This window comes from Pseudoalteromonas sp. SG41-2, from assembly GCF_014164535.1.
GTDB classification, from domain to species: domain Bacteria; phylum Pseudomonadota; class Gammaproteobacteria; order Enterobacterales; family Alteromonadaceae; genus Pseudoalteromonas; species Pseudoalteromonas rhizosphaerae.
This window is the reverse complement of the sequence record NZ_JACJFK010000016.1, coordinates 57,672-115,342: the sequence shown is the minus strand read 5'-3', so window position 1 is coordinate 115,342 and position 57,671 is coordinate 57,672. Positions and strand designations below refer to the sequence as shown.

Below are 57,671 nucleotides of genomic sequence, written 5' to 3'. Positions count from 1 at the left end.
CATTGGAAACTCATTTGCTACACGCGCGAACTCATGTGCAACGACAGGCACTAAGTGTTGAGTTTTTAAAAATTCTACATTGATGCCGTTTTGAATTTTAGTGTTGGCATGCTTTTCATTGTGTAAAGGCTGTACTTGTTGCTCCGCCATGTTACTGCTCCGTTATTAATAAGTTTATATTTTTGCTGTTAGTACCCTAAGGCTAAAGGTTTTGCTACAAAAATGGAAGTGAAATGTTTGTTGCAATTTGCAGTTATCATATGATTTTAAACATAAGAAGCTTAATGTAGCTATCTTTAGGAAGCTGTCAGACAAGTTACTTTAAACTACAAGAAAAAAAATATAGAATTAGACGGCATCCAAATACTAATGCATATACCGAATTAAGTTTTTCTTAACTTATGGGTAGTAATTTGTAATCGAAGAAAAGTGCCTTTTAGTGGCCTAATCAAACTGAATCATATCTAACTTAAATATGGTGTGTTTCCATCAATTAATCGAGGCTTTACTTTTTGAATATCCGGCTTGAAAAGACTAAAGTAGGAAACAATCCATATGCTATTATTGACCTACCTGATGAAGACTGTGAACTCTGGAAAAAGAGTGCAAGCTTTTATAAAGGTGACTGGATCAAAGCACTAAATTATTATCCAGGAATTTGGTCAAGAGTAACACCTCAATATTTCACCTTCATTGAAAGTATATTACCAAAAATAGTCAATCACTTTAATTTAGAAGGTTCTAAAATTGAATCTTTAAATTCAAATTATGCGATTGCTCAAACACCCTGTGAAGAATTATCGCAATTACAAAAAATCCCTCATTATGATGGAACCAAGAACAACCAACTAGCTATAGTGCACTACTTATGTGGTGAAGAGTTTGGTGGCACAGGTTTGTTTTCACACAGAAAAACAAACCTTGAAAGAATTAATCTTGAAACAGAGGAAAACTTTAATCAAACAGCAAAAGAAGAAGCTCTTCAAGCTAAGTTAAATGGCTATATTGATAAAGATAATGAGTATTATGAGCTAATAGCATATTGTAAAGCTAAGCCTTCTAGACTATTCATATACCCAGGTAATGTACTACACTCAGCGATTATTCCATCGCAATGTAAACTAAATAATGAAATAGCAAAAGGCCGCCTAACAATTACTTCCTTTATCTCGTTTGATAATAATATTACTTAGATTTATATTTTCCCTAAACCATGCAGTTTAATCTTAATGAGTAAATCTCTTTGCCCCTGTAAGCTCTTCATTGCTAATATACTTGCCTGTTGTATTTTACTGATATGAGCTGTCGCTGAGCTTAAACTTGGATACCTCTGCGAGATTGCATTTCTATCAATCTCAAAATCCATACCATACATTACGTATAAGTAATTCTCGAGCTTAAAAAGGTCTGTCGTACGTTCAAAATCAAACTGACTAGGAATATGGGTATGCCAATACTTTAGTTTTTGTAAAAGGCCATCAGGAATATTTGCTTCATCACGATTATCAAGCCAAAATTGCGTATCATCACGTTTTGAAATGCAATAATGTAGTTTTATAAAATCAATAATATTTTCCCAAATTGCACCTACTTGCTGGTTATAATCTTTGGCAATATTTTGCATCTCATTAAAATTAATTGGTAGCTTCGTTGCTAATATTTTTGCTGTCATATCAAAAACAAGTAGCCCGGTTGCCTCAAGCGGTTCAACAAACCCTTGAGATAAGCCAATTGAAACACAATTCTTCAACCACGGCTCTTTTTGATACCCAGTTTGCATAGGTATTTTGCGCGCATTAACAGGCTCTTTACCTAGGTACTTTGCTAGTTCTTTATAAGCGCTTTCTTCATTTATATGATTACTAGAATAAACTAAACCAACCCCTCTTCTTGTAGTTAAACCTATATCCCAAATCCACCCAGCCTTTTTCGCATGTGCGACAGTATAAGGTTTAATAATTTTTTCGTGTTCTCCATAAGGAACTTGTATTGCAAGTGCGGTATCGCATAATAAAACATCTGATTTATCTACAAATGAGCCATTAAGTGTTTTCTTTATTAACTTTCCTTCAAAGCCACTACAATCAACAAATAAGTCACCACTAACCACGCCCTCATTTAACAGCTCTAACTCACAAATATAACCATCAGATGAGAGCTTTACGTTAGACACATGGGCATGAGTATGTTTAACAGCTAAATTATTAATCGCATTTTCTTTTAGTAGCTCTGTAAATTTACTTGCATCTAAGTGATATGCATAATTAACAATACCACCATATTCTGGAATTTGAATATTTTTAGGGGCTAAATTTGCTTCACATATGTCATGCTGTATTGATACGCAGGAAGCATAATGATCAGGACATATATCTTTATTCTGCAGCCAAAATGCATTTATTGAATCATTCCCTAAATGTGGGTATTCAAATAGATGATGGTAGAAATTATTGGGTTTTTCTGAGGGATTATAAGTCCAATCGACAAACTTGATACTTTGTTTAAATGTTGCATCGCATTGCACTAATAGTTGAGTTTCTGAAATCCCAAAACTTTTGAGTGTTTCTCTTATTACTGGCACTGTACCTTCACCCACACCAATTGTCGCTACATCCGGTGAGTCAATTAATTTTACTGAAAGGTTACCTGCTGCTATGCTTTCTTTATAGTGAGATGCAATATGGTTTGCAGTAAGCCAACCTGCTGTACCCCCACCTAAAATGACGATATCCCTTATGTTTTTTTTATTCATAGTATTCTCACAAAAAAGCCCCGAAAACGGGGCTTAATTATATATCTTAATCTTAATTTAGAAGCGGAAATCTACACCAATTGCATAAGTAGCTTCACCTTGGTAAGACCAAGCTGGATAGCCATCTTTAAGTGAAATTTTAGTTGCTTCGTTATCTGCATCTGCTGCAGCGTATTGAATGCTATCTTCTTCAAGTAAGTTTGTAGCAGCAAAACGCAATGTGAAGTTTTCAGTTAAATTATAACTTGCTGTTAAATCAAGTGTACCAAAATCATCGTGCCAGCGGTTTCCATAAAAGCCTGTTTCACGGATCATATACTCTGAACGCCAATTGTAAGCTAGACGTACAGAAACTTCATCATTCTCATAATAGCCGACTGCGTTAACTGTATGCTCTGAACTATCAGTGAAAACATCAATGCCATCAGAGAAATTATCCGGATCGGCAGAACTATCAGCGAAGGTATAGTTAAACATGGTTCCGAAGCCACCTGCTAACGCATGTTGAATTTGGAACTCAACCCCTGCAATTTCGCCACCATCACCGTCTACTTGTGTGTTCACGGTCCAATCATCACATTTACAAACGGGGTCTGTAATGCCAATTTTTTGGTTACGTAATGTCTCAGACGTAGTGAAGTTACTAACATCTTTATAAAAAGCAGTAACTGCAACTAAGTTAGAGTCACCATAGTAATATTCAAAACCAATATCAGCCTGAGTTGCCTTAAACGGGCTAAGTGAAGGGCTTCCTTTTGTAACCGACTGATTACCTAACTGTGTATCGCCATAACCTGCTAACGATTGCGATGCAAACATATCTGAATAGTTTGGACGAGAGATAACTTGCGCAATAGAGAAACGTAAAATAGTATCTTGATTTATATCATATGCTAAGTTAAAACTTGGTAAAAGTTCACTGTAATGACCTTGGTCTGTGTCGATTGTTGAGCTTAGGCCATTATTTTGCGCAATCCCATTTGGGTCAACAAAAGTTGGATCTGGTGCATAAAAATCTGACTCCGCATATGTTGATACATAGCGCACACCAAAGTTACCGCGATAGGCTTCACCGGAAAAATTTGCCATTACATATACTGAAAGGTTTTCCTCTTCAACAGTACCAAAGCCAGAACGGTCTTCATACCAGTTTTGAACAGCCGCTAAGCCATTCGCTTTCATCGCGTTAATATTTGGTAGTGGAATTGTTAAATCTTGCATACCAGCAGTATCTGTACCACTCCAGTATTGCAAAGGATCAACGCTAACGTGTGCACCTTGTGCTGCTCGCAAAGATTCTCTTGTTACTTCATGGTTAGACCAACGAACACCTGTTTTAACGCTGGTAATGAAATCGCTATCCAGCATCAAAGTTAAATCAGTTTGAAAGTATGTCTCTTTATCCTCATTTGGCGCAATTTGTGTTGCCCACTCTTGAAGACCTCTACCCGCCCATACTGTACCAATGTCATTTTCATTCCAACCATTCACAGCAATATCAATATCTGTATATTCACCAGTTGCATCAATTGTACCGTAAACATCTTCTGGAGAGCCGATAAAAGCAGCATGATTAAGAGTTAAATCAGTACCACCTTCAGCTTTAGTTGTGCCTATTTGTGTTTCAAGTTTAAAATTATCGCTAACGTAATCAAACGATAAATCGATTGTTTCTGAATTCATTGATGCAAAACGAGCGAATGTTTGCAAGAACGTTTGTCCAGCTGGATTAGCTGCATTTGTTTCACGGACTAAACATGCACCGGCATCGTTAAATTGTGAGCAACTATCAGTATTAGAGAAGACAAAAAGACTGTTGTTATTATTATCTGCACTTAAGTCTAAATTCATATAATGTAGAGCGAAGCTCATATTATCTGTAGGTGAATATTGAGCTGTAAAATCTACTGCAGTACGCTCACGATTTTGCTCAAAATAGTTAGCAGACTCTGCACCTGCCCATGCGTAAGATGCTTCATTACCACGGCGCACATATGTTGTATCTTCCCATGCAACAGCGGCAAGAACACCAAATGTTTCTTCATCATTTTTCCAGCTGTAGAGGCCTGAAATTGCAGGATCTGTTTCGCTAGAAGCCGTTGAATATGTGCCCTCAGCTGAAATAAATGCAGTGCCAGAATCTAGATCCAGTGGTTTACGAGTAATAACATCAACCGAACCACCAACACCACCTTCAAGTAAATCTGCTTGAGAAGATTTATATACTTTAATTTCAGAAATCATCTGTGGTGGTAAAAGTGTGTAATTAAAGCTACGGTCAATTGCTTGTTGGTCATACCAACCTGTAGAAGCAACATTTTGACCATTTAATGTAGTCAACGTTAGTTGATTAGATGCGCCACGGATAGAAACTTGCTGCCCTTGACCAAACTGGCGATTAACTGCAACACCAGGAATACGACCTAAAGCTTCACCTACATCACTATCTGGAAACTTGCCAATATCCTCTGCTGATACAGCATCTACAACGCCATCAGCAAACCGTTTAGTATTGATTGATGCCTCTAAAGAGCGACGAATACCACGTACTTCAATGACTTCTACGTCTTCTTGAACTTTTACTTCGTCAGCTGCATAAACAGCACCAGTGAATCCGGCACTCATTACAAGACCGATATTTACTGCTAATAAGCTTTTTTTAAAATTTTTAGCTAACACAGGATTCCCCTTGAATCATTTTGTTGGTTTTATTTATCACTTCTGCCCAGTGATGATGACAGCGTTGTCATCTAGTAACAAACCATACACTCTAAATTACATTTGTGCTACATCTTTTTAGCCGTTTTGTGCAAAAAAATAGCTATAAAAATACTAACCAATTGAATATTAATAGATTAAAAAAATAGAGTTTATAAATTGTTACAGTTTTACGGCGGGAATATAGCATGGTTAAGTTCAAAAACAGAAAACCAAATGCACTGTTTTAGGTAATTTTATGATTTTAGATAAGTCTTAGTGTAAAAAAAACGTTCCACTTTAACTATACAGAAATGATATTTCGCTTATTTGCTGATAAGGATATAACTTTAGCTGGATGAACAAAAACACATCTTTTCACATTAATATTGCAGATAAATTAGGGCAAATAATTTATCAAGGGGAATTCATTAATAGTTATCAATATCAATGACAGCGTTGTCATTTTGTATTCTAAAGAGTTACGCTATTAATGTCTACCTTTATTTCCCCCCATAGCCTACCCTTTTCATTGAAAATTTTAGAGAGCTATAGGAACCGTGAAAATTACTCATATAATTGTTCTATATGGATAATTTTTAATGTAGTTAGTGAAGTTTTTTAAACCACTAAGATACTCATGTTTTTAATAAAGTAGGCATAAGTAGGCATAAGTAGCCACATTTCAACAAACAACTAGTTAACTCACACTATTTGTGAGGCTTGTTATTTAGTGAAGATAAGTCACTGGCAGATAGATCACATTACGCTCCAAACTTAATAATTGCCGGGCGTTATATAATACCAATCGACTTAAATATTTAACTATTCTAGCGAAGCTATAAATGGTCAGTAACTTAACACGATTGTATAACTGTTGTTTTCGATAAAAATAAATAAGCGAAAATAATAAAGATCTTGCAAGTGCGATACAGATAAATTTAGAAGAGAAACAAAAATGCAGGCTTTATAGCCTGCATTTTAAAGTTTGGGTCGATTGGGGTCGTTACGGAGCCCAATAAACTTCAATATTTATTGTTGGGTGATTTAAAACTGCACGTAGTGGCATGTCGTTTTCATCTCCACCGGCTTTTGCTGCTTTATATACAGCAAGCTTTTCTTCTCCACTGATCAGTAACTTAACCACTTTAGACTGCGCAATCGCTGCTAAAGTTAACGTCATACGTTCGGTAATATTCCCTGTTACTTCACTTTCTATAGCATTAATTGCACATACCAATTGTGATGTTTCAAGCCCTTGCTGTAAACCGCCCGCATGTGGAAATAATGAAGCGGTATGACCATCCGGTCCCATGCCTAATATAGTTACATCAAATGGACGTTTCAGTTGTTGGTACGCAGCTTCACATTCTGCACTACCCTGTTGGGCAGTCTCGGCATTGTTTTTCATAGTAATGAAGTTAGCTGCCGCCCCATGATTTTGTAATAACGTGCTCTTAATAAACGCTTCATTACTTTTTTCATGTGCTGCATCAACCCAACGTTCATCAACCATAGCAACATCTATCTTTGCCCAATCTAATGCTAGATTAGATAAGTGCTTATAAGCGGGTGCAGGTGATGAACCACCTGATACCATCAGTACGGCATGGCCATCAGCTTCAATACCGCTGACTAAACTTTGTTCAAGTGTTGTAGATAACTCAGCGGTTAATGCATCTTTTGAATCAAAAAATTTCTCTACGATGGTTGCCATTGTTATGCCTTATCGCCAGTGTTAAACCAAACATGGTTATTTTCAGCTAATAGTTCATCAGCATCATCAGGCCCCCAGCTACCAGCACGGTATAAAGCAGGCTTACCTTTTTCTTGCCAGCGCTCGATAATTGGGTCAATCCATTTCCAAGCTTGACGTACTTCATCACGATGAATAAACAGGGATGGATTATTTGCAGCTGCATCTAACATCAAGCGCTTGTACGCATCTGAATGGAAACCATTGCTATAAGCTTGCGATAGCTCAATGTTCATGGTTACCGGCTCTAATTGCATCTCTAAATTATCAAGACGCTTTGACATCAAGGTTAATTGAATTGTCTCTTCAGGCTGAAGGCGTATAACCAAACGGTTTGGTTCAATATTGCCAACATTATCACCGTAAACATTGTGTGATACTTTTTTGTATTCAACGACAATTTCGGCACAACGTTTTGCCATACGTTTACCTGTACGAAGGTAAAATGGCACGCCCGCCCAACGCCAGTTATCAATATGAGCACGAATAGCAACAAATGTTTCTGTTTTACTTGAACCTTCATTTAACTCTTCTAAGTAACCAGGGACAATTTTGCCATCCAAATCACCGGGTACATATTGACCACGAATGATGTTGTCATCTACATCCGTTGCAACAAGTGGGCGCAATGATTCTAATACTTTCAGCTTTTCGGTGCGGATGCTGTTTGCATTAAGTTTATTTGGTGATTCCATCGCGACTAAACATAACAATTGTAATAAATGGTTTTGCACCATGTCACGTAAAGCACCGGCTTTATCATAAAAACCAGCACGGCTTTCAAGGCCAACAGTTTCAGATAAGCTGATTTGAATATTATCGATTGATTTAGCATCCCACATATTTTCAAATAATGAATTTGAAAAACGCAGTGCCATTAAGTTTTGTACCGTTTCTTTACCTAAGTAATGATCAATACGGAAGATTTGCTCTTCGCTAAAGTATTCAGCAATTTTTGCATTGATCTCTTCTGCTGAATTACCGCAATAACCAATTGGTTTTTCAACAACGACACGTGATGTAGCAGTGATCAGACCTTTGCTAGACAGTATTTCACAGCAGCTACCATATACCGCAGGTGGAAGTGATAAATAGAACACCCGAGATTTGTCTGCATCGTGCTCATCTAGTATTGTTTTTAGTTTATCCCAATCATCGTCTGCTTCGGTTACATTCGTGACTACTGGCACCAAACACGCTGAAAAAGCTTTCCAATCTTTGGCATTAAACTCACCTTTACCTAAAAATTCTTTTAGCGCTTGATGAGCTGTTTCTATGTATTCCGCACGTTTACTTTCTTCACGAACCGTCGGTAAAATACGCGAACCTTGTGGAAGGTTGCCTTCTTGATATGCGCGATACATTGCAGGTAATAATTTGCGTAATGCAAGATCACCACCGCCCCCAAAAATTACAATATCAAAAGGATTTAACATAATTTACTCTCTACGTTTGCTATGCCCAGTTGTCAACTATCCACTATTGATAGTGCGGGCATACATTCTTGTTGTTTAGTTGATGTCAGCTTTTTGGCATCGTACTCGAGAAAAAGCCTGTTGAATTCGCTTGTTTTTATCGCTGAATATTGATTCAGCTGTATTCATTTCAAACTGGTAATTAAATGAGTCTTAGGGGCTCTGTATATCCTCTCACAAATATACAGGCCCTAAGAACTCCAGCGCTACCCGTTCAAAGGTATTTGGTTACACAGTACAATTGATTGTGCTGTGCGAATTTTTTACTGCGCTCGACGTTGTTTATAATAGCTCATTAAGCCATTTGTCGAACTATCATGTGGATGGTTTATATTATCATCCAGTAACTCAGCTTCAATTTTTGAGGCTAAGCCTTTACCAAGTTCAACACCCCATTGATCGAAAGAACAGATCTCTAAAATGATGCCTTGGCAGAAAATTTTATGCTCATATAAGGCAATTAATCGCCCCACCGTTTTTGCATCAACCGTATCTAACAGCATTGATGTTGTAGGACGGTTACCACGGTGGATTTTATGATCAATTAGCGCGGCTATTTCAGCCTCTGATTTGCCTTTTGCGGTTAAATCAGCGCGAACTTGCTCGGCATCAACCCCCATCATCATCGCTTCTGTTTGTGCAAAAAAGTTCGATAATAAAATGTCGTGATGCTGACCAATATTAACCTGAGGTTTAATAGAGGCAATAAAATCAGCCGGTACAATCACATTGCCTTGGTGCAAACACTGATAAAAAGCATGTTGACCATTAATGCCGGTCATACCCCAAATAATTGGCACTGTAGTATACGGTACGGTATTACCCGCAAAATTAACGTGCTTACCATTACTTTCCATTTCACCTTGCTGCAAATAAGCTGGCAACATGTGTAATGCTTGATCGTAAGGTAAAATAACCTGTGAGTCGAAACCTAAAAAGCTGGTATTCCATAAGCTCAACAAAGCCATTAACAATGGTACATTTTCTGCAAATTCGGCCGTTTTAAAGTGTTCATCAACTTCAAAAGCGCCTTCAAGAATCGCTTCAAATGCATCAAAACCTAAATACAATGCAATTGGTAAGCCTATCGCACTCCATAATGAAAAGCGACCACCTACCCAATCCCACATTGTGAATACGTTTTCATCAGAAATACCAAACGCTGCCGTTTTTTCTAAATTAGTGCTCACTGCTACAAAGTGCTTAGCAATGGCTTGCTTGTCATCGGCTGACTCTAAAAACCATGCAACGGCGGTTTTTGCATTGGTCATGGTTTCAGATGTAGTAAAGGTTTTTGACGAAATCACAAACAAAGTTGTTTCAGGATCGATGTCTTTCAATACTGACGCAATTTGTACGCCATCAACATTTGAAACGTAATGTACTTTTAATGAGTCATCTGCATAGCTTTTCAGTGCTTCCGTGGCCATTTGTGGGCCTAAGTTTGAACCACCAACACCAATGCTCACAACATCTTTCACGGCTTTACCGGTATAACCTAACCATTGCCCGCTACGTACTTTTTCAACGAACAACTTAATTTTTTGTAACTCAGCGTTAACCACCGAACTTACATTCTCGCCATCTACAACTAATGATGATGCACTACGGTTACGAAGTGCAGTATGAAGCACGGCTCTATCTTCGGTGATATTAATTTTTTCACCGCTGAACATTTTATCTCGCCAGTTAGCGATATCGCACTCTTGTGCTAAAGACAGTAACTGTGTCATCACACTGTTATCAATCAATTGTTTTGAATAATCAAATAAAACACCTGGGATCTGAGTCGAAAATTGCTCGAATCGCGTGCTGTTATTGGCAAATAAATCTTTAAGATGAACTTCCTTCATCTTATTTGCACTTACTTGTAATGCTTGCCAACTAGCTAACTGTGAACGACAACTCATTTTTAACATCCCCTTAAACTTGCAACAAACTGATTTATAACTATCTTTAGATTAAAAAAGTGTACTAATAGCGTATTAACTTACAAATAAATTTAACGATAAGTTAGAATGACAACGCTATCAACAAGCTAATTTTATATTTTACAATCGAGATAATAACGTACTTTTACTCATTTGACACCGGTATCATAAAAATTATCTCAATTATTTTACTGCTAATTTTACTGAACATTAGATACACTAACTGGTCTTGATGAAGAAATAATGAATAACACGTTTGTTAAGTCTACTTAGGTGTATTCTTATCAGGAACATATCAACACTAAAACAATAACCTAAAAGTAACTCTATGAAAGTAACTATAAATGATGTAGCGAGGCTCGCCGGGGTTTCGATGAAAACGGTTTCACGGGTAATAAATAAAGAACCATCTGTTCGTAAAAAAACTTACGATACAGTCATGGATGCTGTAAAAGAGCTGAACTATCAGCCAAATCTTGCAGCACGAAACCTAGCTGGCACGTCATCATTTACGGTAGGCTTAGTTTATGACAATCCTAATGCGTATTATGTGATTGATATGCAAAATGGTGTGCTTTCTCGCTGTAAAGACGAAGGCTATGAATTGGTGATCCATCCATGCACTTATACAGATGCAAACATGAAAGATGAATTTATCACCATGATAAAGCGCTCTCGCTTAGCTGGGCTTGTGCTTACACCGCCATTATCAGAGCAAAGTAGCATCACCAATTTACTCGATGAGTTAAATATTCATTACGTTAGGGTGTTATCTGGGCGACCATCAGATGATGATCAAGACACCTGTATTTATGTTAACGATTATAAAGCCGCGTATGAGATCACCACTCACCTTTTAACTCATGGACATGAAAATATTGGCTTTATCTGTGGCGATAAAGAACATAAATCGACGTCTGAACGCCTTGAAGGTTATAAAGCAGCGCTGGCAGATAATCATAAAGAATTTGATAAACGCTTTATTTACGATGGTAAATATTCGTTTGAGTCGGGTGTTGAAGGTGCAAAGCACTTGTTAGCCGAGAATAACACCTTGGCTATAACCGCTATATTAGGTGGCAACGATGAAATGGCCGCTGGCGCCCTATTTGCATCACGCTTAATGGGTATTGCTATTCCTGAACAGTTATCTATTACTGGCTTTGAGGATTCTCCTTTCTCTCGTCAGACATGGCCAAAGTTAACTACCGCTCATCAAGCAAACGATGTTATCTCTCAACATGCAGCACGGTTATTATTTACCAAAACTCGCGGTGCTCGTAACCAAGATAAAGACATCATCACATCATTTACACCATCAATTGTGATCCGTGAAAGTTCAGGGCCTAAACAGTAGCTACAGCCTTGACTGATAATAAATAAGGCGCTAAAAGCGCCTTATTTATTATCAGTCAATTGCCAGTCTTCTGCCCTGTTATTATAACAGTGCCATTCCACCGCTGAGATTATACACGTCAGTAAAGCCAAGCTGAGATAAGTTAGTTGCCGCTTGTTTTGAACGATTACCACTGCGACAAAGTAAAATATATTTACCCTGTGGGTTCAATTGCCTGTCCACTAATGCATTTGCCATTCTACTTAGCGGAATATTCATCACTCGCGCAGGGCTAACTGCAAATAACTGAGGAATATTGTTTGCCCCATGTTCATATGGTTCACGGGTATCAATTAAATAGACATCGCTTGCAGTTAACATATCTTTTGCTTGCACGGCGTTCAGTTCGTAAGCTCTACTGTATTTTAAACTGTCAGCATAACCACACAAAGTTGCAAATTTACATAAATTGTCTTCATCGCTGCGCTGCTTGTTGTTAGCAAATTCAGTATCACTTAGTTCATTGTTCAATAATGCATGCAATAACGGCGTTTGCTGCTGTTGAACTTGCCAATTAATAGCAAAACATTGCTGGTAGTCATGACCAGAACAAATAACTGTCGACTCTGCTAAGCATGTTGATAGTTGACGTAATGAGTGTGCCATAGCTAACGCATCCCCACCGTCAATTGCAGTATTACCAAGCCCAGCAGGCAGTAGCAAATCACCGCAAAAGCAAAATAGCACTTGTTGAGAGTTGTTACACCGCAATAAATAACTAACACTATCTTGGCTGTGCCCGGGTGTTGCTAAGCGCTCAATGGTGCATTCAGGTAATGCAATACTCGTTTGCTGCACTGGCCACCCTAATTCATGCTCGTCATGCAAACTGAATTTTAAGGCCTGAGCTAACAATGTAGTCGCACAGCATCGCTCTTGATGGGCATGTGTGTCTAAAATGGCTGCTACCGTTAAATTTTGTGTGTGTACTATTTTTTCAAGCCGCGGGATAAGCTCAATAATTGGGTCAATGATCACTGCTTGTTTATCTTGACTGACATACAACCAACAACACGCACCTTGATGTCTAAATTGTGTTAACCCTAATGCACACGCTTCTTGCTGTGGTGATGACGAATCTGAAACCACCAAACAATTAGCTTGTAATATTGGTTTAAGTGAACGAATACGCGCACAGGCAGTGGTTATTTCAGCCTGTGTTGTCGCCGGTCCAAATGATAAACGTATTGCATTTTCACTACGCCAATCACTCACGCCCATGGCATCTAACACAAAACTACGATTTGCGCCTGAGCTACAGGCTGAGCCACCACTGATACGAATACCTGCCGCATCGAACAAATCCATCACTTCTTTACTACTGAGTTCATCAACAGCAAAATTTAACGTTGTTGGTACTGACAATGCAAAAGTATGATTAAAGGTTATATTACCAAAGGTATCCACTAAAGCCTGATGTAATTGTTCACGATAGCCGTTTAACACATCGATTGATTTAAACGTATCGTTTGTTTTATCCAGCAATAAACAAAACAGTTTGTTAAGACCTGCGATGCCTGGCAGGTTTTCAGTACCGGAGCGCATGCCACTTTCTTGACCACCACCGGCAATAAATGGCGTATAGGCACTGCCTTGACGAATATACAACACGCCTATACCTTTCGGTGCGTAAAGTTTATGGCCTGAAAATGGCGCGTAGTCAATCGTTGTATCACTAAGGGCTAATGCGGTTTTCCCTAGCGCTTGTACGCAATCCACCATCCACGCAACTTCCGTGTTATGTGCTCGTATTACCTTTTCAATCGCTTTTAAATCTTGATAAACACCGGTTTCATTGTTAACTGCCATGGTACAAATCATCAGTGCATCACCAGCGTGTTGAGCAATAAAATCTAAATCTAAAAGGCCATCACTCGATACCGGGATCGCAAGCACGGTTGCGTTTATACCCAATACGGCATTCCAATGTATTAATGTATTAGGTACTGCTTTATGTTCAGTCGCGCCATACAGTAATACTGGGTTTGGTTTAGCATGCTCTTTAGCTGCTATGAGCGTAGACACGACAGCTGTTTGAATTCCTTCGGTAGCCCCAGAAGTGAATAAAATATCCCCCTGCTGTGCACCTATCACATCACGGGCTTTTTGACGTGTTTGCTCTAATAAGTGTTTAGCTTGAATACCGGTAATGTGTGAAGAAGAAGGGTTACCAAAGCAGATTTGCATAGTATGCGAAACAACCTCTGCAATACAAGGTAGCACCGGTGTTGTTGCGTTTGCATCAAGGTAAATTTGTGACGATGAGTCAGTAGGTAATATTAAATCAGACATTAAAAAACGCACCATATTACTAAAAGATATATCTTATAACCCATTCTACATAAAATTAATGGGTCGCGTAAGAATCAATTAGTCTCTCAAGTGCGTTTTCTATACCATTTGATACTATACCCAAAATACCTAAATCTTCAGGTGATTTAGGTATAAAGCTAATTAAACAAAGTTCGTGTTAGCTATGCTCAATCAGTTGTTCTTCTTGTTTCGTTGACCAAGCATTGAGTAAGGCTTTTACCAATGACGCTAGTGGAATTGCAAAAAACACGCCCCAAAAACCCCATAAGCCACCAAAAAACAGTACCGCAACAATAATAAATACCGGGTTCAGATCAACCGCTTCAGAAAATAGTAACGGCACCAGCACATTACCATCTAATGCTTGAATAATGCCGTAGATGATCAGTATGGTCCAAAACTGGGTTTCTAAACCAAATTGAAATAATGCCACGGCCGCAACCGGTATGGTAACAAGTGCCGCACCCACAAAAGGGATCAATACTGATAAACCCACTAATACGCCCAATAGCGCTGCATAACGTAAATCAAAAATAGTGAACGCGATAAACGATACTGAGCCTACAATCAAAATTTCAAACACCTTACCACGAATATAATTCATGATCTGTTGGTTCATTTCGTGCCATACCTGCAAGATTAAGCGTCTTTGTTTTGGAACGAGTTTTTCTGCACTTCTGATCAACTCCAGCTTATCTTTGAGCATAAAGAATACCAGTAATGGTACTAAAATAAGATAGATCAACCACGCCACTACATCTTTTAATGATGTCAACGAGACCGATAATAATACTTGGCCAAACTCAATTGCTTTGGCTTCAACACTGCTGACCACTGATTGTACTTGCTCTGCATTAATTAAACTGGGGTATTGCTCAGGCAAGTGCAGTAAAAAAGATTTTCCCTGCTCTATCATGTGCGGGCTTTCTTGCACTAAATTACTAGCTTGCTGCCACAGTATTGGGCCCATGCCGATCACTAAGGTCAGCATCAACCCTGAAAAAATCAACATCACTATAATAGTGGCAGTAAAGCGATGTAAGCCAAAACCCTCTAAATGCGCAACCGGCCAATCAAGCAGATAAGCAATCACTAAAGCAATCAGCACAGGTACAATAAGTGCACCAAAGAAATAAAACATCGCCATTAAAGCGAGTAATAAAAACAATAAGGTCACTGAATGCGGATCTGAAAACTTCCTTTCGTACCACATTTTTACATATTCAAACACGATTTAGCTCCACGATTAACAATCCACGTTGTTGCTCTAATTTGTACTGATAATGATTTTTTTGCAAAAAGCGCTCCATATCTTTGGTAGATTGGTCTGCCAAAAGTGTAAATCTTATCGATTGCGCCGCAGCTAAAGCTTGGCGCAAAGCCAACTTAAACTGGATAAATTGCTGCGGGCATTTAAATCCGCGCAAGTCTTGCTCTAGCATAACCAATTATCTACCCTATAAAAATGAATAATACGGTCTTTATCAGTACTATTAATAACAAATGTAACTTTTTCTTAAAACACGCATCGCAATAGTTTATCCTTGTAGCATAGTTTGTAGTAAGGATAAGTTAATGTCTGGCACGCATAATAAAGCGCAACTACCCAGTAATCCAACTCTTAAAGAAATTAACTGGTATAAAAAACAAATAAATTGGGGTGAACTCCCACCCTTCTATCACCTTGTCGCCTCTTCAGTGAGCGAGTCGGAGGGGATATTAGAACACGGTTTTGATAATGCCGTGAAAAAAATAATTGATAGGCGCAATTGGAATCTCGATTTACTAGGAGGTCATGAAGACACTCTTGGGGAGATCCACTGTGAAAATAAGCCAAGAATTGCGTTGCATCAAGTGTTCACCGACCGAGGCTTTGAATTATGGGCACAACCCTACGCAAAAGACGTTACAATAGATAAATACGTTAAAGATAACCGCTTTATGGAGTTTAACGAGTGGGATCCAGTGTCAATGAAAAGTTTGATCCGGATTAACCAATTACATAAGTTTATTGGTTTTTACTTTGAACGTGGTGACAAAGCAGATAAGGCGCTTATTCTCCATGCACACAAGGTAGTACATAAAATCATTAGTTTTTTACAGCGAGAATTGAACGTTGTAAAGCTAGATGGGGTCACAATCAAAGAATTGTATCAATTGTGCGAACGAGATAGCAGAGCATGCAGTGACGAAATCGACATTGCTAAACTCATGCTAGGTGAAAACCATAACAAGGAATAAAATGCAGCTTAAATCAGCCTTTATTACATTATTCAGTACACTTTTAACATTTAGTGTGCTGGTAAGTGAGCCATTAAAGGCACAAACCAATTTTACATTGCCAGATCTTGGTACTTCAGCATTACAAGCTTTGCCGCTTGAAAAAGAACAAGCTATCGGGAAGGTGATGATGATGCAAATTCGTGGCTCATCACCGGTTGTTAATGATCCTGTGCTTGATGAATATTTAACCACAATTGGCCGCAAGCTAGTTGCCAATGCCAATGATGTACGCTTTCCGTTTTCATTTTTTTGGATCAATAATCCGGAAATCAACGCATTTGCTTTTTATGGTGGCCATGTAGGAGTTCACACCGGTTTAATTGCGCAATCCGATAACGAAAGTCAGTTTGCCTCAGTACTTGGTCACGAAATTGCCCACGTTACCCAGCGCCACCTTGCACGTCGCATGCAACAACAACAAGATAACAGCGCACTCACTATCGCCGGTATGATTGCCGGTATTTTAGCAACCGTCGTGTCTCCTGATGCCGGTATCGCGATTATCTCAGCCAGTCAAACACAAAGCGCATTTAGTCAACTCACTCATAGCCGCTCAGCTGAGCAAGAAGCCGACCGCATTGGTATGCAAACACTCAATAATGCAGGATTTGATCCTTACGCATCCAGTGAATTCTTAACTAAACTTGCTGCGCAAATTCGTTATAAATACAAGCCACCGGCCTTTTTGCTGACTCACCCATTACCTGAGAGCCGCGTGTCTGATGTGCGCTTACGTGCACAGCAATTTGAAAAACGTCAACTTCCGGATAGCTTAGAATTTAACCTTGCCAAAAGCCGCGTGATTGCTCGCTACCACCAAACACCAGAAGCGGCTGAAAACTTCTTTAGAAAGCTCATACGTGAAAACAGTTTTTATAATAAAACAGCGCTTAATTATGGCTTGGGTATTAGTTTATTGGATCAAAAAAAGCTCGATGAAGCGGCGCCTATTTTAGACGAACTTTTAAAGTCTGATCCTAAAAATTTATTCTATATTGATACGCATACTGATCTATTGATAGCTCAGAATAAAGCCGCCGAAGCAGTAAAGTTTTTAGCCGCGTTGCATGAAAACCGTCCTAACAATCAAGTTATTACCTTAAACTATGCCAATGCTGCACTTGAAGCTGAGCAATACGATGTTGCAGTGCAAATATTAAAATCATTTTTACTCGAAAAGCCTGAACATAATTTAGGCATGCAACTTCTTGCAGATGCCTATAAAAAGCAAGATAACTTAGCCGCTTATCATGAAGCAAATGCCGACGTTCTTGCACAATACGGCGCCTACTTAAAAGCCGCTGACGAAGTACAAAAAGCACTCAATTTTGTAGAACCACAAGAGCTAATTAAACAACAACGTCTCAAAGCATTGTTAACGCAATACCGCCAAATGCAAAAAGAGCTCGCAAGGCTTTAAGTCTGGTGCTGCTTGGCCTAAAATAGCCTTACTTTATCTAATTGGATTGTTACTATGTCTGTTACTATTTTTCATAATCCACGTTGTTCAAAATCGCGTGAAACATTAGCCCTACTTGAGCAAAAATCGATTCAGCCAGAGATAATCGAATACTTAAAAACACCATTGAATCATGAGCAAATCAGCATCTTAGTTAAACAGCTAGGGTTTTCTTCAGTACGTGAACTAATGCGTACTAAAGAAGATATTTACAAAGAGTTAGACCTTAAAAATGAGCATGATGAAAACGTACTCATTGCAGCCATGGTTAGCAATCCAAAATTAATTGAGCGCCCTATTGTGGTAAATAACAATAAAGCCGCACTGGGTCGCCCACCAGAAAACGTACTAAGCGTACTTTAATGAGCGTCACTATTGTTGTGTTGTATCATTCAAGTCACGGCTCTGTTGCAGCCATGGCACATGAAATTGCAGAGTCGATTGAATGCCAAGGCGGTACTGCACTGCTAAGAACCTTTGTAGCTAGAGAACCTCACGATATTGTGATCAGCAAAGATGACTTAATCCAGTGTGATGGGTTAGCATTTGGCACCCCTACTCGCTTTGGTATGATGGCCTCACAAGCCAAAGCTTTTTGGGAAACCACCAGCGACTTATGGTTAAAAGGGCAATTAATAGATAAACCAGCCTGTGTATTCTCATCATCAAGTAGCATGCATGGCGGCAATGAAGCAACGTTGCTTAATTTGTCACTGCCATTATTACACCACGGTATGCTGTTAATGGGTGTGCCCTATGAAGTACCGGAATTACTTGCCACACAAACCGGTGGCACTCCCTATGGTGCAAGCCATGTTGCTGGTGCACAAAATAGCGCGCAATTAAGTAAAGACGAAATTAAAATTTGCCAAAGCGTTGGCCAACGCTTAGTTAAAATCACGAGAAAATTACAATGACATCGCACAGCGATTTAAACCCACAACTCACACCGAAAAAGGCTATCACTATCCGTTTTCAACGTATTGCAATAATTGGCTATATTGGCTTGTTACTGCTGATGCCACTTTGGTTGTTTTTATTAGAGCCTAGAGAAGGTCATAGCAATGGATTTATTTTTGTTGTGTATATTCTGCCGCTTTTACTGCCGCTAAAAGGCATCATTCAAGATAAACCTTATACGTATGCGTGGGCAAACTTTATTGTTATGTTCTATTTTATTCACGGTTTTACCCTACTGTGGGTCGCACAAGAACAACTAATATGGGTCGTTTTAGAGCTGCTGTTCGCCAGTATGATGTTTATTGGTTGTACTTATTATGCACGTCACCGAGGTCAAGAGCTGGGGCTAAAAATTCAAAAACTAAAAGATGAGTTAGCAACAGAAAAAGCGGCTCATGAATTTAATAAAAAAGACTAAAGTTAATACCAAACGACTTAAATATTTAACCATTCTAGCGAGCTAAATGGTCAGTAACTTAACACGATTGGTATAACAACTAAAAAACGCGCTTAATTAGCGCGTTTTTGTCTACGGTACATGCAAGAAGCTTAAACAACTTCACTTAACGTTGCCAATGCAACAATACTTGCTAAGCCTAGCTGCCCAACTAAACTGATCAATGAGCAACAACGCAGTACAAATAACCCCCATGGGTGTTTAATATGAGGGTATAAAGCGCAGCGCTTCAAACTAATTGCAAAAAAGAAGCAGACAATTGCCAACATGGTTAAGCAAAGCGTCAGTTCACTTTTAATTGCAATCGAATCATCAAAAAAGAAAAACAACTGTAGCGGCAACAATAAAGTCACGATGGCATGTAAGGCGTGGACTTTTTTGATCCGCGAAAATTGTCCATCCGGCGATAATTCTTTAATACCAAAATCACGCTCTAAGCATTTCACTAACTGACTGGCTTTAACACTCACTGCTAAACGATAACAACTTAAGCCATCACAGTTACGAACACGAAAGTCATAGCCAGACTTCAATAATAGCACCATCAAAGGTTCATTTTTTGCTAGTACCGCATAATGTAAAGCACTGTTACCAAGGGCATCACGTTGTTTTTTATCTTGTTTATCTAATAAGGTTTGTACTAAATTAACAAACCCTTTTTCAACTGCCCACATAAAGGCCGTTTTACCATTTTCATCCGCCAACGTGCCTGTTGCACCTTGCTCTATAAAACGCATCGCCATCGTTTGTTTAGCTGTGTCAAAACGCAAATGCGCCAACAGTGCTTGTTCTAATAGCACCACTGAGTCAACATCTGGTGATACTTGGGTTAATAAGGTGAAATAATCCTTTCCGCCAGCAACTTTTTTCGCCGCTAATTCACTTAACGCATTAACGTCATCGATTGAGTCAGGTATAAAGGTGCTAAAACGTTCACGAAAATCAACTTCTTTCCACAGTGCCAAGGCATCTTCGGCACTCATTTTACTGCCCGCATTGAGCGCATACTCGATGATTGTAAAATAGCGTTTTGAGAATAACTGAGATAATAACGTAACGGGTGTTTCTATCGTTGTTTGTGACGCTACAGCTGCATATTTTTCAAGGCGTTGGCAAAGTAATAGCACTAAACTCTCTGGGCTATACTCGTTATCAAAATAGTAATCTTTAGCTGCCGAAATATACTGTTGAGCGGCTTCATCATATTCACAGATATGTTGGAAAAAACACTCTTCAAATGGCTCAAGGGGAGTTAACCAGGTTAAATAATAGATAGGCGGTAGCACAGTGGTACACACGCCATTGTCTTCTTCAGTCGAGCGACAAGCCGGCCATGCTTCTAAAGCGTCTAAAATAAATGCACCGTTTTGCTCAATAAGTCCTTTGACTAATAACGGGTATTCTTTAGGCCAAATAAGTACATTTTCCATTAAAAAAACACAACTCCAGTGTCTATCTTGCTCGGTACAAAGGTCAGTAAAAGAGTTTAACAACTACAAACTGACACTGCGCTTAATATAATTTTAAGTACCCCAGTAAATTAGTGATACCAGTGGGTATGTAAGCGCTTATTCTAGCATACCCAAAACCACACGCTATAGCCAAACCGTGTGATTTTAAAAGAAAATAACAAAGCACCATGCAGTTAACACTGCACGGTGCTTTAGGTTGGAGACTTACTTGGAAATGATTACTTACTGTTAAGCTCAGCTGTCACTTGGTCAAGGCCAACTTCTGAAATTCGTTGAATAACTTCTTTTTGCTTTGCACTGAGTAACGAAATACCTTCAGCGACAATATCATATACTTTCCAGCTACCATCTTTGCCTTGGCGAAGCTTAAAGTGTAAGTCAATCGTTGGCGCATTATCTGCAATAATTTGCGTCTTAACCGTGGCAAACTCGCTCTCTGCAGCATCGTTACTTTCTTCGAATTTTATTTCTTGCCCGGTATATTTCATTAATGCACTAGCATAGGTAGTGGTTAAGTAATGCTCCACTGCACTTATAAATGCAGTCGCTTGTTGGCGATCGATACCTTTAATGTGCTTACCTAATAATTTATAGGAAACAAATTTAACATCTATATTAGGCATTAAATACTGATCAACAATGTGTGCCATGTCACTTTTGCTCGCTGTGCCTTGGCTGTTTATTTTGCCAATTTCACTAAACAGCTGATCGCCTACCTGAGTTAATAACTGATTAGGTGACTGTTGTGTTTGCGCAAACAAGGAAGCACTAAAAACTAGCGCGATTAATAATAAATAACGACCAAGTGAAGTCATTGTTGATAAGTCCTAAGTAAATCTTGTAGCGTAATTTACGCTGTTCATAAGAGATTAAAAAGCCTCAAAATAGCACCTTATTAGTGCCAACACGGCATCAATTGATTTAATCTTTTTATTTCATATTGTTAGCTAAGCTCATGTAATAACACACAGAGTCTGTGAATTTATGCCACTTGAATTAGCCTCCCCCACGCCCTTATTTTGTAAATAACGTTTTCATCTAAAGAGCTTTACCATGTTATTTAAAACATTAACTGTATTGATTTTATTATCTATTTCCATGTTCAGCAGACTATCTTATGGCGCGCCCTATACACTTTCCCCTCATGGCTATGCCATTGATTACATTCAGGGGGAAGGTGATGTTAAAGGTTTAAAACTGGCATACCAATACCATGCTCCGGCACTACAATCATTAATTGAAAATACCCATATTTACTTAGAATCAAGTATTAATATTTGGGAATACGGCGCAGATAATAGCCATCAGACAAATGTTGTCCTTGCAATATCCCCGGTATTTCAACATCTGATCAGCTCAGTGCGCGGTATTCCTTTGTATTTCGAAGCCGGCATAGGGGTTTCATTAGTCAATGACACTCACTTCGCCGGCAAAAATGTGAGTACCCACTACCAGTTTGAAGACCGACTAGGCTTTGTTGCTGATTTTGGAAAAACCAAAGCTGCGGTGCGTTATTTACACTATTCAAATGCAGGGTTTAAAAGACCAAACCCAGGTCTTGATTTTATTTCGCTGTCGTTTTCTAGACGTTTTTAACCCTAGAAATCTTTGCTACACTAAGTACTTATAAATGACTCGTTAGAGATCACCATGCAAATTTGGCATATACTCATCATCATCTTAGTGTTGGCAATCATTATCGGTAATATTTTGCTGATCAAACACTCAGCAAAAATGGATTTTAAAAAACCAACCGATGAAGATGAACTCAAATCAGAGCAACAAAAAAAGCCCTAACTAAGTTTTGTTAGGGCTTTACATCGTAGGAGATGTTCTTTACTGCAGCTCCTCACGCAGCTCTTTGGTTGCTTTAACCATATTATCAAGAGCTTGTCGCGTTTCTTGCCAACCACGGGTTTTCAAACCACAGTCCGGGTTTACCCATAAACGCGCAACCGGTATTTTTCGTGCGGCTTTATGGATCAACGTTTTCATCCATGCAATATCCGGTACATTCGGAGTGTGAATATCATATACACCTGGACCAATATCATTTGGATAATCAAAATTCTCAAATGCTTCAAGTAGTTCCATGTTAGAACGTGAGGTTTCAATGGTGATCACATCGGCATCCATATCTGCAATCGCGGCAATAATACCGTTAAATTCGGCGTAACACATGTGAGTATGAATTTGTGTTTCATCTTTCACACCGCTTGCTGAGACCCTAAATGCATACGCTGCCCATTCTAAATATGCTTGCCATTGGCTACATTTAAGCGGCATACCTTCACGAAATGCAGGTTCATCAATTTGAATAATATCAATACCGGCATTTTGTAAATCGACCACTTCATCACGTAACGCAAGTGCAATTTGATTAGCGATGGTGGGTTTGTCTAAATCATCACGAATGAATGACCAAAACAGAATAGTTACAGGACCTGTTAGCATGCCTTTCATTTTCTTACTCGTCAGCGACTGTGCGTATTTTGTCCACTGAACCGTCATCGCTTTTTCACGTGATACATCCCCCCAAATTACAGGTGGTTTTACACATCGCGAGCCGTAGCTTTGCACCCAACCAAACTGGGTAAAAGCAAAGCCTTCTAATAGTTCAGCAAAGTATTCAACCATGTCATTACGCTCCGCTTCGCCGTGCACTAACACATCTAAATCAAGCGCCTCTTGCTCTTCAACAGCGTAGCGAATTTCTGCTTTCATTTGCCTTTGATAATCATCCGCAGATAATTCACCGGCTTTATAATCACGGCGTGCTTGACGAATTACTTGAGTTTGTGGAAATGATCCTATCGTGGTGGTCGGCAGTAGCGGTAAATTAAGTGCTGCATGTTGTTTTTCAATACGTTGAGCAAATGCATGATTACGCTTACCGTCTTTTGCGGTGAGTGCAGTTACACGCTGTTGTACAGCTGTATTATTTACACGAGTAGAGGTTAAGCGTGCTTTAATAGGTGCTGAATAAGCAACGAGCTCACTGATATCATTGCTTTCAAGCGCGGCTTTTAATAATGACAGCTCTTGGCCTTTTTGTTTTGCAAATGCAAGCCATGAACAAAGTTCATCATCGAGCTTTTCTTCTTGCTCTAAATCAACCGGTGTATGCAGTAAAGAACAAGATGGGGCAAGCCATAGATTATCACCGCGCTTTAGCGCAATGTCTTTTATGCTATTAAATACAGCCTCTAAATCAGTACGCCAAATATTACGGCCATTTACTACGCCTAATGATAAAACTTGATCTGTACTTAATAATATATCTAGTTTTGCAACATCAACATTTGTTGCAACACAATCAAAATGTACGCCATCAACAGGGTAACCTGCAATATCATCAAAGTAGGCAGTGACTGAGTCAAAATAACTAGCAAGTAACAACTTCACGCCTTGACCTGCAAGTGCACGAAAGCTTGTTTTTAATGCCTCTTGATAATCTTCAGTCAGCTCTAAACCTAATATAGGCTCATCAACCTGTACCCATTCAATCCCTTGCTGCGCTAATTTAGCGAACACGTGTTGATAAACAGCTAATAGTTTTTCAAGTAAGCTAAGTTTATCAAACTCCTCACCTGCACATTTTGCTAAGTAAAGATAAGTGACTGGGCCGACCAATACTACTTTTGCATTGTGCCCCAATGCTTGTGCTTGAGTAACTTGCTCGAATAACTCAGTGCAAGTTAGTTGAAACTGCTGATCATGAGTTAGCTCTGGAACTATGTAATGATAATTAGTATTAAACCACTTTGTCATTTCGCTTGCTGCACATGAACAACCGCTTGGTGCACGACCACGCCCAATACGAAATAATGTATCAAGATCAATGCTACCATCCGCTTTTTGATGACGCTTGGGCACTGCGCCAATCAATAAAGAGGTAGATAACACATGGTCATACCAAGCAAAGTCACCTACCGGTAATAAATCAATCCCAGCATCTGCTTGAAGAGCCCAATTTTCTGCCCGGATCGTCTTACCTTGATCAAGCAACTGCTCTTGGCTGATTTTACCAGCCCAGTATGATTCTACTGCAAATTTTAGTTCACGCTTTCTACCTATGCGAGGAAAACCTAAGTTATGTAATTGTGCCATGTTGAAATTCCCTTCCAGCTGTTTAGATAGCTAAAACCATAAACCTATACCTGACATCAAACAATTGATGCTTCCTCAGTTTCAACTTGAGGTAAATTCATGGAAATGATTTTTTGCAAACTCAAAAAACACAATGACATCGCTGTCAAATATGGTGCTATAGTAGATTTGTAAATTTCACGTAAAAAAACGGGATTTATAGCCATCTAGACGTTGAAGCATCTTAATTTAAGGCGTATTATGGCTGTAATCTGAGTTAAACTCACCTTTACCATGAGAATTATTAAAGATGATTGATGTAAAACACTTAAAGACCATCGCAACCTTGAAAGAAACCGGTTCTTTGGTAAATACTGCGCGCGAATTATTTTTGACTCAATCCGCTTTATCTCATCAAATCAAAGATTTAGAAAACAAGCTTGATTGCCAACTATTTGAACGTAAAACTCAACCGGTGCGCTTTACCCCACAAGGTATGCTATTACTTGAACTTGCCAGCGAAGTACTCCCGCGTGTTGAAGCAACCAAATGCCGTTTAAAAGAAAGTCTTAATCAACCAATTTCACAATTACGACTCAGTGTTGAATGCCATGCTTGTTTTCATTGGTTATTACCAACAATTAAAGAATTCAATAACTTTTGGCCTGATATCAAAGTTGATTATGAGCGCGGCTTTAGTTATGACGCTATTCCTGAGCTGCTCAGTGATGAATTAGATTTAGTACTCACTTCAGACATTCGTGAACCAGATAAACTTGAATACGCACATTTATTTGATTTTAAGCTTAAATTAATTGTTGCCCCAGATCATGAACTAGCGAAAAAAGCCTATGTAACGGCGCTTGATTTGAAAAACGAGACGATTATTTCATACCCTATTCCACGAGAGCGTCAGGATATCTTCAAACATTTTATTCAAAATGCACGTTTTGATGGCACCTTGAAAACCGTAGATCAGGGCTTGCTCATTTTTCAGCTTGTCAGTGCCGGAATGGGGGTTGCAGCATTACCGGATTGGTTAGTAACACCATATGAAAGCCAAGGACTCATTAAGTCGATTCCATTAGGCGCGCTGGGATTAACCCGTCCAATGTATTTAGCCATGAAAAAGAATATGAAAGATAACCCAGTGTATCGCCACTTTTTAAATACCTGTAAGTTAAATAACGGTCGATAAAATAGGTTTAACCCAGTAGCATACAGAAAACCCCTTTATGTGTGCTACTGTGATGTTTGAACTGAAAAAAATCCTCGGTGCAATGCTAATGCCATTGCCTCTGTTTGCTCTACTGTGCTTTGTTTGCTTATTAATCGCACTGCGTACCAAGAAAGTCAGCATATTTATTGGTTTAATCGCAATTACCAGTTTATTGCTGATCAGTACCCCTTTTATTGGTCAAAAAATAATTGCTCCAAATTCACAGTTAAAGTATGTTTTTGATACAAATAAACAGCCGATACTCGATAAAATAGTGGTACTTGGTTGTGATATAAATCCTAACCCAAAACTTAACGCCAATAGCCAACTTGGTAATTGTGCTAAAAGCCGCCTAATCGAAGCTATGCGCTTAGCATATGTGTACCCACAAGCTCAACTTATTGTTTCAGGTGGCGGTTACAATAAAGTGACCAACAGTAGTTTGATGCAACAAACCGCGATAAGTTTAGGTATTGATGCGCAGCGTATTAAACAAAATCCTACGGCTATGGATACCGCCGATGAAGCACGGCTTTTAGCACCTGCTCTAGTTGATTTTAAAGTTGCACTGGTAACTTCGGCAAGTCACATGGCACGAGCAAAAGATCTATTTAATAGCCAAGGCGTTGATGTTATTCCAGCCGCCACTGACTTTCATGACTTTAGCGAATGGCCTACCCATAAACAGTATATTCCAAGTGCTGATGTGCTATTAGCGGTGACCCGTGATTGGCATGAAAGAATAGGCATGTTTTTGATAAGTGTGCGCCGCTGGATTGATCCAGAAGCGCTTTAAGGTCTAACTCACTTAAAGTGAATTAGCTGGCAACTCAAACTGGGTTGTCTATATCAATGAAGGTTACATCAAAACCATGTTGCTCAGCCAATAACTCACCGAGCGCTTTTATGCCATAGCGTTCGGTGGCGTGATGGCCTGCGGCAAAAAAATCGATCTTTTGCTCACGCGAACTGTGAATGGTCTGCTCTGAAGCCTCGCCTGTTAAATAGGCATCAATCCCCTGGCTAGCAGCCAAATCAATATAACCTTGACCACCTCCAGTACACCAAGCGATGGTCTCAATTAGCTCATCACGTACTAGACTCACTAAAGGTTCACGAGCAAGCACTGTTAATATTTTTTGTGCAAATTGCTCACCACTCATTGGGATTTTTAAACGCCCTTTGACTGCGACACTATTTGCTACAGGCTCCAAACCATCGAGTATTTCTAAATCAAGTAGCTGTGCTAATTGCGCGTTATTACCGATTGATGGATGCACATCAAGAGGTAAATGATAGGCAAATAAATTGATATCATGATTAAGTAACGCAGCTATGCGACGCTTTTTCATACCGGTAATAGGTTGCGCTTCACCTTTCCAGAAATAACCATGATGAACTAATATTGTGTCTGCGCCATGCGCAATTGCAGCATCGATTAATGCTTGACTGGCAGTGACACCTGTAACAATTTTTTTTATCTGTTCACGTCCTTCGACTTGTAGCCCATTTGGGCAAAAGTCTTGAATAGAATCAGGTCTTAAAATGGTATTTAGTAATTGGTTAAATTCTCTGCGCTGCATTTTTTTATTCCAGATTAGCGTTAAATTTTGTGCAAATTTTGGCGTTTATAGGGCTAAAATGGAAGGAAAATCGCAAAAAATTGAAAAGTAAGTCAAAAATAGGTATAAATAAATATTCTCAATCTGTGTTTACAACGTATAGGGCCTCTGATGAGCAAACTAGACAAAACAGAAGTATTAAATGCCTTTGAAGCAGCATACCAAGCAGCCAATGGTAAGAAACCTGAAATCACCAGCAAACCTGGTTGGTACAGCATCGACGGCGGCAAAAACTTGCGCCTTGCAGAAGTTGCTGAATTAACAGAGCAGCTAACTTCAGGCGATACGTCTGCACAACCTGCAGCACCTGCTAAGAAAACTAAAACTAAATCAGCAGTGCCAGCTAAAGCAGCTGTTAAAAAAGCACCATTTACTATAACAACAGCTAATGAAGAAGGTTACACTGCCGAAGAGTTTTGGATTGTGTACCTAGCTAAAAAAGATCACGATTGCCGCTTACCTCGCGGTGTTGTGTAATAACTTTAGACTCGTAGCATAAAAAAACCGCTTTTAAGCGGTTTTTTTATGGCCAACAACGTCGAGTTTTGTATTCAACCACCCTGATATATACCCACAGATAACAATAAACACGGTACCAACAAGAACTGGCATAATCAAAAAGTCCCAACTTTGACCACTGACCATAATTAAAATAGGGTTGGCCCCTGCTGCAGGATGTATGGTGTTAGTCAACATCATTGCGGTCACAGCTAATCCAGTCGCAATAGCAATACTGATCGGATCCACGCCTATAAAACTAATAAAAGCCAAACCTATCACGGCAGTGATGAAATGCCCTACAATAACATTTTTTGCTTTTGCTAAAGGGCTTTTTGGTACACCAAACACCAGCACCGCAGTTGCGCCAAATGGTGCCATAAGCCATACACCATAATTCCCTAAACTTTCTAAATATGCTAATACCGAAAGTGTCAGTGCAGAAAAGATACCCGCGATAACGGCTTTGTAAAATACATCATTCATTAATATTACTTCCTTTAGAGGTAGACCGACTTGTCTACATTTAGATGATAGACAAGTCGGTCTACTTATGTCAAGCTTACTTTTTGACTAGGAGCAACCATGGATAAACGTACCCAGATAATTAATACCGCACTCAGTGCGTTCTATCAAAGAGGGATCCATGCGGTAGGCATTAATGAAATACTTAAAGAAGCAGGTGTTGCAAAAAAAACGCTTTATAATCATTTCGTCAGTAAAGATGAGTTGATCTGTGCGTGTTTAGAGCTCAGAGATCAGCGCTTTAATCAGTGGTTGTATGAACAATTAGAAAACTGCAATACCCCCTTCGAAGTGGCTAATGCACTTTTTAGCGCACTCTCCGCTTGGATAGATAATAAAGTCTCTGAGCTTGGACCTTTTAATGGCTGTTTTTTTATTAATACCGCAGCGGAGTTTCCACACAGCGAGCACCCTATCGCGATGCTTTGCAAAGCACACAAAGAATCAGTTTTACAATTATTGTTCGATAAACTCTCACACACAGAACAACTTAAAGGTCAGTTAGAAAAAACCATACAGTTAGCACAATTATTAATGACCTTAAAAGAAGGTATGATCTGTCAGGCTAGAGTGACGCACTCCAGTAATACACTATTGCAAGACCCAGTATTATTACGCCAACTTATAGCAAGTAGCATATAAAAAAAGCGGCTGTTCAGCCGCTTTTGATTGGTTATAACACTAATAATTACTTATCTTCAAAGTACAATTTGTCGCGTGCTTTTTTGCCAACTTCATTCATAGTCGCGGCATCAAATAACCGACCGTTGATCATCGTATAATCAACTTTATCTGTATCACGAATATTAGTCAGTGGATTACCATCAATCACCATTAGGTCAGCAAGTTTACCGACTTCCAATGAGCCGATATTCTGATCAAGGCCGATGTACTTGGCCGGATCAAGCGTCGCCGCACGAATAGCTTCCAGTGGACTCATACCACCTTGAGCAAACATCCAAATCTCCCAGTGCGCTGCAAGGCCTTCGCGCTGACCATGTGCACCTAGATTCACTAAAACACCTAAATCTTGTAGCTCTTTTGCTACCCGTGCATTGTTAAAGTGATTATAGTGGTGATCGGGTGCTTTAACACGGCGCATTGAACGTGGTAATAATTGGTTTTTTGGCACAAATTTACTTAAGCGCGGGTGATTCCACACATCAGTCTTATCATACCAATAGTTTTCTCCCCAGATGCCGCCATATGCCACACCAAGTGTTGGCGTGTAGCCTACATCACTTTGTGACCAAAGCTGCTTGATATCATCATAAATATTCGCCACGGGAATTGAGTGCTCAATGCCCGTATGACCATCAACCACCATCGTTAAATTATGCTGTAATAATGAACCACCTTCTGGCACCACCATCATTTCAAGCTCTCGGCCAGCTTCAATTACTTGTTGGCGTTGTTCACGTCGTGGTTGGTTGTATGATTTAACACTAAACGCGCCAACTTTCTTTAATCGCTCTAAGTGAAATTTAGCATCATCTAACGAATCAATGTGTGATGTATAACCTGGCATATTGGCACCATATAAAATAGTACCGGTTGAGAAAATACGTGGGCCTACAATAGTCCCCGCTTTTTGCATTTCGCTGGCTGTAAAAATCTCTGTTGTATCGTTTGATGGATCGTGAATTGTCGTGACGCCTAACGATAGGCCCGCTAAGTTTTTCCAATTTTGCTCAGGAATGATCTCATCGCTGCCTTGTGAACCATGCGCATGCGCATCAACAATTCCTGGCATAATTGTTTTGCCAGATACATCAATTACCTGTGCGCCTTTTGGAATGTTAATATCAACAGCTGTACCAACGGCTTTAATATGTTTACCATCGGTTAATAGTATACCATTTTCAATGACTTGCTCGCCTTTCATGGTAATAATACGTGCGCCCGTTAAAGCTATCATGCCTTTTGGTTCAGCCATTTTGCTACTAAAGCCAATGTTATCGCCACTTTTTACTTTAAAGTCAGCGTCATCCGCTTTATTGATATCAAATAAACCTGCCAAACTTGCATGATAAAGCTCTGGGCCTAGCGTCCAATACAGTTTATCGCTGCTGGCGCTCCAGCTGATATTCTCACCGGCACGAACAGATAACTGCTCAATCGGAAATTGGCTGTCTTTAGGACCAATATTAATGGTTTTACCACTTTGCACTAATGGCGTAACAAACACTTTAAAACGTTCAGCAAAAGCGAGGTACTTGCCATCAGGCGATACTCTAAACTCAGTAGCATGCTCTGACTCATAAAGCTTAGTGATTTTTTTCGAATCAAGTTCAACCACACTTAGCGTTGGCTTAGGCCATGGGCTCATCACAAAAACTCGATCATTAGCTGATGCAAACTGCGGCTGATAACCACTTTTAGAAATTAACTCAGCTTTCCCGCCTTTGCTACTCACTGCATAAATACCCGGATGCAGTGACCAATCAGGGTTTAAAATGCTGCCTCCTGAGGCTTTACGGTACACTACCGTTTTGCCATCAGGACTAAATGTTGGCTCAACATATTTACCTGGCTCTGTGGTAATATCATCACCGCGACCACTACGCGCAGAGACAACTCGAACAGCCCCCTGTTCGTTATCATCCCAGGTTACATAGACTATTTTTTTACCATCACGGGAAAACTGCGGGAACAACTCAAAGTGGTCATTTTGTTCAGTTAAACGCTTTATTTTTCCTGACTCTAAATCGCGTTTATAAATATGTCCTAGCGCTTCAAAAATTGCTGTTTCACCATCCGGCGAAATCTGTACATTACGCAACATTTTTACAGCAAATTCATCGCTATCAATATTTTGTGTAAAACGCACTGCTTGTTGAATTTTCTTACTGGTTTTAACTTCAAATGGTACGGTTTCTACATCGCCATCTTGCACATCAAGTTTATGAATAGTACCGCCAGCCCAAAATACCAGTTGGTTATTATCTGGTGTCCATGCAATGGTTGGATACACGCCATGAATAGCCCAAGTCTCTTGCATATCACGTTCAAGCTTGTCATATAGCTTAGTATGCTTACCGCTGGTTAAGTCATATAGGTAGAGGCTAGTTTGAAAATCATCTCGTTTAATATACGCAAGCTTCTTACCGTCTGGCGACGGGGTTGGTCTAATCGCGCCGCCCATACCATCAATAATCGTTTCTATCTCACCCGTTTCGCGATCATAGCGTTTGATTTTATAAATGCCAGCAACCGAATCTTTTGAATAATGAAAGGTTTTACCCGGTGTGGCATCATGTGAAAAGTACACATAACGGCCATCCGGTGAGAACATCGGCTCACCTAAATCTTTTTGATCATTCTCACGTTTAGTGAGTTGTACACCTTTGCCACCCGCTTTATGATAAAGCCATACTTCACCTGCGCCTAATGAACGGCTCGCTGTAAAATGCTTACGAGCAACAATATAGTCGCCGTCGGGACTCCATGCGGGGCTGTTCAATAAGCGAAACGTTTCATCGGTTACCGCCGTTTGATTTTCACCGTTTAAATCCATCAACCAGATATTATCACCGCCACCTTGATCAGAGGTAAACGCAATATGTTTACCATCAGGACTAAAACGCGGTTGCATTTGCCATGCGATATCAGAGGTCTGTTGAGTGGCAGTGCCACCAGCCATCGGCATAGTGTAAATATCGCCCAGCAAATCAAACACAATGGTTTTGCCATCAGGACTGACATCGATATTCATCCAAGTGCCTTGAGAGACACTAATATTAGCATCAACAAATTGCCCTTGTGGCGCATCCACTTGCCATTTTTTGTCATCATTATCTTGTGCCTGAGCCTGACCATATAGCGCCAGTGACACAGCTACAGCCATTGCTGTATGAAGCATTTGTTTCATCGCCTTCTCGCTTATTTTTATTGCGGTTTTCATCTTATAAACATGATTGCAACAAAAACGGCAGCAAGTTACCAGCGATATCTGATAAAGCGTCGTTATTTGGCGGTTAATGCCATTTTATTGGATCAAACTGATAATAGCCGACCAATAAACTGTATATTTCAGGATCATAATGGCGCAGCTCACTGGGCTTTTCGAGAAAAGTTTCGGTGATCACGGCAAAAAATTCGGCTTCATTAGTTGCACCATAACTATGAATAACATGCGGCATATTATACGCAACATGAGTTTTTAACTGATTATAAGCGCGGCTAAAAACACGCCCCCACTGTTTATAATCTGCCTCTTTAGCTAATATAGGCGTGCCTGTGGTTTTACCTGTTTCTTGATCAAGTTGGTGAGCAAATTCATGAAACACTAAATTATGTCCGTCACTGGGTAAACGATTCCCTTCAAGCACATCGTGCCAGCTTAGAACTAAAGTCCCTCCAGGCCATGACTCGCCTTGACGAACAGTATTATGATAGCTTACTAATCCGGCACTATCACGAGATGTCTGCGGCGCGTAATAGGCACTTGGGTACAGCAAAATTTCTTTCACATTTTGATAAAGTGGCCATGGTTTATTAAGCACCAACACACATGCATCCGCAGCAATTATTAACTTCATACTCTCGTTTAGAATTAAACCATCACAACCAATAAAGCGTTTTTCATTTAGAAACCAGACAATATGACGCTCTAATTTTTCCCGATCAGCATCCGTCATTTTTTGATAGATAGGCATATACCGTAACAATAATGTTTTTTGCTTTTCATCTAAACGATAATCTTGATACTTTTTTTGCCACAAGCGGTTTTGAATAACCGGCCAACGCCAATAAACAACTACAAACGCAATCAGCGCAAATATTAATAATCCATTTACCATTACGAGGTCCTATCAACAGGTGTAGCTTATTAATATGTCCTGTGAGGATAAAATTCAATCATCTAGCCTAGCAACAGCTAAAAAACCGCCCATAACTATGTTAAAGGCGGTCAACTATATTATTACGTAAAATCAATTATATTAACGATATAAACGGTCCCATGCACAAGTACGGTAACCATTACGCTCAAAGTAGAAACGATTACAATTGTCATCGTAGTTGCTATTGCCGACATCAATACGATGACCACTAATATATTGATTATGTAATGACACCTGCTGGCCGTTATACAACAAAGTAAAATGCACGTGAGGACCTGATGATTGTCCCCCTTCACATAGTGCTTGGTTATAATTGTTCGCATAACGACCGAGCCATGCACCTGGCTGCACAAAATCACCGCTACTATACTGCAGATTAGACATATGATAATAGTTGGTTGAATATCCACTCGAATGCGTTACGCGGATATTACATGACGAAAAACGTGTGATAGTACCGCCATGCGCCGCTTGAACATATGGTGTATTTGCGCCCCAACCACCAGAGCCATCATTAAAATCAAGCGATGAATATGGATAACCAGAGCCAGTATTAGAGTGAGCCCCACCGCTGTACCAATAATAACCTGATGACCATGGTAAGTTCATTGAAAAACTAGCCGCGGCAAACTGCTGATTGCTACTTTGTAGTGCACTTTTAGAGGATCTTTGTAACTGAGCGCGACTATCAGGGAATAGAAGCTCAAACGTCGCTAAAAAGCCGGTTAGATCGCTCTTAGCGTAATTAACATTATCTTTGCTTAATACTTGTTTTTTAAGAACACTGACCAATGCTACTGTCGCTGCAGTACTGCTGTTGGTATTGACTCTATTGGTGATTTCCTCGCCCGCATACTTTGATGTTTCCGGGGTGGCTTGGCTATCTTGCCACTGTTTATATGCATAAAAACGTTGACTTAACATCATTACCACATCTTCTAGCTGGGCATCAAAACCGTGTTCGTCCGATAAACCTGCAAAAGCATTATTAATATCTGCGTCAGGATCAGAAAGTAAGCCACTTTGCAGCTCAATCAACGCTAAGATAACTTTAGGGTTGATACTTGTATAACCTGCCCAGTGCAAAACACGCTCTTTTTTATCTTCCAGTACAGGCGCATGCAGTGCAAAGAAATTATCCCAATCTTCACGCAACAAGTCATTATTGAACACAAACTGAGTATCGTCCACAGCCACCAAGGAGGTTAACTTAAGTGACTCAATGGACTGTGCAGTAAAGTTAAAATCATTATGCTTATGGCCTTGTGCAAACAACGCTGGCGACACACCTAAAACACCTGCTAAAGCTACATATATCATCTTACTTTTCATCTTTTGTTCCTTCTGTTCACATCAAAAAGACCCCAAAGTGGGAACAAAAGGTATAGCATCAAATTCAACTAAATGTTAATAAAATGTTTTAATATATGTATTAGTATATATTATATACTCGAAAAGCAATGGCCTGTAGCGTGTTTATCTACCAAAAAAACATACACCCATATTGTCAACAAACCAAGCTTCTAGGCGATTTAAATATATAACCTCAAAATTGAATTTGGGATCATCTTAATTATCAATACACAAGTCCATCGTATAGCACTCTTTGTTAATGACACTTACGAGTTTATCTGACCCCAGAATAGTCAATATCTAATAACAGGAAATATATCTGTCGAATACATTATTAACTCAGTGAGACCCCCCTTTTAAGGAAGATAAAAAAGGGAGAGAGTACAAAACTCCCCCCCGTAGAAACAGCTAACCTTTAAAGCACAGGTAAGGTAATTTTGCCTGTAACAATTTCAGAACTGCCTTTTACAGCATACTCATAACCAAAAGTAACATTATTTTTACTGCTTAATTGATTGTCATCAAGATTTTCTATTTGATAAGTATTATTTGATAACTTATACCACTGACGATCAGGAAGGCTTGTGTAGAAATCAACAGAGTAGTCATCAATTAAAATAGTTTCATTAACAGCAACTGAAACTGTATTAATCTCGCTAATATTTATGTTGCCATCAGATACAATTGTGCTCTCAATTAGTGCAGGATTTACTTTTCCATTGGCTGTATAGCCTAGCAAATTAACTTTAAAATGACTTAAGGTTGCTATTGATGCTGGTAAGTAAAGACTACCATTGTTTGATTTACGCTTAAAACCAACATCTTCATTAGCTGTATTCTTAAGTACTATAGTTTTGCCGTCAGTTAATCCGTTATTATTATCCCAACGCAATTGATTGATATCAAAAGGAGATTGATCTGCAATACGAAATGAGCTTGCGGCTGAGATATTCACGACTTCACCTGTAGACTTCACACTGACTTTTTCAATGTTATACTCATAATGGCCGCCGACAAGAGGAGCGGCTGGTGACAGAGTAACAAATGTATCGTTATATTTAAGCGATGAGGTAAAAGGAACAGAAACGTCATTAAACGAAATTTGCGTTACGCCTTGTGCAATAAAATCGTTTTCATCATCAGTACCTTTAACAACCGTTATTTGACGTTTCTTAATTAATGACGCAGCACTATCAACTAACTCAATAGGCGCTTCCATAAACATATAGAAGTTTTGAGATGTTTCATCTGCTATGGCACTAACAACTCGCGGCCTAGAGGAAAACGACGATACTCTTGGCTTTATTACTAGTGATAAAACACCATCGTCTAGTTCATAAAAACGATTTAAATTATTAAAGCTTGAGTTAGTAACTGACACCCCACCATTTGTAGCATAAAGATTTACTTCACCTGTATCATAGCGATTACCTGAACTATCTACGAAACTAGGTAAAAGTAGTTTCATCTTTGAACTACCATTATATTCAAAAATATACTCTTTACTATCAGCATCGAAAGTTGCTGGCGTTCCTTTAGTAAGATTTTTTAATGAAACAAAGTTCAAATTATCAAATGTATTACCAAGTTCATTAATTACTGAAACACGGACTTCAAACTTTGCGTTTTCAGCTGTTTTAGAAACATACAAAGTATTTCCGTTGGTTAACTCGCTTATATTAATTTGGCTAATACTGTCTGACTGATTGTTATAACTAAAATCATCAACAGCATCATTGTCAACATCAAGGTCCATTAATAGCAGATCAGTAAAACCGGCTACTTTAGCAATAGAGTACATACCAGTATCTGCATTATAGGTAGAACGAATAAAATGTTCATTACGATTCGAAAATTCATTGTACATATTAAATGCAGTGGAAATACTGTAACTAAATTCAAGCCCTGCTACAGGTGTATTTTCACCATTAAGCAGTACTTCAAACTGCACAGTTTCAGCACTTGAAACTTCTAAACTTCCCAATTGAGCTATACCGTAATTCGTTTTACCGTAAAAAGCACGCTCCTGAAAAGAACCATCAGCACTGGAGACAAGCAGAACAAAGTCAGAGTTTTTTGGAAGCTCATTTAATTCAAATAAACCGTTTGAAACAGCGACAGGCTCGCTCCAGTCATTACCAATTTTAATTGATACTTGGGCATTATTAACAGACTCACCTGTTAATAAGTGTTTAACTGATCCAGTTAAAGTTACACTTTTTAGCTCAGCTTGAGCATCAGTATTATTTTCAATAGCAGCTACGATATCGTCATTATTATCTTCAACTTCTAGGCAACCAGAAAGGAAAAAACTAGATGAAATAGCAAGTGCAATAGCAGATTTTCTTAACATTTAAACTCCATGTATTTATTATTTTTACCCAGATTGGGCTCATGTGAAGTATACCGAAGTACTTGCTTATAACGCAACAATACAATCCCAAATCAGGGGCTTAAGTATCTGAACATAAGATGAATTGTCTATTTATCCCCCACAACCAACTGGATTGTTTGTTTTTATAGCAATTAATGTATAAAATCGACTGTCCATTTAATATAGAAAATAACATTAGCAATAAGTAAAGTTAAAGTATTCATAGTAAGTAATTTAACTACGAAGGATAACAGTCAAAGAATTTTTTAATAACCTTTTCACTTCACATTTTAATCTTTATATTTTATTTATTTCGACTCGATTTCGCCCATTACTTTTTGCTTGATAAAGCGCTTGGTCAGCTTGCGCCAGTAACCTGTCATAGTCATTAACTGCCAATGAATCTGCGACTCCAAAACTAACCGTTACCGATAACCCGCTAGCTATGTTTGAAAAATCGTAGTTTGCAATTTGCACACGTAATTCTTCACATAATTGAGCGGCTTGTTGCGCGGTTTTATGAGGGAATAGTAATGTAAATTCTTCACCTCCCCAGCGAGCAACTTGACTATCATCACTCTCATTGAGCTCTCCTAGTATATGAGCAACTACGCAAATTACACGGTCGCCAACAATATGTGACCACCCGTCATTAATTCGCTTAAAATGGTCAATATCCATAATCGCAATAGCCAGAGGTGAATCATGTTGCTTAAAGTCAGCAAAATTATCCGCGAGCCAACAATCAAAGGCACGACGATTTGGCAAATCAGTTAGTTGATCATGGGTTGCTTGATGAGCAAAGGCATCTGTTTGTTGTTGTAGATCATTAGTTTGTTGCTCAACCCGCTTGATCAGCTCGATTTCTATTTTTTTATAATGATAAAGTCGGTATCTATAAAGCCCGTAGACCAATGCTAATAAACCGATAAAAACCATGATCTTAAAAGTAGTTTTTTGCCAGAAATATGACTGGATCACAAACGTTAAGGTTTTATCATTATCTTGCCATTGCCCATTAGGGTAGCCAGAACGTACTTTGAACGTGTACTTGCCCGGTGGTAAGTTAGTATATTCTGTAATACTGAGTTGATTACGGTTAACCCACACATTGTTATAGCCAGCCAATTGGGTCTGATAATTCAATCGATGGGGCATAATAAAACTTAAGCCCGCATAATGAAAAGAGAGCCGCGAAACACCCAGCGGTAAAATGATTTCCTCATCTTGCTGCACTAAGGGGGTCATTTTGCCATCTACATACATGGCCTCAATAATTGTCGGTAATGTCTTCTTAGTAGCTTGCTTTAATCGTTCAGGGACGATAGTACTTGCCCCTTGCGCTGTAGCAATCCAAATACTGCCATCTTTATGCAACACCGCAGCAGGATTAGACCCGCCATTAGCCTGGGCGCTAAGCATGCCGTCTCCTTCATCATATAGCTGATACTGGATTGGCAACGCATTATTTTGTGCTAACTGGGCGAGTCGCTGTTTGACTTGCTGTTGATTAACTTGGATCACACCGCGATTACTAGATAACCAAAACGAATCTCCCTGTGCCACAACTTGAAACAACTTATCAACTGGCAAGCCTTGTTCACGCCCAAGAATACTCATCTCTCCGGTTGGGATATGACACCGGACAAGACCACGGTCTGTCGCCATCCAGATATATTCAGACTCAGCATAAAAACCAAAAGCATATGCAGCATCAAAATGGGCTGGAAATACTTTAGCCGTAAACTTTTCTAAACTTGGGCTAAAAAATGCGACCCCAACGCCGGTTCCAATCCATACATTGCCATAATTGTCTTCGCTAAGGGCTATAATAAAATCACCAGGTAAACCATCTACACTTGAAAACTGCTTCAGTGATCCATCCACATCTATTCGTGTCAATCCTGCTGCGGTTCCTACCCATAAGCGCCCTGCACTATCAAATAATAACGCCCTGACCTCATTGCTGGCTAAGCCATTTTTACGATCTAGAACAGGATAAGCTTTACCATTGATAATCCTCATCAAACCTGAGGTATAAGTCCCTAGCCAAATATGTCCTTGCGCATCCTCAGCTAAACTTAAAACCGATAACGAATCATTCCCATAAGCAGCAGGGAATGTGTTTACTTTATTATCTTCAATACGGTTTAAACCTAGGCTGCCGCCTACCCATAAGCTACCATCTGAATGGGACAGCACGGTGCGAACATAGTCCCCTGTTAAACCGCGTTTTGTGGTCCAAGTTGAAAAAGCAGCTTCACGCAATCGGTACAAACCGCCATTTGTGCCAACCCAAATACTATTTTCACGATCTTGTAATAGCGATAAAATCCGATTGGCTGGTAAACCAGCGTCAGCATCAAGTTGTTCAAGTCCTAACGGGCTTAATCGAAACACCCCTTTATTGATCGTACCAAACCAAAGATCATCATGATCATCTTGTAAAATACTTGAGATAGCCTCATCTTTAAGCTGAGCATGAATACTGACAAAACGGTTGTTCACCTGCTTCCATGCGCCTTGTTCACTGCCTACAATGAGTTCACCTTGGCGGGTCAAATACAAGGTGTATATTGGACTTTGTGGTAAACCTGAATCGGGAGTAATTAATCGCGCTGTTTTATTATTAATTTGATACAAGCCTTTGCTGGTTGCAGCCCAAATCATACCGGCTTTGTCTTCTATTAGGCGATAAGCACTGAAGTTTTCTAAAATCGCCGTGTCCGGCGCACTATCAAACTCTCGATATACAACACCTTGGCCCTCAAGAGCTAACCAAGTTTCATCGGAAGGTGTTTTTAATACATGATTTACCATCGCAGTGGCATTAGGCTTAGCGTGCCATTGCCCTTGATATAAATGACTGATCCCACCTCGGGCACCCACGATATATAAACCGCCATCAGCTTGTGGGGCTAAACTACGTAAACCAGAATCTGGTAAACCAGTTATTTCCGTGCGTGTAAATAGTTTAAACTCACGGCCATTAAATCGGGCTAATCCTTCCCATGTGGCAATCCATATATAGCCATCATTTGTTTGCACCACACTATTGATACTATTGTGAGGCAAACCAGAACGGGTATTCCAAGTTTCGGCAAAGTAGTCATTAAGAGGTAAACGGGTTTGCTCAGCAGCAAAGCTGCTAAAAACAACAAAAAAGAAAAAGCAAAGACCTAAACGAATCATTATACTAAACGCCTTCGTAATTATGGCGAGCTAACAACTTAGCATTAACGCAAATTAAATAGATAATGATTTACTAGTAGTTAATTATCATTATATTTTTTGTATAGGAATTATACTAACATAGTCTGAGTTTTATTTTCATTAACTAAATAACACAATTCGTTTACGACTACGCTAAGCACACAGAGCGTCTATGCTTTGCTGCAGCTGGTCAATAAACTTCGCTACATGTAAACCATCCATCAATGCATGGTGCACATCTATTGAGATAGGCAATGTCCCCTTTTGCGCATCAAACTGTCCAAACACTAATTTAGGAATGCCGAAATGATTACCTTGTGTATGTGCGTGAGAGAAGCTTGTAAAGTTCAACCACGGTAAAACCGAAATATGGATCAAATCAGTCTGACCTTCGGTTTGCGCAAAAGCAGTTGAGAATAATGGCTGTTGCTTTGCAGCTAAGCTAACTTTATTTGCATGCACTTGAAAGTCGTTAAACGTAGCTTGTTGTGAAAAATAGCTAAACCTAAAGGTATCATCATCAGCAAGCTCTACAACACTGGCACGTTGAGCAGCTAGTTGCCAAGGTACACCGTCAATGATCCTCAGTAACATTGGTTGATAAGCATTGCTTGCCTGCAATGTCGCATAGATATAGGCATGAAAAAAAGAGCATTGCTGTGATTTACAATACTGATACAGCGCCCCCATATCTAATTGTACACATACATTAAAATAAGGTTGCGTAAACTCTTTAAACAGTGAGAAATGTTGTTGGCGTGGCCATGTGGCTAAATCGATGGGCGTCATATCTTTAGAAAACTATACAAGTCAGGATGACCGTATCGTGAGGGATTTACTGAATAATGTAAAGGCGTGCAATTGCACGCCTAAACGCGTTTATTATAAACCGTTTTCGATTATCTCTTGTGCGAGTTCGTCTGCGATCAAATGCGTTGATTTTTGCTCTTTCTCACTTCGCGAAAAAATTTCAGTTAAGGTTTTGAAAATCCCCTCAACATGTTTATTTGATGCCTCAGCACTGTAACCTTCTGGCGCTGTTTCATAATAAACATTAATAATACCACCTGCGTTAATCACATAATCTGGTGCGTATAAAATACCTTTTTCACGAATGATCTCACCGTGGCGAGACTCGGCTAATTGGTTATTTGCACAACCAGCAATAATTGTCGCTTTAATGCGTGGAATAGTCGCATCATTTACTGTTGCACCAAGTGCACACGGTGCATATACATCGACATCAAGGTCGTATATTTCATCAATGCCTACAGCAGTCGCAGTAAAATCATTCACGACTCGATCAATTGCCACTTGGTTGATATCAGTTACAAACAAGGTCGCACCCGCGTCATGCAAATGTTTACATAAGCCATAAGCAACAGCGCCTAAGCCTTGTACTGCCACTTTAATGCCACTCAAGTCTTGGTGACCACGTTGATGTTGTAACGCCGCTTTAATTCCTAAAAATGTGCCATACGCTGTAAATGGTGATGGGTTACCACTTTTACCTTCAAGGCCTAATACATAGTTAGTTTCTTTATTCATAATAGCCACATCATCACAGGTGATGTTTACATCTTCAGCAGAATAGTAACTACCATTTAAGCGCTCTAATTGGCGACCAAATGCACGGAATAACTGTTCAGACTTAATTTCTTTGGCATTACCAATGATCACAGATTTACCACCACCAAATGGTAAACGTGCTACCGCATTTTTGTAGGTCATACCCTTTGATAAACGAAGCGCATCGACAACAGCGTCGTCATCACTTGCGTAATCCCACATTCTGCAACCACCAACAGCAGGACCTAAATTAGTATTATGAACGGCAATAATTGCACGAAGGCCTGATTCTTTATCTGAACAAAAAACCACTTGTTCGTGGTTATCAAAATCAACTCGATTGAACACAGCCACTTTATCTTACTCCGAAATTTGTAACCCGTGAGAGGGTATGCACGCTGAAATTGCCGAGACTCTACCACTTCATATTACAGCTTGCCACTATATGAGATGATAAAACCTATCAATATCAGGCGCTGTAATAAATAAGCTAATTTATCGCAATTTTAAACATTTTAAATTCAAAAAAAGTTACTTTTTAGAATAGCTAATTAACTTAACTAAAAATATAGCATGATAACGTTTACGTGAACGTCAATTTGAATATTATTGTAAAGTTTAAATTACAAGGCAATAAACAGCAACAAGAGAGTAATGATGGGTGTTTGCGGGAGATTAGGTGGTTTACATCCAACTGGTCAGAGCTGATAAGCGGTATCTGAGAAGACTCAAATACCGCATAATAAAGCGAATACTTATTTTAACTTAGCGTCTAACTCTGCAATTTTAGCTTTCCAAATTGCTGGGCCTTGGGTATGCGCATTTGCGCCTTCACTATCCACTGCGACAGTGACTGGCATATCTTCTACTTCAAATTCATAGATAGCTTCCATACCTAAATCTTCAAATGCCACTACACGGGCTTTTTTGATTGCTTTAGATACTAAGTAAGCTGCTCCACCTACGGCCATCAAATACACAGATTTATTGTTTTTGATAGACTCAACTGTTGCAGGGCCACGTTCCGCTTTACCAATCATGCCAATTATGCCAGTTTTTTCTAGCATCATGTCAGTGAATTTATCCATCCGAGTTGCTGTTGTAGGACCTGCAGGGCCCACTGCTTCATCACGTACCGCGTCAACTGGGCCAACGTAGTAAATAAACTTATTGTCAAAATCAACACCTGCTGGTAACCCTTCACCAGAATTGATCATATCTTGCAGACGTTTATGCGCTGCATCACGACCAGTTAATATAGTCCCTGACAGTAATACTGTTTCGCCCATTTTCCATTCATGCGTATCTTCTTTAGTTAGCGTATTTAAGTCAACACGACGCGTACCCTCACCCACTTCAAATGTGACTTCTGGCCAATCTTCAAGTTTTGGCGCTTTTAAGTTTGCAGGACCTGAACCATCTAATGTGAAATGTACATGGCGAGTCGCCGCACAATTTGGGATCATAACCACAGGTTTTGAGGCCGCATGAGTCGGTGCGGTTTTTATTTTCACATCAACCACTGTTGTTAAACCGCCAAGGCCTTGTGCGCCAATACCGAGCTTATTTGCGCGCTCAAATATTTCTAAACGAAGTTTCTCTTCGGTGGTTTCTGCGCCACGTTCCATAAGCTCATGGATATCAACTGGATCCATAAGTGATTCTTTTGCCATTACTGCGGCTTTTTCTGCCGTTCCACCAATACCTATACCTAGCATGCCTGGTGGACACCAACCAGCGCCCATGGTCGGCAAGGTCTTTTCGACCCATTCAGCCACATCATCAGATGGATTTAGCATCACCATTTTACTTTTATTTTCAGAGCCGCCGCCTTTTGCTGCCACCATAACTTCAACATTGCCGCCTGCCACTAAATCAATGTGCACGACCGAAGGCGTATTATCTTTGGTGTTTTTACGGCTACCTGCAGGATCTGCAACAATAGATGCACGCAATGGATTATCTGGATTCAAATAAGCACGACGCGTCCCTTCGTCAACCATTTGCTGTACGGTTAAATCTGTTTTGTCCCACTTAACATCCATACCTACTTTCACAAAACAGGTAATAATACCTGTGTCTTGGCACAAAGGACGTTTGCCTTCTGCCGACATCCGCGAGTTAATTAAAATCTGCGCAATGGCATCTTTTGCCGCTTTACTTTGTTCTTTGTTATAGGCTTTTTCGAGCGCTTGAACAAAATCAAGTGGATGATAAAACGAAATATACTGCAATGCATCTTCAATGCTATCAATAAAGTCTTGCTGACGAATTGTACTCATAGGGGTTCCTTAAATTACCTTTACGTGAGAACACGTAAACTAGGCCAAACCAGTGACGGTGGTTTGTACAGCGCTTAGGCAACGTCACTAAACGCTGCCAAAAAATTATAACTTATGATACCCTCCTAGCCCGTTTCGAGCCAGTTCTTCAGGGTAAAAAAATAGATGATAAAGCAACAAAAAACCTGTATTCAATTAGACATTTCGCTCAACTGCCTAGAGGTTTTCGCCTATTTTGCCCATTTACCTTATGCCGTGCTGCTGGATTCAGCCAACAGCGACCATATAAATAGTCGTTACGATCTGATTGCTATTGCACCAAAAATGCGCCTCGAAGTTAAAAATAACCACACGTTTATTGATGACAAGGCAACTGAACAAGATTGTTTTAGCATTATTAAAGCACAGCTAAATACTCTAGATAGCAGTAAAACTCAGCCTAACCTACCTTTTAGTGGCGGCTGGCTCGGGTATTTTGGTTACGACCTTGGCCGAGTCATTGAAAAACTTCCCAGCCAAGCTATCGATGATATCGATATGCCACAACTAGCTATTGGTCTCTATCTGGATGCACTTATCTATGATAAAAAGCTGCACAGTTGGTTTTATGTCGCACAGCCTGATGTTGATAGATCAGCAATGTATCTACAGGAGTTAGCTCACGCCTCTCCAATTACCTCGCCATTTGAAATCACCCGAGGCTGGTCATCAAATATGAGCCGCGCACAATACAGCGCTAAGTTTGCAAGAATTCAGGGATATTTAAAAAGTGGCGATTGTTATCAAATAAACTTAGCACAGCGTTTTACAGCGCAGTATCAAGGCTCACCGTGGCATGCTTATTGTACTTTGCGCGAAGCTAACAAAGCACCATTTTCAAGTTTTATTAATCATCCTGATGGCGCTATTTTATCTATTTCTCCTGAGCGCTTTATTGCCATTAATGATAATCAGGTTGAAACCAAGCCAATCAAAGGAACGCTGCCACGGTGTCTTGATAAAAAAGAAGATGCGTTACAAGCAACTCGATTACAAAATTCAGCGAAAGATCGCGCTGAGAATGTGATGATTGTTGATTTACTGCGCAACGACTTAGGTAAAGTTGCCAAACCTGGTACCGTGCAAGTCCCGTCACTCTTTGCGATTGAAAGTTTTCCTGCAGTACACCACTTAGTCAGTACCGTGACAGCGCAGTTAGCTGACGATAAAACTGCGGTTGATCAGTTGTATGCTGCTTTTCCGGGAGGGTCAATAACCGGTGCACCCAAAATTCGTGCGATGGAAATCATTGAAGAATTAGAACCGCATCGGCGCAGTATTTACTGTGGTTCAATCGGTTATTTAAGCGCTTGTGGCAATATGGATACCAGTATTACCATCCGAACTTTAGTGTGTCACAAACAACATATTTATTGTTGGGCTGGCGGCGGCATTGTTGCTGATTCACAAGTGGATTTGGAATACCAAGAAACTTACGATAAAGTAAATAAAATCTTACCTTTATTGAAGTAACCTGTGTGAATAGCAAACAGCTTATGGCTCGTTTTCAGCTAACTGCGCCTGCCAATGAGTATATACAGCCAGCTGATAAGAGACATTTTAAACAACGTCCCCAACGAGCCAGTGCCGTTATGTTACCACTGATTGATATAGATAACAGCGCGCACATATTACTATGCAAACGCCCGATGTTCTTAAATCACCACCCTGGGGAAATTTGCTTACCCGGTGGTAAGCATGAGTTGAGCGATGCAAACTTACGCCATACTGCACTGCGTGAACTTAGTGAAGAGCTAAATATCGCCCCATCAAATGTCACTGTCATCGGTCAATTAAGCGATTATTCTACTCTTACCGGCTTTACGATTACACCGTTTGTTGGTGTATTAGCCCCAGATACACATTGGCATGCAGACCAAAATGAAGTGGCCGCCAGTTTTTTGCTGCCCGTCAGCGCACTCGCTGATGTAAACAATTGGCAACCCTTACCTTTTCATCGCTTTGGCAAAACGATTACTTTACAAGGTTTTTCAACTCCTTACGGACTACTTTGGGGAGCTACTGCTAGCATTATTAAAAACTTTACAAAACAGCTTGCCATACCAGTATAAATCTCAATTGCAAAGGGTTACAAGGGTACAATTACGCGTTATTATGTGCGACCGTTCAAAGGCAGCAATCGTGCTGAGTAAAAGTAGAGTAAAGTTATTATGATCAGTGCATTCGATATGTTTAGTATTGGCATTGGCCCGTCATCATCACACACCGTCGGCCCAATGCGCGCATCGCGTTTATTTGTTAACGAACTACAACAACAAAACTTGTTAACCGATGTCACCAGCATTAAAGTTGAGCTATATGGCTCATTGGGACAAACAGGTATCGGCCATGGTTCAGGCAAAGCAGTTATCCTCGGACTTGCGGGTTATGATCCGGAAACCATTGATGCCGATTTAGTAGACGATATTCTCGCTAAAATTGAAAATGAACAAGTGATCCACTTAAATCAAGTGCATCAAGCAAAGTTTCCAAAACAAGGAGCGATTGTATTCCACCGTCGTAAAACTTTGCCAAAACACTCAAATGCAATGGAGATCATTGCTTTTAAAGGCGACGAAAAACTCCATAGTAAAGTTTACTATTCAATTGGTGGCGGTTTTATTGTTACCGATGAAGAATTTGAAAACGAAAAACAAGCTGCGCTCACTGTCCGTGAAGAAAATCCAGCCCCCTTTCCATTTGGCAGTGCCAAAGAATTATTAGAAATGTGTAAGGAGTCAGGCTATAGCGTATCAAGCTTGATGATGAAAAATGAAAAAACCTTACGCACAGAAGATGAAATAAAAGATGAACTATTCAATATTTGGCAAGTAATGAAAGCCTGTATTGAACGCGGTATGCGCACCGAAGGAATTTTACCTGGTGGTTTGAAAGTTAAACGTCGCGCCCCTAGCCTGTACTTAAAGCTCAATATTGAAGTCAGCAATGACCCCCTACGCGCAATGGACTGGGTGGATTTGTTTGCCCTTGCTGTTAATGAAGAAAACGCTGCAGGTGGCCGTGTAGTTACAGCCCCAACTAATGGCGCAGCAGGTATTTTACCTGCGGTATTAATGTACTACCACACATTCATTAAAGAAATAGACCGCGATATTGCAACTCGTTATTTATTAACTGCCGCTGCAATTGGCATCCTGTATAAAAAGAATGCCTCAATTTCAGGTGCTGAAGTTGGTTGCCAAGGCGAAGTTGGCGTCGCATGTTCAATGGCTGCTGGTGCACTGACTGAAATTGTCGGTGGCAGTGTATTACAAGTAGAAAATGCCGCTGAAATTGGCATGGAGCATAACTTAGGGTTAACCTGCGACCCTGTCGGTGGATTAGTACAAGTGCCGTGTATTGAACGTAATGCGATGGGAGCTATCAAAGCAATTAATGCATCGCGTTTGGCTATTCGTGGCAGTGGCGAGCAAAAAGTATCATTGGATAAAGTTATTAAAACCATGCTTGATACTGGTAACGATATGAAAACTAAATATAAAGAAACCGCTCGCGGTGGCTTAGCTGTAAATATAATTGAGTGTTAAGTTTTATAGTCATTAAAAAAGCCGCAATATGCGGCTTTTTTGTTTTCAAAAGATTAAAGTCACTTAACCGGTAACTCTATATCTTCAAACAGCTTATCTACGTCATCTTGATTACGTAGTAAACTCGCTCGCTCAACCCGCTCTTTGGTCAAATGTGGTGCAAAACGCTCTATAAAATCATACATATACGTACGTAAAAAGCTGCCTTTTCTAAAGCCAATTTTAGTGGTGCTGGCTTCAAATAAATGGCTTGCATCAATACACACTAAATCGGTATCTGCAATTTGATCAATCGCCATTGATGCTACAACACCCACACCTAAACCTAAGCGTACATAGGTTTTAATCACATCGGCGTCAGTTGCTGTAAATACAATGTGTGGTTCAAGTCCCTGCGCATTAAATGCTTTATCAAGTTCTGAACGGCCAGTAAAACCAAATACATAAGTAATAAGTGGATACTGGGCAATATCGGCAACGGTCAGCGACTCTGCTTTTTTAGCTAGTGGATGGTCTTTTGCCACCACAATACTGCGATTCCAGTGATAGCAAGGTAACATTACTAAATCAGAGTATAAATGCAGTGCTTCAGTGGCAATTGCAAAATCAGCATCGCCTCGAGCAGCAGCATCAGAAATTTGCTGCGGCGTACCTTGGTGCATGTGCAATGACACCGCAGGGTACTTTTTCATAAATCCTTGGATCACACTTGGCAGTGCATACCGTGCTTGGGTATGTGTGGTGGCAATATTCAACTTACCTTGATCAGGTAATGTATGCTCATTTGCAACCGCCTTAATACCCTCTACTTTAGAAAGGATCTCACGGGAAATATTAATTATTTCAGTGCCCGCGCTGGTAACGTGGGTTAAGTGTTTTCCACTTCGCCCAAAAATCTGCACGCCCAACTCATCTTCCAACATACGTACTTGCTTAGAAATACCTGGCTGTGAGGTAAACAAACTTTCAGCGGTTGCTGAAACATTAAGTTTATGATTTTGGACTTCGACGATGTATCTGAGTTGTTGTAATTTCATGGCTGCATTTTTTAGTGTAGTTATACTGCTTATTTATAAATGCTACATCGCGTCAAGCCAAGTTTTTTCTGATTAACAATAGAAAAAGGCTGTCTGGAATCGTATTTATAAGGTTATTTGCTTAGGCTAGCATAATCCCTCGTCTTGAGGTAGCCATCTTTTGAGCTGACGCGCAAAATGAAAAAATATCATACGCAGATAGTAATAAATGATGAGAAAGTGAATTCTTTTTTACATAAGCCGCGCAAAACTATCCCGTTAGCATATATTTAATGTAAGATTAAAATTATTAGCTTGTGAAATTTGAGACCTAAACCATGATCGTTTCTATTATTATTATGTTGATTGTTGCACTGATTGTCATTGCCCTCTGGGTCAGTGCGGTACAACAGCATAAAGAGAAACAAGAAACAGAACGCCGTAAAGACTTAACCAAACAAAAAAAAATCATTGAAGAATCAGAAGATGTTCTAGTAAATAGCGCCAACATACCTATGTCAGAACATATTTTACGTATTCTGCAACGGCGTATTCATGATGCGTTAGCAGCAATGGTGCAGCTATCTCCTAATTCAAAAGAGTTAAAGAATCGCTTAAAAGAAGCCAATGAACGTTTAGGGAACTCAATCGACACCGCTAACTCAGAAAACTTAGTGTTACCCGATAACGACAAGCAATTAATAGCACTTATTCAAGGTATCAAGAAAGTACGTGCAGTGCTTCGCTCAGAGCATGGTAAAGGAAAAGTAGACAGCCAAATTTTTATTGCTGAAGACAAGCGCTTAGAAAAGCTCCAATTACGAATTAATATTGAAAGCCAGATTAAACGAGGTATCTCAGCGCGCTCTGCGAATATGGTCGGTTCTGCACGCCAATACTTTGAAAAAGCGTACGCAACTGTATCAGCAGTAGCTTATAGCGACGATTATATAACTACAAAACGCCAAGAACTCGAAGGTTATTTAGAAGCAATAAGCACCGACCTTAAAGCCTCCAATGCAACTGCACTGAAGAAAAAAGCAGAGCAAGAACAAGATGATTTAGACGTGCTTTTTGCACCAAAGAAAAAGTGGTAAACCACTTTTTCTTTGTATTAACTTAGGATAAAAACGCAAATTTTATCACAAACATCGCTGTCAATATCCACACACTGATGCTTACTTGTTCTCGTTTACCACACAATACTTTAACAGCTGTATAAGAAATAAAGCCCAGTGCAATGCCATGAGCAATGGAGAATGTTAGCGGCGTCATCAGTAATACCACACTCACTGGAATGGCATCTGTCATATCATCCCAATTTACAAACTTGAGGTTTTGTAGCATTAGCACCGACACGTATAAAATAGCTCCCGCAGTTGCATAAGCTGGCACCATTTTCGCCAAAGGTGCAAAAAACATCATCAATAAAAAGCACATTCCTACAACCACAGCTGTAAGTCCTGTTCTGCCACCCACAGACACCCCTGCAACTGACTCTATATATGAGGTTGTGGTCGAAGTGCCCAATACTGAACCGGCAATGGTTGCGGCACTATCAGCACTTAATGCTCGTCCTAAACGTGGCATATTACCTTTTTCGTCCGCTAAGCCTGCTTTTTGAGTTACCGCAACTAAAGTGCCTGATGTATCAAATAAATCAACGAACAACAATGCAAAAATGACGCTAAGCATTGACAACTCAAATGCCGCTGAAAAATCAAGTTGCATAAAAGTAGGCGCAATTGAAGGTGGCATAGATATCACGCCTTGATACTCTACCAAACCCAGACTTAGCGCGATCACAGTTACTAATAAAATACTGATCAAAACACCGCTTTTAAAATCACGATAAAGTAGCGCTGCAATAACAAAAAAGCTAAAAATAGCCAACAATGGACCGGCAGCCGTTATATCACCCAGCTGCACTAATGTTGCAGGGCTGGCCACAATGATCCCGGCATTTTTAAGCGCAATTAACGCTAAGAACGCTCCAATTCCTGTTGCAATGGCTTGCTTTAACACCAATGGAATAGCATTAATTATCCACTCCCTGACTTTGAACAAACTCAGGAACAAGAAAATACAGCCCGACATAAACACAGCCCCTAATGCTGCTTGCCAGGTATAGCCCATACCTAATACAACACCATAAGTAAAGAAGGCATTAAGCCCCATACCAGGAGCCAAAGCTAACGGATAATTTGCCCAAAAGCCCATGATAAAGCAGCCAATAGCGGCAGCAATACAAGTTGCCACAAACGCAGCACCTTGATCCATACCAGCTTCAGCCAACATAGCAGGGTTGACAAACACAATATAAACCATAGTAATAAAGGTAGTGAGACCAGCAATACATTCGCGGCGCACAGTCGAGTTGTGGTCGCTAATTTTAAATAACGCGTCGAGCATAAGTGAGTTTCATTTTAGATGACAATAATTGCGTGATTTTATCATATATTTCAAGAATAACAGGACAATTAACCTGATATTAGACTAAACTGAGCAGGTAAATGACAACAATAATATGTGTGGCACTATGACAGATACCTCGCCAATTGGCTTAGATTTAGAACAACAGTTAGAAAACGTATTATCGTTTATCACCCAACCGAGCAAAGCCCCACACAGTGCGGTTAAAGCTGATACTCCTGATAACACTGTTAATAAAGCCCTGTATTATTTAAAAAATGATCAACCTCCTCTCGCAGCTAAATGGATGCGCTTAGCTGCAATGTCAGGTAATCAGCGAGCCCAATTTTATCTCGGATTATTTTTTATCAAAGGCCAAGGCGTACCTACTAGTGTTTTTCATGGCGCGGTATGGCTAAGTTTAGCCAGTAGCCAAGGCTATGAGCCTGCAGCAACTGCCTTAACTGATTTACGTAAACATCTAACCACCCGCCGCTTTAAAGATGCCCAGTGTTATGCAGCAACACTGTATGAGCAAATACACCAACAGCAGTTTGCTCACCTGATCCCCAACTCACCTTGAAAAGGGACTAATCTACCCTTTTCATTAAAATCAATTGCCACCTCAATGTAACTAAGTAATATATTGTTTTATAAAAATTATTTTATTTTATGCACATTTCCAAAGCTGATGGTATCAAATAAATATAAAAATCGTTCAAAAAGATAGCAAAAAACACTTGCACACAAACACTGTATAAACTACTGTATATGAGTACTGTATAAACAACCAGTGAGTGAAACTTATGTTACAGCCAATTACCGTCAGAACAGTTAAAAGCTATCAACAAGATAATTTAAGCGCATCAGTAAATTTGATTCAGATAGAAGATGAGATCTCTGCAACTTTTGAACTTCTAAAGGTGTTACACCATTACAATAATAAAAACGCATGGACGTTACTGATTGCACCGGATCACGTACCAAGTAAAGCTTTACTCGATTCATGTTCTATTGATACCAGTAAACTATTAGTGATCAGGCAAAAGCATCTGGTTAATTTAGAGTATGTACTAAATTCTGCACTACATAACGGTAACTTTGCAGCGGTGATCACCTGGACAGACATTGTGAGAGACAATCAAATAGCTAACCTGTCATTAAAGTTAGATCAAGCCAGTGCAAAACTATACTGTTTTACTAAAACCCAACAAGCTACAGAGATAGCATTAGCACAATAAGCTGTTAAAATGCCGTTTTTAATAAAGCGTATTTTAATTATGACCTCACTCACTGACAGTCTTTGCTTATGTGGCAGCGAACAAAGCTATAGCGATTGCTGTGAAAAATTGCATTTAGGCAATATACAAGCAACAAGCCCAGAGCAACTAATGCGCTCTCGCTTTGTTGCTTATGCCTTAAAAAATGCTAAGTATATTTACCAAACTTATGCACAAGAAAAACAAGCAGCAAACCCACTCAGAGAAATTGCCGATTTTGCTAATAGTTGCCGCTTTATAAAATTAGCCGTGATCAGTGCAGATCAGCAAGAGTACACTGGTTGTGTTGAATTTTGTGTTAGCTATTTTTATCAAAACTTGTTTTGCCAACTGCATGAAAAATCAAGCTTCATAAAAGAAGATGGCCAGTGGCGTTATCTCGATGGTGAGATCTTCCCTGTTGCAGATATAAAAATTAGCCGCAATGATGAATGCCCGTGTGGTAGTGGTAAAAAATATAAAAAATGCCACAGCGTGTAACACTTTCTTAGAGTATAGTTTTTACCGTAAGTATTTATAAATAATCATAAATTCAAAAAACTCGCAAGCCAATGTGGTCTGTCTAAGTGCGATTAACTCTTTGTTGCTTAACCTAAATTTTGGTTCATGTGTTTTCTAACGCATTGATTTAAAGCACTAATATTACTTTTACTCTCCAGCCAAAATTTTCAGGGAAAATAAGGCGAATTTACGCGTCAATAGCATGCCTATTACAAATAAATTCAACGCAGTTAACATTGAAAAATAGCCGCTGGAGATAGATTTATTATCCGAAGCTCAGATTACTTCCGCCAGTAGAATAACGCGGTAGCAGTAGCGAGCCCACTTGGTTAAAAACCTCTTGTCACGATTAAATCACTCCTAGATTAAACAAATTTTAATTCTGAAAGGTCAACATACTCTAGTACTTCACAACAACACCTATAAACAACTAACTCATCCATAAAGCATATCAATATTGCGTTAGAACCAGCCCCGTAACATGCAAATATCTAGTCATATCAAAAAACAATAAAGGAACAAATGTTAACTAAATTTCAAGTATCAAAAAACACTATAATAAAAACTAGAAAATAAATCGTTATTATTTTTATATTTTTTTAAATAATTAAAACAAAACCTAACCCATTAATTTTAATTAAATATATTTATTTAAAACGCATAAAAACAAAACTAAATGATGAAATTAAAACTAATCAATCAGTAATTAGCATTGCAGAAAGTCATTTTTAGCGCAATAATGCCACCGGTAGCACTGCAGTACAAGCATAAATAGGACTTGATTGTGTTAACATTTTTAACAATTAATTTATTTGATTGTTTTGATCTGAACATACAGTAATTAGGAACAACCAATGAATAAACGTACGTTATTTAAATATTCTTTGCATGCTTTGGCCATAACAACTGCTATATATGGAAACAGTGCACTTGCTAATGCGTCAGGCTTTGCCGCAACGAATGGTGGTACAACAGGTGGTGCTGGTGGCGATGTTGTTTATGCAACAACTGGAACCCAAATTCATCAGGCTTTATGTAACCGAGCATCAAGTGACACGCCAATTATCATCCACGTTGAAGGCACCATAAATCATGGCAACACCAGTAAAGTATCTGGAGATAGTTGCAATACTGGGCCAGATCTAATTGAACTAAAAGAAATTAGTAATGTTTCTATTATCGGTGTTGGTAGCGGTGCTCTTTTTGACCAATTAGGCATCCATATTCGTTCATCTTCAAATATCATTGTTCAAAATGTTCACGTTAGAAACGTCAAAAAATCAGGCTCCCCCACCTCCAACGGCGGTGATGCAATTGGCATGGAGTCAAACGTCAGAAATATTTGGGTCGATCACGTTACACTTGAGGCCAGTGGTGGCGAAAGTTCAGGATATGATGCTTTGTTCGATATGAAGAGTAATACCAAATACGTGACATTATCTTACAGTATTTTGCGCAACTCTGGACGCGGTGGTCTCGTTGGCTCAAGTGATAGTGACGATACTAACGGCCCTGTTACTTTTCATCACAATTACTATGAAAATATTAATTCTCGCACGCCTTTACTAAGACACGCGACAGCGCATGCTTACAACAACTACTACTATGGACTCGTGTCATCGGGCATGAATCCACGAATTGGCGGTAAAATGCGCGCCGAAAACAACTACTTTAAAAATTCCAAAGATCCACTCGGCACTTTTTATACAAATGACATGGGTTACTGGCAAGTCAGCGGCAACATTTGGGATAATATCGATTGGTCTGAACAAGAAAACAAGCTTCACCCAGCAGGCCCTAATCCAACCTCAACCACAACAATCAACATCCCTTATAACTATCAACTTGATAATGCACAGTGTATACCCAACATCATTGCAGCAACGGCTGGCGCGAACAAAGGCTTACAAACATCAAATGGTCAATGTGGAACAACCACACCCACCGATCCAACACCGGATCCAGATCCAACACCAGCAGGGGAAAATCTAGCTATTAGTGCCGGTGTTGATGGCAGTTCTAAAGCCAGTGGCTCGAGTTATGGCAATGTGAATGACGGCGATATGTCAACTTACTGGTCACCGTCAGCTATCACGGGCACGATCAATATTAAAAACCTTAACACCACCATTAATGCAGTTAAAATAATTGAAACCCCAGCTAGTAAAGGAAGCATTACAGCTTGGTCTTTAGTGAACTACGATACAGGTGTAACACTTTCGAACGGTGGTGCTGTGCCAAATGTAATCACTTTTTCTAACACTAACTTATCCAAAGTAAGTTTTGTAATTCATTCCGCCAATGGCGTAGCGCAAATTGCAGAGTTTGAAGTCTACAATGGTTATACCGACAGCAATAATGACAACCCAACCAATACACAAGTCAATGGTACTTACCGCATTACCCCAAAACACAGTGGTGCATCATTAGATATTGCTAACTGTCAAAGTGAAGATGGGGCAAATGTTAGGCAGTGGTCTTGGCTTAATAATGATTGCCAAAAATTTAATATTTCAACAGTCGATGGTGTGTGGCATCGTATTTCACCAGTCAATGCTCCTTCTAAAGGGTTAGAGGTCTATACGCATTCAACCACAGCGGGTGAAAATATCAATATCTGGACATACACAGGGAGCTATAACCAGCAGTTTCGTTTTCAAAGTGCCGGCTCTGGTAAGTGGCGTATCATCAACCGAAATAGTGAGTTGTGCTTAGACGTCGCAGACAGCAAAACTGCCGATGATGCTAATATTCTGCAATGGACATGTACCTCAGGAGCAGAAAATCAAATGTTTGAGTTAACCAGACAATAACTAACATTTACTGTGAAGGGCTTTGCTAAGCCCTTTATTATCAACCGTGTTCAGTCAGCGCCTCACAAGTAAAGCGTTGTTTATGTAGTCTATAAATAGTCGATAAATTAATAACAATAACAGTCGCTTCCAATAACACGCCGCCAATAGAGCCAACAATTATATTATTTGCCAACCATAAGCACGATCCTGCAAACAGCAAAACACGCATTTTGATGCCCGTTAAGCAAAATAGTGCAAAACAACCCAAACAGGCGGCAACAATCGCAAGGTAATCCGTCCATTGCTGGGCTGTTAGATAACCGATAACCACGGTTAAAATAATAAAAATGGCTGCTATCCACACCGATTTCACCCGCATTGATACGGCTGTACGCCCCGCTGAAAATAAACAGCACAATGATGAAGTGATAGCATTGAGTAAATAAAAGTGCAGTGCATGATTTAGATTCATCACCACCATCATTATTTTTAAACGACGATCATCCTTTTGATAAAAGCACACCAATGCTAAAACAAAGCTCAGTAAACCAAACCCTTGGGCAATCCAACTACCAACCACCAGCCCTATTCCCCACTAAAATAAATATCTCAACCGCTATTGTGGTTAATATACAATCAAATATCTACACGCTATTACAGATTATTTTCAATCATGGTTTTAATGATCTGCGCTTTAACAAAGTGATCTAATTGGTGGGTTTGTATCCACCATGTCGCAGCTTCCATAAGTAATTCTGGATCATCATTTTTGTTGGCAAAAAAAGCATAAAATGACAGCCCAACATTACCTCCCTTCGCCGCTATTTTTTTGTCACAAACTTGAATGATCTTAGTCCTTAATTCGTCGCGCATTACGGCGTTACCTCACTTCACTTTTTAAACTGCATTGCATTTCAATAAGTTGGTGTTCGCCAACTATTTCAACATCTTTAATATATTTAAAACCATAACTTTCGTAATAGCCTTGCAAATAGGCATGTGCATGAATTTCAATGATCTCAAGGCCAATTTTACCAGCATGTGATAACAAGGCATTAATAACCAATTTAGCAATGCCGGATCCTCGGTATTGCTTTAACACTGCAATCCTTGCCATAACGCCACACCGTGGGTTACGTTTCACTAACCGCGCAGTAGCGACTAAAGCACCGCCATCTGTTACCACCACATGCACAGCTCGTTCGTCGCAACCGTCTAAATCTAACTGCTTAGGAATACTTTGTTCGATCACAAATACCTGGTGGCGAATAGCATGCGCTTGCGCAATCAGTTCAGGGCTAGTGCCTAGCGTAACATCCATTTATTGTGACCTCTTAAACATAATCAACGAGCTAATTTTACTGTAATTGTTGTAGTAGCTGAGCTATTTCAGCCTTCAGCGCTTTATCAGGAATTTTATTTGCGCTAACCTGCGCAGCTTGTAAACTTACGATAGCAGCTTCGGTTTGCCCTAGTTCAACATGCATAGTTGCCATCGCATAACCAATTGACGACATATAATCTTTCGCATTGATGGCGTT

General features: G+C 39.6%; 49 protein-coding genes (2 of these 49 cut by a window edge). 21 read left to right on the top strand and 28 right to left on the bottom strand.

Annotated elements, in window-relative coordinates; genetic code table 11:
* Positions 1–150: the 5' portion of a SapC family protein gene (locus tag H5186_RS14090; RefSeq protein ID WP_145240973.1), read on the bottom strand. It extends 555 nt beyond the left edge of the window; 150 of the gene's 705 nt are visible here — the first part of the coding sequence; it begins with the start codon at positions 148–150; the stop codon falls past the left edge of the window.
* 362 nt (positions 151–512) lie between these two features.
* On the opposite strand from H5186_RS14090, the gene H5186_RS14085 reads away from it, so the two are divergent.
* The gene (locus H5186_RS14085) at positions 513–1,193 is read left to right on the top strand and encodes a DUF6445 family protein (RefSeq protein ID WP_182794603.1); all 681 of its coding nucleotides are present in this window, start codon (positions 513–515) and stop codon (positions 1,191–1,193) included.
* 2 nt (positions 1,194–1,195) lie between these two features.
* Here H5186_RS14085 and H5186_RS14080 read toward each other — a convergent pair whose 3' ends face one another.
* From H5186_RS14080 to pgi, 5 genes are all read right to left on the bottom strand, one after another.
* Positions 1,196–2,752, bottom strand: a complete 1,557-nt coding sequence (locus H5186_RS14080; protein ID WP_182718413.1) for a tryptophan halogenase family protein — start codon at positions 2,750–2,752, stop codon at positions 1,196–1,198.
* A 57-nt stretch (positions 2,753–2,809) separates the two neighbouring features.
* Positions 2,810–5,431, bottom strand: a complete 2,622-nt coding sequence (locus H5186_RS14075; protein ID WP_182794602.1) for a TonB-dependent receptor — start codon at positions 5,429–5,431, stop codon at positions 2,810–2,812.
* Between the two features lie 1,024 nt (positions 5,432–6,455).
* The gene (gene pgl / locus H5186_RS14070) at positions 6,456–7,166 is read right to left on the bottom strand and encodes a 6-phosphogluconolactonase (RefSeq protein WP_182794601.1); all 711 of its coding nucleotides are present in this window, start codon (positions 7,164–7,166) and stop codon (positions 6,456–6,458) included.
* Positions 7,167–7,168: 2 nt separating this feature from the next.
* A complete protein-coding gene (gene zwf, locus H5186_RS14065; RefSeq protein ID WP_145240983.1) occupies positions 7,169–8,641 on the bottom strand; it encodes a glucose-6-phosphate dehydrogenase in 1,473 nt (490 codons plus the stop codon).
* 302 nt (positions 8,642–8,943) lie between these two features.
* Positions 8,944–10,590 carry a glucose-6-phosphate isomerase gene (gene pgi / locus H5186_RS14060; protein WP_182794600.1) on the bottom strand — a complete coding sequence of 549 codons (1,647 nt, stop codon included), beginning with the start codon at positions 10,588–10,590 and terminating at the stop codon, positions 8,944–8,946.
* Positions 10,591–10,939: 349 nt separating this feature from the next.
* Here pgi and H5186_RS14055 point away from each other — a divergent pair, with 349 nt between their 5' ends.
* The gene (locus H5186_RS14055; RefSeq protein ID WP_182718416.1) at positions 10,940–11,968 is read left to right on the top strand and encodes a LacI family DNA-binding transcriptional regulator; all 1,029 of its coding nucleotides are present in this window, start codon (positions 10,940–10,942) and stop codon (positions 11,966–11,968) included.
* Positions 11,969–12,049: 81 nt separating this feature from the next.
* On the opposite strand, the gene H5186_RS14050 is transcribed toward H5186_RS14055, so the two are convergent.
* The 3 genes from H5186_RS14050 to H5186_RS14040 all read right to left on the bottom strand — a co-directional run bounded on the left by H5186_RS14050 (position 12,050) and on the right by H5186_RS14040 (position 15,762).
* Positions 12,050–14,299 carry an aminotransferase class V-fold PLP-dependent enzyme gene (locus tag H5186_RS14050; protein WP_182794599.1) on the bottom strand — a complete coding sequence of 750 codons (2,250 nt, stop codon included), beginning with the start codon at positions 14,297–14,299 and terminating at the stop codon, positions 12,050–12,052.
* A gap of 178 nt (positions 14,300–14,477) precedes the next feature.
* The gene (locus tag H5186_RS14045; RefSeq protein ID WP_182718418.1) at positions 14,478–15,551 is read right to left on the bottom strand and encodes an AI-2E family transporter; all 1,074 of its coding nucleotides are present in this window, start codon (positions 15,549–15,551) and stop codon (positions 14,478–14,480) included.
* The gene (locus H5186_RS14040) at positions 15,544–15,762 is read right to left on the bottom strand and encodes a sulfurtransferase TusA family protein (RefSeq protein WP_149982821.1); all 219 of its coding nucleotides are present in this window, start codon (positions 15,760–15,762) and stop codon (positions 15,544–15,546) included. Before H5186_RS14040 ends, H5186_RS14045 begins: the two co-directional genes overlap by 8 nt.
* 133 nt (positions 15,763–15,895) lie before the next feature.
* On the opposite strand from H5186_RS14040, the gene H5186_RS14035 reads away from it, so the two are divergent.
* The 5 genes from H5186_RS14035 to H5186_RS14015 are packed head-to-tail and all read left to right on the top strand — an operon-like array spanning position 15,896 to position 19,440.
* Entirely contained in the window at positions 15,896–16,561 is a 666-nt protein-coding gene (locus H5186_RS14035) for a hypothetical protein (protein ID WP_149982822.1), read from the top strand.
* A 1-nt stretch (position 16,562) separates the two neighbouring features.
* Positions 16,563–18,023 (top strand): M48 family metalloprotease, encoded by a 1,461-nt coding sequence (locus H5186_RS14030; RefSeq protein WP_182718419.1) that lies wholly within the window; start codon positions 16,563–16,565, stop codon positions 18,021–18,023.
* 54 nt (positions 18,024–18,077) lie between these two features.
* On the top strand, positions 18,078–18,425 hold the full coding sequence (arsC, locus tag H5186_RS14025; protein ID WP_182784987.1) for an arsenate reductase (glutaredoxin): 348 nt from the start codon (positions 18,078–18,080) through the stop codon (positions 18,423–18,425).
* Positions 18,425–18,979 (top strand): NAD(P)H:quinone oxidoreductase, encoded by a 555-nt coding sequence (gene wrbA / locus H5186_RS14020; RefSeq protein ID WP_145241001.1) that lies wholly within the window; start codon positions 18,425–18,427, stop codon positions 18,977–18,979. The genes arsC and wrbA overlap by 1 nt, the downstream gene beginning before the upstream one ends.
* Entirely contained in the window at positions 18,976–19,440 is a 465-nt protein-coding gene (locus H5186_RS14015) for a DUF2069 domain-containing protein (protein ID WP_145241003.1), read from the top strand. Before wrbA ends, H5186_RS14015 begins: the two co-directional genes overlap by 4 nt.
* A 131-nt stretch (positions 19,441–19,571) precedes the next feature.
* On the opposite strand, the gene H5186_RS14010 is transcribed toward H5186_RS14015, so the two are convergent.
* The gene (locus H5186_RS14010) at positions 19,572–20,909 is read right to left on the bottom strand and encodes an ankyrin repeat domain-containing protein (RefSeq protein ID WP_182718421.1); all 1,338 of its coding nucleotides are present in this window, start codon (positions 20,907–20,909) and stop codon (positions 19,572–19,574) included.
* A 260-nt stretch (positions 20,910–21,169) separates the two neighbouring features.
* A complete protein-coding gene (locus H5186_RS14005; protein WP_182718422.1) occupies positions 21,170–21,766 on the bottom strand; it encodes a phospholipid-binding protein MlaC in 597 nt (198 codons plus the stop codon).
* Between the two features lie 238 nt (positions 21,767–22,004).
* Between H5186_RS14005 and H5186_RS14000 the strand changes: the two genes are divergently transcribed.
* Positions 22,005–22,547, top strand: a complete 543-nt coding sequence (locus H5186_RS14000; RefSeq protein ID WP_182718423.1) for an acyloxyacyl hydrolase — start codon at positions 22,005–22,007, stop codon at positions 22,545–22,547.
* A 54-nt stretch (positions 22,548–22,601) separates the two neighbouring features.
* Positions 22,602–22,748 (top strand): DUF2897 family protein, encoded by a 147-nt coding sequence (locus tag H5186_RS13995; protein WP_145241011.1) that lies wholly within the window; start codon positions 22,602–22,604, stop codon positions 22,746–22,748.
* A gap of 39 nt (positions 22,749–22,787) precedes the next feature.
* Here the strand turns inward: H5186_RS13995 and metE are convergent, their stop codons facing one another.
* On the bottom strand, positions 22,788–25,061 hold the full coding sequence (gene metE, locus H5186_RS13990; RefSeq protein WP_182794598.1) for a 5-methyltetrahydropteroyltriglutamate--homocysteine S-methyltransferase: 2,274 nt from the start codon (positions 25,059–25,061) through the stop codon (positions 22,788–22,790).
* Positions 25,062–25,350: 289 nt separating this feature from the next.
* On the opposite strand from metE, the gene H5186_RS13985 reads away from it, so the two are divergent.
* Together H5186_RS13985 and H5186_RS13980 are read left to right on the top strand one after the other, a co-directional pair.
* Positions 25,351–26,238, top strand: coding sequence for a LysR family transcriptional regulator (locus tag H5186_RS13985; RefSeq protein WP_182718425.1), 888 nt, complete (start codon positions 25,351–25,353; stop codon positions 26,236–26,238).
* 52 nt (positions 26,239–26,290) lie between these two features.
* Positions 26,291–27,055 carry an ElyC/SanA/YdcF family protein gene (locus tag H5186_RS13980; RefSeq protein ID WP_182784997.1) on the top strand — a complete coding sequence of 255 codons (765 nt, stop codon included), beginning with the start codon at positions 26,291–26,293 and terminating at the stop codon, positions 27,053–27,055.
* Between the two features lie 34 nt (positions 27,056–27,089).
* Here H5186_RS13980 and H5186_RS13975 read toward each other — a convergent pair whose 3' ends face one another.
* A complete protein-coding gene (locus H5186_RS13975) occupies positions 27,090–27,842 on the bottom strand; it encodes a Nif3-like dinuclear metal center hexameric protein (protein ID WP_182718427.1) in 753 nt (250 codons plus the stop codon).
* 150 nt (positions 27,843–27,992) lie between these two features.
* Between H5186_RS13975 and H5186_RS13970 the strand changes: the two genes are divergently transcribed.
* A complete protein-coding gene (locus H5186_RS13970) occupies positions 27,993–28,358 on the top strand; it encodes a hypothetical protein (RefSeq protein ID WP_182739946.1) in 366 nt (121 codons plus the stop codon).
* A 33-nt stretch (positions 28,359–28,391) separates the two neighbouring features.
* Here the strand turns inward: H5186_RS13970 and H5186_RS13965 are convergent, their stop codons facing one another.
* A complete protein-coding gene (locus H5186_RS13965; RefSeq protein ID WP_182784992.1) occupies positions 28,392–28,865 on the bottom strand; it encodes an HPP family protein in 474 nt (157 codons plus the stop codon).
* A gap of 99 nt (positions 28,866–28,964) precedes the next feature.
* Between H5186_RS13965 and H5186_RS13960 the strand changes: the two genes are divergently transcribed.
* Positions 28,965–29,546 carry a TetR/AcrR family transcriptional regulator gene (locus H5186_RS13960; RefSeq protein WP_182739944.1) on the top strand — a complete coding sequence of 194 codons (582 nt, stop codon included), beginning with the start codon at positions 28,965–28,967 and terminating at the stop codon, positions 29,544–29,546.
* Positions 29,547–29,592: 46 nt separating this feature from the next.
* On the opposite strand, the gene H5186_RS13955 is transcribed toward H5186_RS13960, so the two are convergent.
* The 8 genes from H5186_RS13955 to H5186_RS13920 form a co-directional block, all read right to left on the bottom strand.
* A complete protein-coding gene (locus H5186_RS13955) occupies positions 29,593–32,775 on the bottom strand; it encodes an amidohydrolase family protein (protein ID WP_182794597.1) in 3,183 nt (1,060 codons plus the stop codon).
* A 106-nt stretch (positions 32,776–32,881) separates the two neighbouring features.
* Positions 32,882–33,706 (bottom strand): M90 family metallopeptidase, encoded by an 825-nt coding sequence (locus H5186_RS13950; protein WP_149982835.1) that lies wholly within the window; start codon positions 33,704–33,706, stop codon positions 32,882–32,884.
* Between the two features lie 141 nt (positions 33,707–33,847).
* Entirely contained in the window at positions 33,848–35,080 is a 1,233-nt protein-coding gene (locus H5186_RS13945) for a M23 family metallopeptidase (protein ID WP_182794596.1), read from the bottom strand.
* A 436-nt stretch (positions 35,081–35,516) separates the two neighbouring features.
* The gene (locus H5186_RS13940; protein WP_182794595.1) at positions 35,517–37,454 is read right to left on the bottom strand and encodes a hypothetical protein; all 1,938 of its coding nucleotides are present in this window, start codon (positions 37,452–37,454) and stop codon (positions 35,517–35,519) included.
* 318 nt (positions 37,455–37,772) lie between these two features.
* Positions 37,773–40,667, bottom strand: coding sequence for a ligand-binding sensor domain-containing diguanylate cyclase (locus H5186_RS13935; protein ID WP_182718434.1), 2,895 nt, complete (start codon positions 40,665–40,667; stop codon positions 37,773–37,775).
* 174 nt (positions 40,668–40,841) lie between these two features.
* Positions 40,842–41,477, bottom strand: a complete 636-nt coding sequence (locus H5186_RS13930; protein ID WP_182739940.1) for a CatA-like O-acetyltransferase — start codon at positions 41,475–41,477, stop codon at positions 40,842–40,844.
* A 93-nt stretch (positions 41,478–41,570) separates the two neighbouring features.
* A complete protein-coding gene (locus H5186_RS13925; protein ID WP_182718436.1) occupies positions 41,571–42,611 on the bottom strand; it encodes a Glu/Leu/Phe/Val dehydrogenase in 1,041 nt (346 codons plus the stop codon).
* A 401-nt stretch (positions 42,612–43,012) separates the two neighbouring features.
* On the bottom strand, positions 43,013–44,539 hold the full coding sequence (locus H5186_RS13920; RefSeq protein ID WP_145241038.1) for a fumarate hydratase: 1,527 nt from the start codon (positions 44,537–44,539) through the stop codon (positions 43,013–43,015).
* Positions 44,540–44,704: 165 nt separating this feature from the next.
* Here H5186_RS13920 and pabB point away from each other — a divergent pair, with 165 nt between their 5' ends.
* From pabB to H5186_RS13905, 3 genes are all read left to right on the top strand, one after another.
* Positions 44,705–46,051 carry an aminodeoxychorismate synthase component I gene (gene pabB, locus H5186_RS13915; protein WP_182761285.1) on the top strand — a complete coding sequence of 449 codons (1,347 nt, stop codon included), beginning with the start codon at positions 44,705–44,707 and terminating at the stop codon, positions 46,049–46,051.
* Between the two features lie 5 nt (positions 46,052–46,056).
* On the top strand, positions 46,057–46,650 hold the full coding sequence (locus H5186_RS13910; protein WP_310737087.1) for a CoA pyrophosphatase: 594 nt from the start codon (positions 46,057–46,059) through the stop codon (positions 46,648–46,650).
* Positions 46,651–46,749: 99 nt separating this feature from the next.
* On the top strand, positions 46,750–48,126 hold the full coding sequence (locus tag H5186_RS13905) for an L-serine ammonia-lyase (RefSeq protein WP_145241045.1): 1,377 nt from the start codon (positions 46,750–46,752) through the stop codon (positions 48,124–48,126).
* A gap of 59 nt (positions 48,127–48,185) precedes the next feature.
* Here the strand turns inward: H5186_RS13905 and cysB are convergent, their stop codons facing one another.
* The gene (cysB, locus tag H5186_RS13900) at positions 48,186–49,163 is read right to left on the bottom strand and encodes an HTH-type transcriptional regulator CysB (RefSeq protein ID WP_145241047.1); all 978 of its coding nucleotides are present in this window, start codon (positions 49,161–49,163) and stop codon (positions 48,186–48,188) included.
* Positions 49,164–49,480: 317 nt separating this feature from the next.
* Between cysB and H5186_RS13895 the strand changes: the two genes are divergently transcribed.
* A complete protein-coding gene (locus H5186_RS13895) occupies positions 49,481–50,239 on the top strand; it encodes a hypothetical protein (protein ID WP_149982843.1) in 759 nt (252 codons plus the stop codon).
* Between the two features lie 22 nt (positions 50,240–50,261).
* On the opposite strand, the gene H5186_RS13890 is transcribed toward H5186_RS13895, so the two are convergent.
* Positions 50,262–51,554 (bottom strand): NCS2 family permease, encoded by a 1,293-nt coding sequence (locus tag H5186_RS13890; protein WP_182718438.1) that lies wholly within the window; start codon positions 51,552–51,554, stop codon positions 50,262–50,264.
* Positions 51,555–51,681: 127 nt separating this feature from the next.
* On the opposite strand from H5186_RS13890, the gene H5186_RS13885 reads away from it, so the two are divergent.
* The 4 genes from H5186_RS13885 (at position 51,682) to H5186_RS13870 (ending at position 56,148) form a co-directional block, all read left to right on the top strand.
* Complete coding sequence (locus H5186_RS13885; RefSeq protein ID WP_149982845.1) at positions 51,682–52,137, top strand: sel1 repeat family protein; 456 nt, start codon at positions 51,682–51,684, stop codon at positions 52,135–52,137.
* 223 nt (positions 52,138–52,360) lie between these two features.
* Positions 52,361–52,795: a SulA-like leucine-rich domain-containing protein gene (locus tag H5186_RS13880; protein ID WP_149982846.1), complete on the top strand. Its 435-nt coding sequence runs from the start codon at positions 52,361–52,363 to the stop codon at positions 52,793–52,795.
* A 39-nt stretch (positions 52,796–52,834) separates the two neighbouring features.
* Positions 52,835–53,314: a YchJ family protein gene (locus tag H5186_RS13875; RefSeq protein ID WP_149982847.1), complete on the top strand. Its 480-nt coding sequence runs from the start codon at positions 52,835–52,837 to the stop codon at positions 53,312–53,314.
* 875 nt (positions 53,315–54,189) lie between these two features.
* Positions 54,190–56,148 carry an RICIN domain-containing protein gene (locus H5186_RS13870; protein ID WP_182794594.1) on the top strand — a complete coding sequence of 653 codons (1,959 nt, stop codon included), beginning with the start codon at positions 54,190–54,192 and terminating at the stop codon, positions 56,146–56,148.
* A gap of 40 nt (positions 56,149–56,188) precedes the next feature.
* Here the strand turns inward: H5186_RS13870 and H5186_RS13865 are convergent, their stop codons facing one another.
* From H5186_RS13865 to H5186_RS13850, 4 genes are all read right to left on the bottom strand, one after another.
* Entirely contained in the window at positions 56,189–56,710 is a 522-nt protein-coding gene (locus tag H5186_RS13865; RefSeq protein ID WP_182740806.1) for a YgjV family protein, read from the bottom strand.
* A 74-nt stretch (positions 56,711–56,784) separates the two neighbouring features.
* The gene (locus tag H5186_RS13860) at positions 56,785–57,003 is read right to left on the bottom strand and encodes a DUF6500 family protein (RefSeq protein WP_182718441.1); all 219 of its coding nucleotides are present in this window, start codon (positions 57,001–57,003) and stop codon (positions 56,785–56,787) included.
* Between the two features lie 7 nt (positions 57,004–57,010).
* The gene (locus H5186_RS13855; RefSeq protein ID WP_182740807.1) at positions 57,011–57,451 is read right to left on the bottom strand and encodes a GNAT family N-acetyltransferase; all 441 of its coding nucleotides are present in this window, start codon (positions 57,449–57,451) and stop codon (positions 57,011–57,013) included.
* 37 nt (positions 57,452–57,488) lie between these two features.
* Positions 57,489–57,671, bottom strand: the end of a protein-coding gene (locus H5186_RS13850; RefSeq protein WP_182734977.1) for a tetratricopeptide repeat protein. 234 nt of this gene lie beyond the right edge of the window; the window shows 183 of its 417 coding nt (coding positions 235–417); its start codon lies beyond the right edge, outside the window — the gene reads right to left on this strand; it ends in the stop codon at positions 57,489–57,491.

Bases quoted from the DNA above. Each gene is read 5' to 3' on its own strand.
- H5186_RS14080 (WP_182718413.1), bottom strand. From the start codon at position 2,752: ATGAATAAAAAAAACATAAGGGATATCGTCATTTTAGGTGGGGGTACA.
- pgl (WP_182794601.1), bottom strand. From the start codon at position 7,166: ATGGCAACCATCGTAGAGAAATTTTTTGATTCAAAAGATGCATTAACC.
- zwf (WP_145240983.1), bottom strand. From the start codon at position 8,641: ATGTTAAATCCTTTTGATATTGTAATTTTTGGGGGCGGTGGTGATCTT.
- pgi (WP_182794600.1), bottom strand. From the start codon at position 10,590: ATGAGTTGTCGTTCACAGTTAGCTAGTTGGCAAGCATTACAAGTAAGT.
- H5186_RS14055 (WP_182718416.1), top strand. From the start codon at position 10,940: ATGAAAGTAACTATAAATGATGTAGCGAGGCTCGCCGGGGTTTCGATG.
- H5186_RS14050 (WP_182794599.1), bottom strand. From the start codon at position 14,299: ATGTCTGATTTAATATTACCTACTGACTCATCGTCACAAATTTACCTT.
- H5186_RS14040 (WP_149982821.1), bottom strand. From the start codon at position 15,762: ATGCTAGAGCAAGACTTGCGCGGATTTAAATGCCCGCAGCAATTTATC.
- H5186_RS14035 (WP_149982822.1), top strand. From the start codon at position 15,896: ATGTCTGGCACGCATAATAAAGCGCAACTACCCAGTAATCCAACTCTT.
- H5186_RS14030 (WP_182718419.1), top strand. From the start codon at position 16,563: ATGCAGCTTAAATCAGCCTTTATTACATTATTCAGTACACTTTTAACA.
- arsC (WP_182784987.1), top strand. From the start codon at position 18,078: ATGTCTGTTACTATTTTTCATAATCCACGTTGTTCAAAATCGCGTGAA.
- wrbA (WP_145241001.1), top strand. From the start codon at position 18,425: ATGAGCGTCACTATTGTTGTGTTGTATCATTCAAGTCACGGCTCTGTT.
- H5186_RS14015 (WP_145241003.1), top strand. From the start codon at position 18,976: ATGACATCGCACAGCGATTTAAACCCACAACTCACACCGAAAAAGGCT.
- H5186_RS14010 (WP_182718421.1), bottom strand. From the start codon at position 20,909: ATGGAAAATGTACTTATTTGGCCTAAAGAATACCCGTTATTAGTCAAA.
- H5186_RS14005 (WP_182718422.1), bottom strand. From the start codon at position 21,766: ATGACTTCACTTGGTCGTTATTTATTATTAATCGCGCTAGTTTTTAGT.
- H5186_RS14000 (WP_182718423.1), top strand. From the start codon at position 22,005: ATGTTATTTAAAACATTAACTGTATTGATTTTATTATCTATTTCCATG.
- H5186_RS13995 (WP_145241011.1), top strand. From the start codon at position 22,602: ATGCAAATTTGGCATATACTCATCATCATCTTAGTGTTGGCAATCATT.
- metE (WP_182794598.1), bottom strand. From the start codon at position 25,061: ATGGCACAATTACATAACTTAGGTTTTCCTCGCATAGGTAGAAAGCGT.
- H5186_RS13985 (WP_182718425.1), top strand. From the start codon at position 25,351: ATGATTGATGTAAAACACTTAAAGACCATCGCAACCTTGAAAGAAACC.
- H5186_RS13980 (WP_182784997.1), top strand. From the start codon at position 26,291: ATGTTTGAACTGAAAAAAATCCTCGGTGCAATGCTAATGCCATTGCCT.
- H5186_RS13975 (WP_182718427.1), bottom strand. From the start codon at position 27,842: ATGCAGCGCAGAGAATTTAACCAATTACTAAATACCATTTTAAGACCT.
- H5186_RS13970 (WP_182739946.1), top strand. From the start codon at position 27,993: ATGAGCAAACTAGACAAAACAGAAGTATTAAATGCCTTTGAAGCAGCA.
- H5186_RS13965 (WP_182784992.1), bottom strand. From the start codon at position 28,865: ATGAATGATGTATTTTACAAAGCCGTTATCGCGGGTATCTTTTCTGCA.
- H5186_RS13960 (WP_182739944.1), top strand. From the start codon at position 28,965: ATGGATAAACGTACCCAGATAATTAATACCGCACTCAGTGCGTTCTAT.
- H5186_RS13955 (WP_182794597.1), bottom strand. From the start codon at position 32,775: ATGAAACAAATGCTTCATACAGCAATGGCTGTAGCTGTGTCACTGGCG.
- H5186_RS13950 (WP_149982835.1), bottom strand. From the start codon at position 33,706: ATGGTAAATGGATTATTAATATTTGCGCTGATTGCGTTTGTAGTTGTT.
- H5186_RS13945 (WP_182794596.1), bottom strand. From the start codon at position 35,080: ATGAAAAGTAAGATGATATATGTAGCTTTAGCAGGTGTTTTAGGTGTG.
- H5186_RS13940 (WP_182794595.1), bottom strand. From the start codon at position 37,454: ATGTTAAGAAAATCTGCTATTGCACTTGCTATTTCATCTAGTTTTTTC.
- H5186_RS13935 (WP_182718434.1), bottom strand. From the start codon at position 40,667: ATGATTCGTTTAGGTCTTTGCTTTTTCTTTTTTGTTGTTTTTAGCAGC.
- H5186_RS13930 (WP_182739940.1), bottom strand. From the start codon at position 41,477: ATGACGCCCATCGATTTAGCCACATGGCCACGCCAACAACATTTCTCA.
- H5186_RS13920 (WP_145241038.1), bottom strand. From the start codon at position 44,539: ATGAGTACAATTCGTCAGCAAGACTTTATTGATAGCATTGAAGATGCA.
- pabB (WP_182761285.1), top strand. From the start codon at position 44,705: ATGATAAAGCAACAAAAAACCTGTATTCAATTAGACATTTCGCTCAAC.
- H5186_RS13905 (WP_145241045.1), top strand. From the start codon at position 46,750: ATGATCAGTGCATTCGATATGTTTAGTATTGGCATTGGCCCGTCATCA.
- cysB (WP_145241047.1), bottom strand. From the start codon at position 49,163: ATGAAATTACAACAACTCAGATACATCGTCGAAGTCCAAAATCATAAA.
- H5186_RS13895 (WP_149982843.1), top strand. From the start codon at position 49,481: ATGATCGTTTCTATTATTATTATGTTGATTGTTGCACTGATTGTCATT.
- H5186_RS13890 (WP_182718438.1), bottom strand. From the start codon at position 51,554: ATGCTCGACGCGTTATTTAAAATTAGCGACCACAACTCGACTGTGCGC.
- H5186_RS13885 (WP_149982845.1), top strand. From the start codon at position 51,682: ATGACAGATACCTCGCCAATTGGCTTAGATTTAGAACAACAGTTAGAA.
- H5186_RS13880 (WP_149982846.1), top strand. From the start codon at position 52,361: ATGTTACAGCCAATTACCGTCAGAACAGTTAAAAGCTATCAACAAGAT.
- H5186_RS13875 (WP_149982847.1), top strand. From the start codon at position 52,835: ATGACCTCACTCACTGACAGTCTTTGCTTATGTGGCAGCGAACAAAGC.
- H5186_RS13870 (WP_182794594.1), top strand. From the start codon at position 54,190: ATGAATAAACGTACGTTATTTAAATATTCTTTGCATGCTTTGGCCATA.
- H5186_RS13860 (WP_182718441.1), bottom strand. From the start codon at position 57,003: ATGCGCGACGAATTAAGGACTAAGATCATTCAAGTTTGTGACAAAAAA.
- H5186_RS13855 (WP_182740807.1), bottom strand. From the start codon at position 57,451: ATGGATGTTACGCTAGGCACTAGCCCTGAACTGATTGCGCAAGCGCAT.